The organism is Streptomyces sp. T39, assembly GCF_008042045.1.
Lineage (GTDB): Bacteria > Actinomycetota > Actinomycetes > Streptomycetales > Streptomycetaceae > Streptomyces.
Map to the genome: position 1 here is coordinate 1,796,834 of NZ_RDBP01000012.1, position 42,909 is coordinate 1,839,742.

Annotated in this window: 38 protein-coding genes and 1 rRNA gene; 24 read left to right on the forward strand and 15 right to left on the reverse strand. The window is 72.7% G+C overall.

Annotation, left to right across the window (positions count from 1 at the left end; all coding sequences use genetic code 11):
• The coding region (locus tag EAO77_RS09090) for an SCO3374 family protein (protein ID WP_222723649.1) at positions 1-391 on the reverse strand (391 nt) is incomplete at its 3' end.
• A gap of 431 nt (positions 392-822) precedes the next feature.
• Here EAO77_RS09090 and EAO77_RS09100 point away from each other — a divergent pair.
• A complete protein-coding gene (locus EAO77_RS09100; protein WP_147987519.1) occupies positions 823-3,348 on the forward strand; it encodes an ATP-dependent Clp protease ATP-binding subunit in 2,526 nt (841 codons plus the stop codon).
• Between the two features lie 136 nt (positions 3,349-3,484).
• Here the strand turns inward: EAO77_RS09100 and dacB are convergent, their stop codons facing one another.
• Positions 3,485-5,089, reverse strand: coding sequence for a D-alanyl-D-alanine carboxypeptidase/D-alanyl-D-alanine-endopeptidase (gene dacB, locus EAO77_RS09105; RefSeq protein ID WP_147987520.1), 1,605 nt, complete (start codon positions 5,087-5,089; stop codon positions 3,485-3,487).
• Between the two features lie 543 nt (positions 5,090-5,632).
• On the opposite strand from dacB, the gene EAO77_RS09110 reads away from it, so the two are divergent.
• The gene (locus tag EAO77_RS09110; protein WP_147987521.1) at positions 5,633-6,313 is read left to right on the forward strand and encodes a M23 family metallopeptidase; all 681 of its coding nucleotides are present in this window, start codon (positions 5,633-5,635) and stop codon (positions 6,311-6,313) included.
• A gap of 50 nt (positions 6,314-6,363) precedes the next feature.
• Here the strand turns inward: EAO77_RS09110 and EAO77_RS09115 are convergent, their stop codons facing one another.
• Positions 6,364-6,942, reverse strand: a complete 579-nt coding sequence (locus EAO77_RS09115; RefSeq protein WP_147987522.1) for a TetR/AcrR family transcriptional regulator — start codon at positions 6,940-6,942, stop codon at positions 6,364-6,366.
• Positions 6,943-7,055: 113 nt separating this feature from the next.
• Here EAO77_RS09115 and EAO77_RS09120 point away from each other — a divergent pair, with 113 nt between their 5' ends.
• On the forward strand, positions 7,056-8,654 hold the full coding sequence (locus EAO77_RS09120) for an MDR family MFS transporter (protein ID WP_147987523.1): 1,599 nt from the start codon (positions 7,056-7,058) through the stop codon (positions 8,652-8,654).
• A 58-nt stretch (positions 8,655-8,712) separates the two neighbouring features.
• Here the strand turns inward: EAO77_RS09120 and cseC are convergent, their stop codons facing one another.
• The 6 genes from cseC to EAO77_RS09150 form a co-directional block, all read right to left on the reverse strand.
• On the reverse strand, positions 8,713-10,029 hold the full coding sequence (gene cseC, locus EAO77_RS09125; RefSeq protein WP_147989043.1) for a two-component system sensor histidine kinase CseC: 1,317 nt from the start codon (positions 10,027-10,029) through the stop codon (positions 8,713-8,715).
• Between the two features lie 11 nt (positions 10,030-10,040).
• Positions 10,041-10,742, reverse strand: coding sequence for a two-component system response regulator CseB (gene cseB, locus EAO77_RS09130; protein ID WP_147987524.1), 702 nt, complete (start codon positions 10,740-10,742; stop codon positions 10,041-10,043).
• A 94-nt stretch (positions 10,743-10,836) separates the two neighbouring features.
• On the reverse strand, positions 10,837-11,502 hold the full coding sequence (locus tag EAO77_RS09135; protein WP_147987525.1) for a hypothetical protein: 666 nt from the start codon (positions 11,500-11,502) through the stop codon (positions 10,837-10,839).
• Positions 11,490-12,059 (reverse strand): SigE family RNA polymerase sigma factor, encoded by a 570-nt coding sequence (locus EAO77_RS09140; protein WP_147987526.1) that lies wholly within the window; start codon positions 12,057-12,059, stop codon positions 11,490-11,492. The genes EAO77_RS09135 and EAO77_RS09140 overlap by 13 nt, the downstream gene beginning before the upstream one ends.
• Positions 12,060-12,243: 184 nt before the next feature.
• Positions 12,244-13,173 (reverse strand): A/G-specific adenine glycosylase, encoded by a 930-nt coding sequence (locus EAO77_RS09145; protein WP_147987527.1) that lies wholly within the window; start codon positions 13,171-13,173, stop codon positions 12,244-12,246.
• A 75-nt stretch (positions 13,174-13,248) separates the two neighbouring features.
• A complete protein-coding gene (locus tag EAO77_RS09150; RefSeq protein ID WP_147987528.1) occupies positions 13,249-13,860 on the reverse strand; it encodes a phosphatase PAP2 family protein in 612 nt (203 codons plus the stop codon).
• A 222-nt stretch (positions 13,861-14,082) separates the two neighbouring features.
• Between EAO77_RS09150 and EAO77_RS09155 the strand changes: the two genes are divergently transcribed.
• Positions 14,083-14,898, forward strand: coding sequence for a hypothetical protein (locus tag EAO77_RS09155; RefSeq protein ID WP_147987529.1), 816 nt, complete (start codon positions 14,083-14,085; stop codon positions 14,896-14,898).
• Positions 14,899-15,020: 122 nt separating this feature from the next.
• Here EAO77_RS09155 and disA read toward each other — a convergent pair whose 3' ends face one another.
• Entirely contained in the window at positions 15,021-16,145 is a 1,125-nt protein-coding gene (gene disA / locus EAO77_RS09160; protein ID WP_147987530.1) for a DNA integrity scanning diadenylate cyclase DisA, read from the reverse strand.
• Between the two features lie 148 nt (positions 16,146-16,293).
• Positions 16,294-17,688, reverse strand: a complete 1,395-nt coding sequence (gene radA, locus EAO77_RS09165) for a DNA repair protein RadA (RefSeq protein ID WP_147987531.1) — start codon at positions 17,686-17,688, stop codon at positions 16,294-16,296.
• A gap of 287 nt (positions 17,689-17,975) precedes the next feature.
• On the opposite strand from radA, the gene EAO77_RS09170 reads away from it, so the two are divergent.
• The gene (locus EAO77_RS09170) at positions 17,976-19,676 is read left to right on the forward strand and encodes a BACON domain-containing protein (protein WP_147987532.1); all 1,701 of its coding nucleotides are present in this window, start codon (positions 17,976-17,978) and stop codon (positions 19,674-19,676) included.
• Positions 19,677-19,774: 98 nt separating this feature from the next.
• Here EAO77_RS09170 and EAO77_RS09175 read toward each other — a convergent pair whose 3' ends face one another.
• A complete protein-coding gene (locus tag EAO77_RS09175) occupies positions 19,775-20,602 on the reverse strand; it encodes a hypothetical protein (RefSeq protein ID WP_147987533.1) in 828 nt (275 codons plus the stop codon).
• 40 nt (positions 20,603-20,642) lie between these two features.
• On the opposite strand from EAO77_RS09175, the gene EAO77_RS09180 reads away from it, so the two are divergent.
• The 4 genes from EAO77_RS09180 to ilvD all read left to right on the forward strand — a co-directional run bounded on the left by EAO77_RS09180 (position 20,643) and on the right by ilvD (position 25,073).
• A complete protein-coding gene (locus EAO77_RS09180; protein ID WP_147987534.1) occupies positions 20,643-21,578 on the forward strand; it encodes a Ppx/GppA phosphatase family protein in 936 nt (311 codons plus the stop codon).
• A 42-nt stretch (positions 21,579-21,620) separates the two neighbouring features.
• On the forward strand, positions 21,621-22,439 hold the full coding sequence (locus EAO77_RS09185; protein ID WP_147987535.1) for a sugar phosphate isomerase/epimerase family protein: 819 nt from the start codon (positions 21,621-21,623) through the stop codon (positions 22,437-22,439).
• Positions 22,436-23,059 (forward strand): TetR family transcriptional regulator, encoded by a 624-nt coding sequence (locus tag EAO77_RS09190; RefSeq protein WP_147987536.1) that lies wholly within the window; start codon positions 22,436-22,438, stop codon positions 23,057-23,059. Before EAO77_RS09185 ends, EAO77_RS09190 begins: the two co-directional genes overlap by 4 nt.
• A gap of 160 nt (positions 23,060-23,219) precedes the next feature.
• A complete protein-coding gene (ilvD, locus tag EAO77_RS09195) occupies positions 23,220-25,073 on the forward strand; it encodes a dihydroxy-acid dehydratase (RefSeq protein WP_147987537.1) in 1,854 nt (617 codons plus the stop codon).
• Positions 25,074-25,196: 123 nt separating this feature from the next.
• Here ilvD and EAO77_RS09200 read toward each other — a convergent pair whose 3' ends face one another.
• Positions 25,197-27,383 (reverse strand): protein kinase domain-containing protein, encoded by a 2,187-nt coding sequence (locus EAO77_RS09200; protein WP_147987538.1) that lies wholly within the window; start codon positions 27,381-27,383, stop codon positions 25,197-25,199.
• Positions 27,384-27,521: 138 nt separating this feature from the next.
• Here EAO77_RS09200 and EAO77_RS09205 point away from each other — a divergent pair, with 138 nt between their 5' ends.
• The 6 genes from EAO77_RS09205 (at position 27,522) to proC (ending at position 31,916) form a co-directional block, all read left to right on the forward strand.
• Positions 27,522-27,830, forward strand: a complete 309-nt coding sequence (locus tag EAO77_RS09205) for a peptidase (protein ID WP_410088348.1) — start codon at positions 27,522-27,524, stop codon at positions 27,828-27,830.
• A 33-nt stretch (positions 27,831-27,863) separates the two neighbouring features.
• Positions 27,864-28,403 carry a hypothetical protein gene (locus EAO77_RS09210; RefSeq protein ID WP_147987539.1) on the forward strand — a complete coding sequence of 180 codons (540 nt, stop codon included), beginning with the start codon at positions 27,864-27,866 and terminating at the stop codon, positions 28,401-28,403.
• A 204-nt stretch (positions 28,404-28,607) separates the two neighbouring features.
• Complete coding sequence (locus tag EAO77_RS09215) at positions 28,608-29,378, forward strand: class I SAM-dependent methyltransferase (RefSeq protein ID WP_147987540.1); 771 nt, start codon at positions 28,608-28,610, stop codon at positions 29,376-29,378.
• A gap of 55 nt (positions 29,379-29,433) precedes the next feature.
• Positions 29,434-30,267 (forward strand): ABC transporter ATP-binding protein, encoded by an 834-nt coding sequence (locus tag EAO77_RS09220; protein WP_147987541.1) that lies wholly within the window; start codon positions 29,434-29,436, stop codon positions 30,265-30,267.
• Positions 30,264-31,001, forward strand: coding sequence for an ABC transporter permease (locus EAO77_RS09225; RefSeq protein ID WP_147987542.1), 738 nt, complete (start codon positions 30,264-30,266; stop codon positions 30,999-31,001). Before EAO77_RS09220 ends, EAO77_RS09225 begins: the two co-directional genes overlap by 4 nt.
• Positions 31,002-31,106: 105 nt before the next feature.
• Positions 31,107-31,916, forward strand: a complete 810-nt coding sequence (gene proC, locus EAO77_RS09230; protein ID WP_147987543.1) for a pyrroline-5-carboxylate reductase — start codon at positions 31,107-31,109, stop codon at positions 31,914-31,916.
• A gap of 75 nt (positions 31,917-31,991) precedes the next feature.
• On the opposite strand, the gene trpS is transcribed toward proC, so the two are convergent.
• Positions 31,992-32,990 carry a tryptophan--tRNA ligase gene (trpS, locus tag EAO77_RS09235; protein ID WP_147987544.1) on the reverse strand — a complete coding sequence of 333 codons (999 nt, stop codon included), beginning with the start codon at positions 32,988-32,990 and terminating at the stop codon, positions 31,992-31,994.
• Positions 32,991-33,956: 966 nt separating this feature from the next.
• On the opposite strand from trpS, the gene rrf reads away from it, so the two are divergent.
• The 9 genes from rrf to EAO77_RS09285 all read left to right on the forward strand — a co-directional run bounded on the left by rrf (position 33,957) and on the right by EAO77_RS09285 (position 41,245).
• Positions 33,957-34,073: ribosomal RNA gene (rrf, locus tag EAO77_RS09245) — 5S ribosomal RNA — on the forward strand.
• Between the two features lie 132 nt (positions 34,074-34,205).
• Positions 34,206-34,850 carry an HAD family hydrolase gene (locus EAO77_RS09250; protein WP_147987546.1) on the forward strand — a complete coding sequence of 215 codons (645 nt, stop codon included), beginning with the start codon at positions 34,206-34,208 and terminating at the stop codon, positions 34,848-34,850.
• A gap of 43 nt (positions 34,851-34,893) precedes the next feature.
• Positions 34,894-36,117, forward strand: coding sequence for an MFS transporter (locus EAO77_RS09255; protein ID WP_147987547.1), 1,224 nt, complete (start codon positions 34,894-34,896; stop codon positions 36,115-36,117).
• Positions 36,068-37,243, forward strand: coding sequence for an acetoin utilization protein AcuC (locus EAO77_RS09260; protein WP_187283168.1), 1,176 nt, complete (start codon positions 36,068-36,070; stop codon positions 37,241-37,243). Before EAO77_RS09255 ends, EAO77_RS09260 begins: the two co-directional genes overlap by 50 nt.
• A 139-nt stretch (positions 37,244-37,382) precedes the next feature.
• Positions 37,383-38,186: a phosphatase gene (locus EAO77_RS09265; RefSeq protein WP_147987548.1), complete on the forward strand. Its 804-nt coding sequence runs from the start codon at positions 37,383-37,385 to the stop codon at positions 38,184-38,186.
• A 128-nt stretch (positions 38,187-38,314) separates the two neighbouring features.
• Positions 38,315-38,527: a helix-turn-helix domain-containing protein gene (locus EAO77_RS09270; protein WP_187283169.1), complete on the forward strand. Its 213-nt coding sequence runs from the start codon at positions 38,315-38,317 to the stop codon at positions 38,525-38,527.
• A 122-nt stretch (positions 38,528-38,649) separates the two neighbouring features.
• On the forward strand, positions 38,650-38,748 hold the full coding sequence (locus EAO77_RS09275; protein WP_003948845.1) for a 30S ribosomal protein bS22: 99 nt from the start codon (positions 38,650-38,652) through the stop codon (positions 38,746-38,748).
• A gap of 212 nt (positions 38,749-38,960) precedes the next feature.
• Positions 38,961-40,034 (forward strand): NAD-dependent epimerase/dehydratase family protein, encoded by a 1,074-nt coding sequence (locus EAO77_RS09280; RefSeq protein WP_147987550.1) that lies wholly within the window; start codon positions 38,961-38,963, stop codon positions 40,032-40,034.
• An 80-nt stretch (positions 40,035-40,114) separates the two neighbouring features.
• Positions 40,115-41,245 (forward strand): lysophospholipid acyltransferase family protein, encoded by a 1,131-nt coding sequence (locus EAO77_RS09285; protein ID WP_147987551.1) that lies wholly within the window; start codon positions 40,115-40,117, stop codon positions 41,243-41,245.
• 220 nt (positions 41,246-41,465) lie between these two features.
• On the opposite strand, the gene EAO77_RS09290 is transcribed toward EAO77_RS09285, so the two are convergent.
• Positions 41,466-42,659, reverse strand: a complete 1,194-nt coding sequence (locus EAO77_RS09290; protein WP_147987552.1) for a DUF5667 domain-containing protein — start codon at positions 42,657-42,659, stop codon at positions 41,466-41,468.
• Positions 42,660-42,909 lie beyond the last annotated feature (250 nt).

A 42,909-nucleotide genomic window follows, 5' to 3' on the forward strand; every position in this document is an offset into this window, starting at 1 on the left:
GCCTGCTCGACTGGCTGGAGTGGGGCGGTGTGGCCCTGGACCTGACGGCCGCAGGCACCGGGGCGGTCATCCGCCCGCCGGCGCCTGCGGCCGTCAGGTCCAGGGCCACACCGCCCCACTCCAGCCAGTCGAGCAGGCCGGGCAGTTCCTCGGCGCTCCCCGCCGCGACCAGCAGCCGCATCCTGCCGCCCTGGAGCGCGACGGGACCGGCGGCCGCCCGGCGCAGCAGCGCCGAGCCGGCCGCCGCCGGCATCTCCAGCACGTCGAAGTGGATCCCCGTCGCCAGCGCCACGGGTGAGCCGTCGGCGACCGTCCAGCCGAGCGACGTCCGGTACCAGTGCCCGATGCCGTCGTCGGCGGGCGGACGGGGATGCGGAACCGTGAAGACCATGCCCGGGGAACGTCCCGCCGCCCTCATCGGTTACGAAAAGTGCGCGGATCGTCGCACACGGTGTCGAACAGGGGGCGCCACGGGCGCGCGCGACGGCGCAAGGTTGTTCGCCCGTAGCTGAGGGGAGGGGTGTGCGCCGCATGGACTGTCAGTGATTACGGGTAAGACATTCCTAGTGGGGAGGGGCGACACGCTCGCAGGACCGTCTCACGTTCGCCATCGGCGTACTGGTGACGGGGGTAACTGCCTGGCCTGCGGGAACATCGTCTCGCACCATCGGGTTGGAGCAGTTGTCGGCGTTCAGGGGTCAGGAGGCCACAGACGGGTGTCGGCAGTTGGAATGAGCGGTCCCCGCTTGCGGGACTAAGCTGCGGAAGGACAGGGAGGGGACCGACCCCTTACTGCCTGACCGCTCTGAGGAGCGATTAACGATGTTCGAGAGGTTCACCGACCGCGCGCGGCGGGTTGTCGTCCTGGCTCAGGAAGAAGCCCGGATGCTCAACCACAACTACATCGGCACCGAGCACATCCTCCTGGGCCTTATCCACGAGGGTGAGGGTGTCGCCGCTAAGGCCCTGGAGAGCCTCGGGATTTCGCTCGAGGCGGTCCGCCAGCAGGTGGAGGAGATCATCGGCCAGGGCCAGCAGGCCCCGTCCGGGCACATCCCCTTCACGCCCCGTGCCAAGAAGGTCCTGGAGCTGTCGCTCCGCGAGGCTCTTCAGCTGGGCCACAACTACATCGGCACCGAGCACATCCTGCTCGGCCTGATCCGCGAGGGCGAGGGCGTCGCGGCCCAGGTCCTCGTGAAGCTGGGCGCCGATCTCAACCGGGTGCGGCAGCAGGTGATCCAGCTGCTCTCCGGATACCAGGGCAAGGAGGCCGCCACGGCAGGCGGCCCGGCCGAGGGCACGCCCTCGACCTCCCTCGTCCTCGACCAGTTCGGCCGGAACCTCACCCAGGCCGCTCGTGAGTCCAAGCTCGACCCGGTCATCGGGCGCGAGAAGGAGATCGAGCGGGTCATGCAGGTGCTGTCCCGCCGTACCAAGAACAACCCCGTGCTCATCGGCGAGCCCGGCGTCGGCAAGACGGCGGTCGTCGAGGGCCTGGCGCAGGCCATCGTCAAGGGCGAGGTGCCCGAGACCCTCAAGGACAAGCACCTCTACACCCTCGACCTCGGCGCGCTGGTGGCCGGCTCCCGGTACCGCGGTGACTTCGAGGAGCGCCTGAAGAAGGTCCTCAAGGAGATCCGCACCCGCGGCGACATCATCCTGTTCATCGACGAGCTCCACACCCTCGTGGGTGCGGGCGCCGCCGAGGGCGCGATCGACGCCGCGTCGATCCTGAAGCCGATGCTCGCCCGCGGTGAGCTCCAGACCATCGGTGCCACCACGCTCGACGAGTACCGCAAGCACCTGGAGAAGGACGCCGCGCTGGAGCGCCGCTTCCAGCCCATCCAGGTCGCGGAGCCGTCGCTGCCGCACACCATCGAGATCCTCAAGGGCCTGCGCGACCGGTACGAGGCCCACCACCGGGTCTCGATCACCGACGAGGCGCTGGTCCAGGCCGCCACCCTGGCCGACCGGTACATCTCGGACCGCTTCCTGCCGGACAAGGCGATCGACCTGATCGACGAGGCCGGCTCCCGGATGCGCATCCGCCGGATGACCGCGCCGCCGGACCTGCGCGAGTTCGACGAGAAGATCGCCGGTGTGCGCCGGGACAAGGAGTCCGCGATCGACTCCCAGGACTTCGAGAAGGCAGCCTCCCTGCGCGACAAGGAGAAGCAGCTGCTGGCGGCGAAGGCCAAGCGGGAGAAGGAGTGGAAGGCCGGCGACATGGACGTCGTCGCCGAGGTCGACGGCGAGCTGATCGCCGAGGTCCTCGCGACCGCCACCGGCATCCCGGTCTTCAAGCTGACCGAGGAGGAGTCCTCGCGTCTGCTGCGCATGGAGGACGAGCTCCACAAGCGCGTCATCGGGCAGAAGGACGCCATCAAGGCCCTCTCGCAGGCGATCCGCCGTACGCGGGCCGGCCTGAAGGACCCGAAGCGCCCCGGTGGCTCGTTCATCTTCGCCGGTCCGTCCGGTGTCGGTAAGACGGAGCTCTCCAAGACGCTCGCCGAATTCCTCTTCGGCGACGAGGACGCGCTGATCTCGCTCGACATGTCGGAGTTCAGCGAGAAGCACACGGTTTCCCGTCTCTTCGGTTCCCCGCCCGGATACGTGGGTTACGAAGAGGGCGGCCAGCTCACCGAGAAGGTGCGCCGGAAGCCGTTCTCGGTCGTCCTCTTCGACGAGGTCGAGAAGGCCCACCCCGATATCTTCAATTCCCTTCTGCAGATCCTGGAGGACGGTCGTCTGACCGACTCCCAGGGCCGCGTCGTGGACTTCAAGAACACGGTCATCATCATGACGACCAACCTCGGGACCCGGGACATCTCCAAGGGCTTCAACCTGGGCTTCGCCGCCCAGGGCGACGTCAAGACGGGCTACGAGCGGATGAAGGCGAAGGTCAACGAAGAGCTGAAGCAGCACTTCCGGCCCGAGTTCCTCAACCGTGTCGACGACACCGTCGTCTTCCACCAGCTCACCGAGGACGACATCATCCAGATCGTCGACCTCATGGTCGCCAAGGTGGACGAGCGGCTGAAGGACCGGGACATGGGCCTCGAGCTCAGCTCCACGGCCAAGTCGCTGCTCGCCAAGAAGGGCTACGACCCCGTGCTGGGCGCCCGGCCGCTGCGCCGGACGATCCAGCGCGAGATCGAGGACATCCTGTCGGAGAAGATCCTCTTCGGCGAGCTGCGCCCCGGTCACATCGTGGTCGTCGACACCGAGGGCGAGGGCGAGGAGAAGAAGTTCACCTTCCGCGGCGAGGAGAAGTCCGCGCTGCCGGACGTCCCGCCGATCGAGCAGGCGGCCGGTGGCACCGGTCCCAACCTGTCGAAGGACGCGTGACGACGGCCCGTCGGGCCGCCTGACGAAAGGGCCGGGCCCCGGATCCGAGAGGATCCGGGGCCCGGCCCTTTCGTGTGCCCTGCCCTGCCCTGCCCTGCCGTGCCGCCGGCCGCGGCCGGCGGCACGGCAGACGCCGTCAGCAGCGGCTGGGCCGGTGCCAGGAGCATTCGAGCGAGGCGTCGGGCTCCGTCGTGCGGCCCCGGGAGGGGGCGGCCTGCCGAATCGTCCCGCCGGCCGTGTCCGAGGACGCCAGGGTGACGACCACGGCGTCCTCGACGCTCTTCACCGAGGAGGCCAGGTAGTCGTTGAGGACCACGCTGTAGACCAGCTCCCGGCCCGCCGCGTCGGTGACGTAGCCCGACAGCGCGGAGGCCCCGGTGAGCGAGCCGGTCTTGGCCCGGGCGTTGAGCGCCGCGGGCGTCGAGCACATCCGTGAGCGCAGCGTGCCGCCGACGGCCCGGTCGGGGGCGCATGCGACCGGCAGGGAGTCGTGCCAGTCGGCGTACCAGGGTTCGTCGCGCACCGAGAGCAGCAGGGTGGTCAGGGCCTCGGCGGGGAAGAGGTTCATCCGGGAGAGCCCCGAGCCGTCCGCCTGGCGCAGACCCTGGGTGGCGACGCCCCGCGCGTCCAGGTGCGCGCGGATCGCGGCCAGGCCCGCCTGCCAGGTCCCCGCCCCCGAGACGGTGCGGCCGATGGTCTTGGTGAGGGCCTCGGCGTGCATGTTGTTCGAAAGCTTCATGAAGGGGTGCATCAGCTCGGTGAGCGGCATGGACCGGTGGGTGGCGACCACCCGGGCGCCGGGCGGCGCGGCCCGCACGGGAAGGGGACCCTCCGGTACCCGGACGCCGTGGGCCCGGAGCGCGTCGGCGAACACCGAGGCGGCGTAGGCGGTCGGGTCCTGGACGGCGATCCACTCCTTGACGGTGGCGGACCCGGCGGGGATGCCGCCGCCGACCGTGATCGTCCCGGTGCCGTGACGGCGTTCGACGACGAGGCCGGCGGGGTCGTCCTTCGCCACGGTGGTCGCGCCGACCTCCAGGCGCACATGGCTGTTCGGAGGGGTCATCCGCACGGACGGGCGGTCCCCGGGGCCGGCGCCGGGGGTCACCTCGACCACGACCGTGCCCGCGTCGTAGTCGGTGTCGGGGGCCAGGGTGAGCGCGGAGACGGGCGCCGAGTAGTACGCGGACTCGTCGTCGGCGGCCCATGAGCGGCCCAGGCGTACGGCGTCGAAGGCCGTGTCGTCGGCGGTCAGGCGGCCGGTGATCCGCCTGATGCCGGTGGCCGCCACCTCGGCGGCGAGCCGGTCGTAGTCGGCTGCGAGGGTGGTGGGGTCCCCGGAGCCGCGCAGATGGAGATCGCCGGCCAGGGTGGCTCCGTGGCGGCGTCCGCTGGTCAGGACGTCGGTCGTCCAGCGGTGGTCGGGGCCGAGCAGGGCCATGGCGGCGACGGAGGTGGCGAGCTTGGCGTTGGAGGCGGGCATGAGCCGGTCGCCGGCGTCGCGCCGGTAGAGGCGCTCCCCGGTCGCGGCGTCGGCGACGACGACGCTCACGGCTCCGCCGTCGAGGCGGGTGTCCGTGAGGATCGTGTCGATCGCGCCCTTCAGGCCGGTGTCGGAGGGGCCTGCGCCGGCGGGGGAGCTCCAGGTGAGGGTGCAGGCGAGGGCCGTGGCGAGGGCCGGGATCCAGGCGCGTCGGCGCGGTGCGGTGCGGCGGGACTCGGGATTCACGGGTCTGCTCATGGCACCGGAGCATCCCGTAAGCGGAGGTCCGCCGGAAGAACGCCTCGCACGGGGCGTTCCATGTGGCCCCGGTCACCCCCAAATGCCGCATCGCGGGCGGTTCTTGTGTGGTTCGCGGGGGGTTCCGGGCGTGGCCCCGGTCACCTTCGCGGGCCCTTGGCGGCCCCTCCCCCGTGACAAGGCGCACAGGGCAAATCGGACCTACTAGACGGAATAGTGCCGTTCCGCGGGGGTGACCGGGGCCACATGGTTGCGGGGCGGGACCTTCGACCCTGGGGCGTCCCGGGGGGTCGCCGTTGGCGCGGAATCCCCGGTGGCCGGGCCCGGACGTGGGCGTAAACCCGATCGCATCAGGACATGTCGGCCTTGTTCCGGAAGGGATTCCGGAGACCCGCGCAGGCGTCAAGGGTCTGATTCCCAGGGCTCCGGCTACGACCCGATGTCGTAGATGGGGTATTTGAGGCGACTTGGGTGGGCGGGTTACCAATGTGGAGCCAGCCCGGCGAGCACGCCGGGTCCATTCATGCCCGGAGGTTCTCCCGTATGTCGAAGCGCGCCATGATCCACCGTTTCCGTCCGTCCGTCCTGCGCACCCGTGGGGCTGTCGTGGCCGCCGGAATGGGCGCCGTGATGGTCGTCGGAGCCGGTGCGGGTGTCGCCTCCGCGGATGCGGGCAAGGCGGCCAAGCCGGCCGCCGTGGACGCGGCCTCCGCCGTCGCCGCTCAGGCGGACGCCCAGGCGGCCGCCGCGAAGAAGTCGATCGCCGCCAAGGCGTCCGCGAAGAAGAAGGCCGCGAAGAAGGCCTCCTCGTGGGTCAAGCCGGTCAACAAGTACACGCTGACCGCGAGCTTCGCCCAGGGCGGCTCCATGTGGTCCCACAAGCACTCCGGCCAGGACTTCGCCGTGCCGGTCGGCACCCCGGTGAAGGCCGCGCACGCCGGCACCGTCGTCAAGGCCGGCCCGAACGGCGGCGGCGACGGCCCCGCGTACGGCAACGCCGTCGTGATCAAGCACGCCAACGGCAAGTACTCGCAGTACGCGCACCTGTCGAAGATCAACGTCTCCATCGGCTCGAAGGTCAAGACCGGCCAGCTCATAGCCAAGTCCGGCAACACCGGCAACTCGTCCGGCCCGCACCTGCACTTCGAGATCCGTACGACCCCGAACTACGGCTCCGCGCTCAACCCGGCCAACTTCCTGCGCGCCGTCGGCGTCACCATCTGACGAGCGGCACCCACCGGCCACCGCGAGGCCCCCGCCGGGGGGCCCGGTGGTCAGTCCCGGGCGTGATGCGCCTGGGTGATCAGACCGAGGGCGACCTCGAGGACGGCTTCACGCTTCTCCTCGGGAGCGCCCTCGACGTCTTTCAGGGCGTACATCGAGGCGTGCAGCGTGAAGAGCGCCGAGATGCAGCGGACCTGGTCCACCATCTCGGCGTCGGATTCCTGGAACAGCGCGAGCATCGCGAGCATGCGGTCCTTGAAGCTCTCGCCGATGCTCAGCTCGCGCATCGTCGCCTGGTTCTCCTGCATGAAGCGGAACAGGGGCGCCGCCGCGTTCAGGGCGTCGTAGTAGCGCCGCAGCACCTCCTTCTTCGTCTCCAGGGTGCGCGGCTGCTCCCGGCCCCAGACCAGCAGCTCGTCCATCGGGCGGGTGAGGTCCCGGAAGAGGCTGATCAGGATGTCTTCCTTGGTCCTGAAGTGGTAGTACAGGGCGGCCTTGGTGACGTCGAGGGCCTCGGCGATCTCGCGCAGCGACGTCTTCTCGTACCCCTGTTCGCCGAACAGCTCCAGGGCCACGTCCTGGATGCGCTGCCGGGTGTCGCCCCGGCGCGGCTGCCGTGTGGTGCCCATGGTGCTGTCTCCGCTCCGCGTGTACTTACTTGACGCCCGGCTAGTTGGGGGTCTACGTTCCCCAGTGTAGTAACTAGCCGGGCGTCAAGTAAGTAGGAGGGGGAGCGGGGACCATGGCCGAGACGGCACAGGACCGGGCGGCGGGGGCCGCCGAAAGCGGCGGAGGGGACGGCGGAAGGCCGCAGCGCAGCGTGCGGACGGTGATGTTCGCGCTGATGATCGCCATGCTCCTCGCCATGCTCGACAACATGATCGTGGGCACCGCGATGCCCACCATCGTCGGCGAGCTCGGCGGACTGGAACATCTGTCCTGGGTGGTCACCTCGTACACCCTGGCGACGGCCGCCTCCACCCCGATCTGGGGCAAGCTCGGCGACCTCTACGGGCGCAAGGGCGTCTTCCTCCTGTCGATCGTCATCTTCCTGATCGGCTCGGTGACCAGCGGCATGGCCCAGGACATGGGCCAGCTCATCGGCTTCCGGGCGGTCCAGGGCCTCGGCGCCGGCGGCCTGATGGTCGGCGTCATGGCGATCATCGGCGACCTGGTGCCACCCCGTGAGCGCGGGCGGTACCAGGGCATGATGGCCGGCATCATGGCCGTCGCCATGATCGGCGGCCCGCTGGTCGGCGGCACCATCACCGACCACCTCGGCTGGCGCTGGAGCTTCTACATCAACCTGCCGCTCGGCGCCGTCGCGCTGGCCATGGTCAGCACCGTGCTCCATCTGCCGAGGAAGCCCCGCAGCACCGCCCGGATCGACTACCTGGGCGCCGCGCTGCTCACCGTCGGCATCACCGCCGTCGTCCTCGTCACCACCTGGGGCGGCACCGAGTACGCCTGGACCTCGGCCGTGATCATGGAGCTGGCGGCCATCGGCATCGCCTCGCTCGTCGGCTTCCTCTTCGTCGAGGCGCGGGCCGCCGAGCCGATCATGCCGCTGCACATCTTCCGCAGCCGCAACTTCTCGCTGATGGCCGTGATCGGCTTCTTCACCGGCTTCGTGATGTTCGGCGCCGTGCTCTTCCTGCCGCTGTTCCAGCAGTCGGTGCAGGGCGCGTCCGCCACCAACTCCGGGCTGCTCCTGCTGCCGATGCTGGGGGCCATGCTCGTGGTCTCGATGATCGCCGGCCGGATCACCACCAGCACCGGCAGGTACCGGCTCTTCCCCATCGCGGGCAGCGCCCTGATGATCGCCGGCCTGTTCCTGCTGGCCACCATGGACACCGGCACCTCGCGGGTCACCTCGGGCGTGTACATGGCCGTCCTCGGCGCCGGCATGGGCTTCCTGATGCAGATCACCATGCTGGTGGCGCAGAACAGCGTCGAGATGAAGGACATGGGCGTCGCCTCGTCGGCCGCCACCCTCTTCCGTACGCTCGGCAGTTCCTTCGGCGTCGCCGTCATGGGCGCGCTCTTCACCTCGCGGGTGCAGGACGAGATGACCGCCCGCGGCGGGGCGGAGGCGACCGCCGGGTCCGCCCAGCTGGACGCGGCGAGCCTCGCCAAGCTGCCCGACGCCCTGCGGGAGGCGTACGAGTTCGCCGTCTCCTCGGGCACCCACGCCGCCTTCCTGGTCGGCGGATCGGTGGCGGTCGTCGCGCTCGTGGCCTCCTTCTTCGTGACGGAGGTGCCGCTGCGCGGCGCCGGTCCCGCGGCCCCGGAGGCCCCCGCCGCCGGCCCGGCCCCCGGCAAGGTCACCGAGCCGGTCTGAGCCGCCGAAGCGCACCCGCAGGCCCGGGTCTCCCGCCGGAGGCCCGGGCCGCTCGCGTTCAGTCGTCCAGTTGGAGGATCGGGAAGCTGCCGGTCGTGGTGGGCGCGTGCTCGGGAAGCCACAGCACCGCGATCGCCCCGCCGGACGCCCCGAGCGGGGTCGCGCCGCCGGGAGCGGCGTTGCGGAAGGTCAGCCGCGCCCCGAGGACGCGCGCCTGGCCCGCGGCGATCGTCAGCCCCAGCCCGTGGCCCGTGCCGGCCCGGTCGCTCGCCCCCGTACGGAACCGGCTCGGCCCCTCTCGCAGCAGGTCCTCGGGAAAGCCGGGCCCGTGGTCCCGGACCCGCACGACCCGCCCCTCGACCGTGACCTCGACGGGCCCCCTGCCGTACTTCACGGCGTTGGTCAGGAGATTGCCGAGGATGCGCTCCAGCCGGCGCGGATCGGTGCTGACCCATGACTCGTGGACGATCTGGACCACCGCGTCCGGGTGCAGCGACCGCACCCGCCGCCCCACGAACTCCCCGAGCTGGATCTCCTGGAGCTCGGCCCGCTCCGACGCGCTGTCCAGCCGGGCCACCTCCAGCACGTCCTCGACGAGCGTGCGCATGGCCTGCGCCCGGTCCCGCACCAGCTCGCTGGGGCGGCCGGGCGGCAGCAGCTCGGCCGCGGTCAGCAGCCCGGTCACCGGGGTGCGCAGCTCGTGCGCGATGTCCGCGGTGACCCGGCGCTCGGCGTCGATCCTCGCCTGGAGGGCGTCGGTCAGGGCGTCCACCGCACGGGCCAGATCATCGGTCTCGTCCCGCACGACACCGCCGACGGCTTCCCTGACCCGGACCTCGGTGTTGCCGCGGGCCACGTTGCGGGCGGCCGCCGCCGCCTTGCGCAGCCGGCGCGAGAGCTGGCCGCCGATCAGCACGCCGAGCGCCGATCCGCCGAAGACGACCGCCACCGAGCCGATGATCAGCGCCCGGTCGAGGTCCTTCATCACGGTGGCGCTGCGCCCGGTGAACTCGGTGTGCAGCGAGAGCACGTCGCCGTCCGCCAGGGGCACGGCCGCCCAGATCTCGGGCGTGCCGCCGCGGTCCTCGACGTAGCTGCCGCGCCGGTTGTCGCGCACCAGCCGCTGGAGTTCCGCCGGGAGAGCGGGGTCGTTGAGCTTGCTGTTGAAGCGCGGGTCGCGGTTCTTGGAGGTCTCGTACCAGCGCTGGGCGAGCAGGATCCGGTCCATCTGCACATCGCGCGCGTTGTCGAGCATGGAGACCCGGGCGGCGTTGTGCACCACCAGGCTGAGCGCCATCGCGATGAGCGCGCCGACGGCGGCGATCGCGACGCTGATCTTCCAGCGGACACCGGTCCGCAGCGCGGGACGTCTCACGGCCGCCGCGCTCATGCCCGGAGTTTGTAGCCGAAGCCGCGGACGGTCTCGATCCGGTCCTGGCCGATCTTGGTGCGCAGCCGCTGCACATGGACGTCGACGACGCGGGTGTCACCGCCCCAGCCGTAGTCCCAGACGCGCTCCAGCAGCTTGTCGCGCGAGAGCACGGTGCCCGGTGCGCCCGAGAACTCCAGCAGCAGCCGCATCTCGGTCGGGGTCAGCGCCACCGGCGCGCCGCCCCGGCGGACCTCCATGCCCTCGGTGTCGATCTCCACGTCGCCGAAGACGAGCGCGCCGCCCTGCTCCCGCCCGCCGTCCGCCGGGCCGCCGGCCGCGCCGCCCGCGTGGCCGAACCGCCGCAGCACCGCACGGATCCGGGCCACCAGCACGGCACCGTCGAACGGCTTGGTCACGTAGTCGTCCGCACCGGCCTCCAGGCCGAGCACCACGTCGATGGAGTCGGCACGGGCCGACAGCATGATGACGGGAACGGTCGACTCGTCGCGGATCCTGCGGCACAGGCTCACACCGTCGAGGCCGGGCACCATCACGTCGAGCAGGGCGATGTCGGGCCGGTCCGCCCGGAACGCCTCCAGGCCCGCCAGCCCGTCGGGCACCGCGGTGACCTGGAAACCGACCCGCTCCAGGGCGAGCTGGGTGGCCTCGCGGATCACGTCGTCGTCCTCGACGAACAGGACATGGGTCTCGGCCATCCGTCAGCTTTCCGTTCTCGGCCGGCACCGGGGCCGGCGGTCCATGGGGTCGTGCGGTCGTCGCCGGGCGCGCGGCCCGCCGGCGCCCGGTGCGTCAGCCGCCGTCCGGGGCGGGGGCCTCGGAGGCCACGACCTCGCCCTCCCCGACGGCCCGGCTGTACTCGTTGCGCACCCAGTACTGCCGGGCGAACTTCCCGGCCGACCAGCGGTAGGTGGTGATCTCCTCACCGGACGGGTCGTCCACCGGGTCGGCCTTGGCGTACACCTGCTTGGTCACCACCAGGTCGCCCCGGTCGATGGCCGCGTACACCGCGGGCTCCTCGACGGCGAAGACGTTCTCGTACGAGCCGCCCGTGCCCCGGTAGACGTAGGTGCCCATGCCGACGGCGTCGCCGCAGGTCATCACGTTCACCACCACGTCCGGGACCGACCCGCCCGTGAGGACGCCGTACGAGGTGTCCACGGGGTAGGAATCGGGGCCGCACGGCCGCAGATCCGCCTTGACCCGGGCGCTGACCTTCGGGTCCTTGCGGAGCAGGTCCACCGCGTCGACGCTCCCGGTGAAATGCCCCGCCGATCCCGACGGCGCCGGGGAAGGCGTCGCCTTCGCGGCCGCCTCGGAGGGAGCCGCCCCCTCGTCCTGGAGCCCCGAGCCGCCGGTCGAGCAGCCCGCGCCCAGCAGCGCGAGGGCGACCAGTCCGGCCGCCGCCGTACCGCCCGCCCTGCCCCTGCCGCCGTCCGTGCCTGTCAGGCCGCGCACCGCTCCCGCTCCCGTTCGCCGTGGTGGGTACGCCGCGTCCCGGCGCGCTCCGCGGCGCGGCCGTCCAGGTCCCGTGAGCGGAGCTCCTGACGGAGCTTCGCGAGCGCCCGGTGCAGCGTGCTCTTCACCGTACCCGCCGACATCCCCAGCGCGGCAGCGGTCTCCTCGGTGCTCATCTGCTCCCAGTGACGCAGCACGACGACACTGCGCTGCTTGGGGGCGAGCACCTTCAGCGCCTCGATCAGCAGCGCCCGGTCGGCGTGCTGCTCGGTGCCGTCCTCCACGGCGGCCTCCGGGAGCTGCTCGGTCGGCACCTCCTCCAGACGGCGGGCGCGCCACCACTCGGTCCGCGTATTGATCATCACGCGGCGCAGGTAGGCGTCCGCGAGCGACTTGTCCGCGATGCCGTCCCAGCGCCCGTAGGTGCGCACCAGCGCGGTCTGGAGGAGGTCCTGCGCCTCGACGGGGTCGGGCACCAGCCGGCGCGCACTGCGCAGCAGGGCCTCCTGCCGCGTCCGTACGTACTCCTCGAACTCGAGCACCTCGCCGTGCGCCATGCCGACCGCCTCCACCCCGTGAATCCCCGTGTCCTTGCGGATACGAAGCTACGAAGGGCGTGTCACGGCACTGTGCGTGCCGGCCGTCGGAGGGCGCACGGCCGTCCATCGGTTGTGTAACAGCGGAGGTTTCACCGGGGGTGGAGGCGGGGTAGGCAGCTGTGTTCGGCTGCGGCGGGGCGTCCTACTCGCCGACCGGCCGGCCGGCCGGCAGCCGGTAGCGCCCGCCGTCCAGCGGCTCGACCAGCCCGTCCGACACCAGCCCGTCCAGCGCGCGCCCGCGCTGCACCGGGTCGGGCCAGACGGCGTCCAGCGCGGACTGCGGCACCGGGGTCGGCGCGTCGCGCAGGACGGCCAGCAGCCGCCCGCGCACCTGCCGGTCGGTGCCCGCGTAGGTCTGGCCGCGGCGGGCCGGACCGTCGTGCGCCGGCTTGCCCGCCAGCCGCCAGGCGCACTGCGTCGCGATCGGGCAGCGCCCGCACGACTCGTTGCGCGCCGTGCACACCAGCGCGCCCAGCTCCATTGACGCGGCCGCCCAGCGGGCCGCCGTCCCCTCCTCCTCGGGGAGCAGCGCCCGCGCGAGCCGGCGCTCCGCGGCGGTGGTCGCGTTCGGCGGGTACTGGACGCCGGTGGCCGCACGGGCGAACACCCGGCGCACGTTGGTGTCGAGCACCGCGTGCCGCTGCCCGTAGGCGAACGAGGCCACCGCGGCCGCGGTGTACTCGCCGATGCCCGGCAGGGCGAGCAGCTGGGCGTGGTCGCTCGGCACCTCGCCGCCGTGCCGTTCCGCTATCGCCTGCGCGGCGCCGTGCAGACGCAGCGCCCGGCGCGGGTAGCCGAGCCGGCCCCAGGCGCGGACGGCCTCGCCCGGCGCCTCTGCCGCCAGGTCGGCGGGCCGGGGCCAGCGGGCCAGCCACTGCTCGTACACGGGCAGCACCCGGTTGACCGGGGTCTGCTGGAGCATGAACTCGCTGACCATCACGCCCCAGGCACCGGCTTCGGGACGGCGCCAGGGCAGATCGCGGGCGTTCTGCTCGAACCAGGCGATCACCGGCAGATGGAGAGCGGCGGGGTCGGTGGAGGGGGACGTCTGGGATGCGTGAGTGGCAGTCATGGCACTGACGATCCTGGCACGACCCGGGTGGCGGACGCCGCATACCGGCCGCCCGGGCGGTGCCGGACCGGCCGATCAGACGCGTCCGGGGCCCGCGAACCAGACGACGACGCCCGTGCGGCTGGTGCGCATCGTCCCCAGCACCGCTTCGGCGGGCCTGCGGAGCGCCAGGACGCAGCCGGCGGCGACGAGCGCGCCGAGGACCAGGCCGGCCATCACGTCATGGGGGTAGTGGACCCCGACGAAGACCCGGGAGAACGCCATCAGCACGGCCATCGGCAGCGTCAGCCACCCGATCCGCGGCCACGCCACGGCCAGGGCGACGGCCGCGGCCCCGGCGATGGCCGAGTGGTTGCTGGGGAAGGACCAGTCGCCGTGCGGCGGGCACGTCGCCAGCGAGGCGACCGCCTCGGTGACCGTGCGGCAGGGACGCTCCTCGTCCACGACCGACTTCAGCGACTCGCTGACCACGTACCCGGCCGCGGTGGCGAGGGGTGCGAGCACGGCGAGCGCTATGGAGCGGGTGGATCCGGTCCGCGCGCGCCACCAGGCGACGACGTACAGGACGCCGAAGAGCAACAGCCCCGCCTCCGTCCAGAGTTCTGCGAGGTGCTGGAACCACGAGGGCGTGGTGTGGGCGAAGTCGGTGATGTCGCGGTAGAGATCGCGGGTCAGGCTGCTGTCCATGGTCACGGACCGTACCTGCTCGGGGGATCCGGTCACCCTGGGCGATCGGCCACGGTGACCCCCGACGAAGGTGGGGGGTCGCGGGGAGCCGGGCCACGGACGGCGACCTGTGCCGGCACGGCGCGCCGCTCCGATCATCGACGGTGCGATGATCGGCAGAACTTCTCGCTCCGGCGGCGGGTGGGGCGGGAGTTGGCCACGATCTCTCGTAGAGTTCGGTACGTGGGATCTCTGCGCAATCCGATCGGGCCGCTTCCCTCCTCCATCTACTGGCGACGGAGGGCTGTAGCGGCGTCGTTCGTCGCGCTGCTCGCCGTGCTGATCGTCTGGGCCTTCACCTCCGGCGGCGACGGCGGCAACGAGGACCGGGCCGACGGCAAGGGCCCCACGCCCGCGCCCACGATCACGCCGGGTCCGGACCAGTCCGGCCCCGCGATCAGCCAACAGCCGGGCGGACGCGACGAGTCGGACGACACCGGCAGCACCGGCGGCGGGTCCGCGGGATCCGGCGAGAGCGGTGCGAGCCCCGGCGCGACGGACGGGCCCGGCGGCGGCACCTCCGCCGGCGGTGACGGCGCGGGCACGGGCGGCGCGTCCGGCGGCAGCCCCGGCCGGCAGGTCCCGGCCGGCTCCCCGCTCCCCAACTGCACTCCCGGCGCTTTGACGTTGACCCTGCGCACCACCAAGGTCTCCTACGAGGCGGGGGAGAAGCCGTCGTTCCAGCTGGTGGTCTCCAACTCCTCGGCCGGCGACTGCAAGGCGGACTTCGGTCCGAAGGCGGCCGTGCTCACGGTGACCGACAGCGAGGACGAGGACGTCTGGTCCTCCCGCGACTGCCCGCGCACGGCGCCGCCGCTGCTGCTGCGCGTCCCGGCGAACGGCACGATCACCCACACCGTCGCATGGGACCGGGAGCGCAGCGTCGCGCAGTGCGCGACGCCCTCGCCGGGCCGTGCCGGGCCCGGCACGTACCTGGTGGAGGCCGCCTTCCCCGGCGTGAAGGTGCTGCCCGCGTCCTTCCGCCTGGAGCAGGACTGACCCTGCGCACGCCTGGAGCAGAACGGGCCGGTGCACGCGCGCCGCTCGTGCCGGAGGGGCACCCGGACGGTTCCGGGTGCCCCTCCGGCACGAGCGGCGCCGCCGGGCGCCGCGCGGGTGGATCAGACGTACCGCTCCAGGATGGAGGACTCGGCGAGCCGGGACAGGCCCTCGCGCACGCTGCGTGCCCGGGCCTCGCCCACTCCGTCCACGGCCTGGAGGTCGTCGACACTGGCGGCCAGCAGCTTCTGCAGTCCGCCGAAGTGCTCGACGAGGCGCTCGATGATCGCCCCCGGCAGCCGCGGCACCTTCGCCAGCAGGCGGTAGCCGCGCGGTGACACCGCGGAGTCCAGCGTCTCCGGGGAGCCGCTGTAGCCCAGGGCCCTCGCCACCACGGGCAGTTCGAGCAGCTCGGTGTGGCTCAGCGCGTCCAGCTCGGCCAGCGCCTCGTGCACGGTGCGCGACCGCTTCGCCGTCGGCTCGGGCACGTAGTCGCGGACCACCAGCTCGCGTTCCGGCTCGACACCCGCGATCAACTCGTCGAGCTGGAGGGAGAGCAGCCGGCCGTCGGTGCCCAGCTCCACCACGTACTCGGCGATCTCCGTGGCGATCCGGCGCACCATCTCCAGCCGCTGCGCGACCGCGGTGACGTCGCGGACGGTGACCAGGTCCTCGATCTCCAGCGCCGAGAGCGTGCCGGCGACCTCGTCGAGCCGGAGCTTGTAGCGCTCCAGGGTGGCCAGCGCCTGGTTGGCGCGGGACAGGATCGCGGCGGACTCCTCCAGGACCCGGCGCTCACCGTCCACGTACAGCGCGATCAGCCGCATCGACTGCGAGACCGACACGACGGGGAAACCGCACTGCCGGGAGACCCGGTCCGCTGTGCGGTGGCGGGTGCCGGTCTCCTCGGTCGGGATGGACGCGTCCGGGACCAGCTGCACGCCGGCCCGGTGGATCTTGGAGATGTCCTTGTCGAGGATGAGCGCGCCGTCCAGCTTGCACAGCTCGCGCAGCCTGGTCGCGGTGAACTCCACGTCGAGCACGAAGCCGCCGGTGCACATGGAGTCGACGGTCTTGTCCAGGCCGAGGACGATCAGCCCTCCGGTGTTCCCCCTCAGGATGCGCTCCAGGCCGTCGCGCAGGGCGGTGCCCGGGGCGACCGCGCTCAGAGCGGCACGGATCTGCGCTTCGTTGCCCGTGCCTTGGCCGGACTTTCCGGGTGCTGCTGCCCCGTCCTTGGCTGCCACTGCACTCCTCCGGCTCGTACGGGTGGGCGAGACCAGGGCAAAGTCTACCGGCGAGCCCCGGCGTCCCGTGGGGAGTACGTCCAGGGCCTTTCGTCCGGACCGGGGCGGGCGGACCCGCAGAGGGCCGGACGAGAGGCCCGCGGACCGGCTACGCCTCCTCGGGAGCCTTCCTCCGGCCGCGGGGCAGCACCCGCAGCGCGTCGCCCATGTCGGCCACCTCCGTCACCCGCATCCCCGCGGGGATCCTGCCCGGGTCGGAGGGGACCAGCGCATGGGTGAAGCCCAGCCGGTGCGCCTCCGACAGCCGCCGCTGGACCCCGGTGACCCGCCTGACCTCGCCCGCGAGGCCCACCTCGCCGATCGCCACCAGATTCTGCGGCAGGGGCGTGTCGCTGGCGGCGGAGGCGAGGGCGAGGGCGATCGCCAGGTCGGCGGCGGGCTCGGAGAGCTTCACGCCGCCCACCGTCGCGCTGTAGATGTCGCGCTTGCCGAGCGCCGAGATCCGCCCGCGCTGCTCCAGCACGGCGAGCATCATCGACACCCGCGAGGTCTCCAGCCCCGAGGTGGTCCGCCGGGGGGAGGGGATCTGGGAGTCGACGGTGAGGGCCTGCACCTCGGCGACGAGCGGCCGCCGGCCTTCGAGGGTGACGGTGAGGCAGGTGCCCGGGACCGGCGCGTCGCGCCGGGTGAGGAAGAGGCCGGAGGGGTCGGTGAGGCCGGTGATGCCCTCGTCGTGCAGTTCGAAGCAGCCGACCTCGTCGGTCGCGCCGTAGCGGTTCTTCACGCCGCGGACCAGACGCAGCCTGGCGTGCCGGTCGCCCTCGAAGTGGAGCACGACGTCGACGAGGTGCTCCAGCAGGCGGGGGCCGGCGATGGCGCCGTCCTTGGTCACATGGCCGACCAGCAGGGTCGACATGCCCCGCTCCTTGGAGGCGCGGATCAGCGCGCCGGCGACCTCGCGGACCTGGGCCATGCCGCCGGGCGCGCCGTCGATCTCGGGGGACGCCACCGTCTGCACGGAGTCGAGGACGAGCAACGAGGGCTTGACCGCGTCGAGATGTCCGAGGACCGCGGAGAGATCCGTCTCGGCGGCGAGGTAGAGGTGGTCGTTCAGGGCGTTGATCCGGTCGGCGCGCAGCCGGACCTGGCTCGCCGACTCCTCGCCCGTCACGTACAGGGTGCGGTGCTCCTCGCTCGCGGCCTTGGCCGCCACGTCCAGGAGCAGGGTCGACTTGCCGACACCGGGCTCCCCGGCGAGCAAAACCACGGCGCCCGGCACCAGGCCGCCGCCGAGGACGCGGTCGAGCTCGTCGACCCCGGTGGTGCGGGCGGCCGCCTGGCGGCCGTCGACCTGGCCGATGGGCAGGGCGGCGGTGGAGACCCGGCCGGCCGCCGTGGTGCGGACGGCGGGTGCGCCGTACTCCTCGACCGTGCCCCAGGCCTGGCACTCGGGGCAGCGGCCGAGCCACTTCGCGGTCGTCCAGCCGCATTCGGTGCAGCGGTAGGACGGCCGGTCCTTCGCGGTTTTCGTACGGGCAGCCATGCGCAAACCGTAGCGGTGACCGCTGACAGTCCTGCCGGGCGCCCGCCCCCGCCCCCGGCCCGGCCGGCGGCGCGGCGGCGGGAGGCGGAAACGGGCGCGTGCGCGGGCGCGGGGAGCGCGGGCGAGCCGGGTGGCCGGCGTGGACGTCCGGCGATCGGACGGACCATGATCGGAAGCAGCGCCGAATCTGTCCTTCCTGTCCCCCTTCGGGGGAACTGTTCACCCGTAGGGGTTAAAAGCTTTCAAGCGGTGCGAACAGGGTGCGTCACTGCCCCTACGGTCGCGGAGTGACGAGCAGCAGGCTGGAACCTCCTACCCACACCACCGGCGCACACCGGGCGCACCGCCGCCAGTCCCGTTCGGCCTCCGAGCGGCCTCCCGCACGCTACGAGCCGTACCTCGACGGCCTGTTCACCTACTGCCTCTCCGTCCTGTGCGACCACGACGCGGCGACGGCGGTGCTCGGCGACGTCCTCGCCGTCGCCGAACGCCAGCGCACCCGCTGCCCCTCCGAGGAGCCCGCCCGCAAGGCGTGGCTGTACGCGCTCGCCCGGTGGGCCTGTCTGCGCCGACTGGCCGAACAGCGCCGCAGGCGCCCCGGCGCGCACACCGGCCGCCCGGCCGAGACCTCGGGCACCGACGGGCCCCGGGACGGCGGGCGGGCCGCGGACACGGACGGGCGGCGTCGCGCCGAACTGGCTCTGCTGGCCTGGCCGGAGGCGGCCGGCACCACCCCCGAGCAGCGCGAGGCCCTCGAACTGTCCGTCCGCCACGGCCTCGGCCACGCCGGCGTCGCCTCGGTGCTCGGCCTCGGCCCGGCCGCCGCGCGCGAGCTGCTGGCCGCGGCCGCCTGCGAGGTGGAGCGGACCAGGGCGGCCCTCGCCGTGGTGGAGCGCGGCAGCTGTCCCTCGGTCGCCCGGCTCACCGGCGACAGCCGCGTCGTGCTCTCCGCCGCCCTGCGGCGGGAGCTCGTGCGCCATGTCGACGACTGCCCCCGGTGCCGCCGGGCCGCGGAGCGGGCCGGCGCGGCGGGCCCGTGGCCGGGCGCGGAGTTGGTCCCCGAGGCGCTGCCGATCCTGAAGGCCCCGCGTTCCGCCGCCTATCTGGCCATGCACCGGGTGCCGCGCGCCCGGACGGGCGCGCTGCGGTTCGGCCCCGGCGGCTTCCCGCTGGACCCGAAGGACCACGCCGCGCGGCGCGACCGGCTGCGGGCCCGGGCGGTGACCACGACCGTCGTCGCCACGGTCGTCGCGGCCCCGGTCCTCGCCCTGTGGGCGGCCTACCGGGGCGCCCCCCTGACGGGGGAGGCCGAGCGCGGGCCCGCCGTGAGCGCCGAGGACGGCTCCGGGGGCGGCCGCTACGGCCACTACGAGAACGCGGGCAACGCCAGCGCCCGGCCGGACCCCCGGTTCACGGCCGACCGCCACGCCCCGGACGTCTCGGTCGAGGTGATCAGCACCGGCCCTCCGGCGCCCCCGTCCGCGTCCGGCGCCGGGCCCGGCAGGATCACCGTCGCGGCGCGGCCGGGCGGGGACACGACGCTGATCACGCTCACGGCGTGGGGCGGTTCGCCGGTCACCTGGTCGCTCTGGACGGACGCCTCCTGGCTCCGGATCTCCCGTTCCTCCGGCACGCTCGAACCCGGCGAAACGATCACTCTCCAGGTCACCGTCGACACCGCCCGCGAGCCGGCCGGCTACTGGCGTGCCCAGGTCGGGGTCGACCCCTCCGGCGCGCTCGTCGCCATCCGGGGGCGCGGGGAGCACGGCACGGTGTCCCGTCCGGCGGTGCCCAGCCGCCCGGATCCGACGTCTCCGCCGTCGAGTCCGCCGCCGACGTCCCCCGGACCGGATCCGACGACGCCGCCCCCGACCAGCGAGCCGCCGACATCACCCGGGCCCGACCCGACGGGCCCGCCGCCGTCGTCCGATCCGCCGCCCGCCTCCGATCCGCCGCCCGGCCCGGACACCCCGCCGCCGTCCGGCTGAACGGCACCGTGCGCCCGTCAGACGCCCCGGCCGGGGCCGCCCGGGACTTACGGCGGGCCGGGCGGGCGCGGCCCGCCCGGCCCGTGCCGCCCGCCCGCTCAGCGCGCCCCCGGCTCCGTCCGCCGGCCTGGATCGGCCGGGTGCGGCGCGACCAGTGGCAGCGACGACGCCAGCCGGGCCTCGCACAGCTCCACCAGCACGTCGTACGCCTCCTTGCCCATCAGCTCGGTCAGCTCCGGCCGGTACGTCACATAGACCGGCTCGCCCGCGCCGTGCGCCGAGGTCGCCGAGGTGCACCACCAGTGCAGGTCGTGCCCGCCCGAACCCCAGCCCCTGCGGTCGTACTCACCGATCGAGATCTGCAGCACCCGGGTGTCGTCCGGCCGGTCGATCCAGTCGTACGTCCGCCGCACCGGCAGCTGCCAGCACACGTCCGGTTTGGTCTCCAGCGGCTCCCGGCCCTCCCGCAGCGCCAGGATGTGCAGCGAGCAGCCCGCGCCGCCCGCGAAGCCCGGACGGTTCTGGAAGATGCACGAGCCCTCCCAGCGGCGCGTCTGGCGCTCCCCGTCCTCGTCCTCCTCCACCCAGCCGGTGCGGGTGCCCTCGCCGTGGAACTGCCACAGCTCCGGCGTCAGGCGCGCCACATGGCCGGCGACGCGCCGCTCGTCGTCCTCGTCGGAGAAGTGCGCCCCCAGCGTGCAGCAGCCGTCGTCCGCGCGCCCCGCCTGGATCCCCTGGCAGCCGCTGCCGAAGATGCAGGTCCAGCGTGAGGTCAGCCACGTCAGATCGCAGCGGAAGACCTGTTCGTCGTCCGCGGGATCGGGGAACTCCACCCAGGCCCGGGGGAAGTCCAGGCCCTTCTCGTCCTGCTCGGTCTGCTGCACGGGAGCGGCTTTGCCCGGCTTCGCCTTTTTCGTCTTTGGCACAGCTCCAGCGTATGCGCGAGACCGCAGTAGCGTTCCGTCCATGAGACTCGGAGTCCTCGACGTCGGTTCGAACACGGTGCACCTGCTGGCGGTGGACGCCCACCCCGGGGCGCGCCCGCTGCCCGCGCACTCCCACAAGGCGGAGCTGCGTCTCGCCGAGCTGCTCGACGCGGAGGGCAACATCGGCCCCGAGGGCATCGGTCTGCTGGCCAAGACCATCGGCGAGGCCCTCCAGGCCGCCGAGGACCAGGGGTGCGAGGAGGTCCTCTCCTTCGCCACGTCCGCCGTCCGCGAGGCGGGCAACGCCGACCACGTGCTGGCCACGGTGAAGGCCGAGACCGGGGTCGACCTCACCGTGCTCTCGGGCGGGGACGAGGCCCGGCTCACCTTCCTCGCGGTCCGCCGCTGGTTCGGCTGGTCCGCGGGCAAGCTGCTCGTCCTCGACATCGGCGGCGGCTCCCTGGAGATCGCGTACGGCATGGACGAGGACCCCGCCGTCGCCGTCTCCCTTCCGCTGGGCGCGGGACGGCTGACCGCCAGCCGCCTGCCCGGCGACCCGCCGGACCCCCAGGACGTGAAGGCCCTGCGCCGCTACGTCCGCGCCGAGATCGCCCGGACCGTCGGACAGTTCAGCAGACTCGGCAGGCCGGACCACATCGTCGCCACCTCCAAGACGTTCAAGCAGCTCGCCCGCATAGCCGGCGCCGCGCGGACCGCCGAGGGCGTGTACGTGCAGCGCGATCTGAGTCGTTCGTCACTCGCCGAGTGGGTGCCGCGGCTCGCCACCATGACCGTCGCCGACCGCGCCGAGCTGCCCGGCGTCTCCCCGGGCCGGGCCGGACAACTGCTGGCAGGAGCCCTGGTGGCGGAGGCCGCGATGGACCTCTTCGGCGCCGAACGGCTGGAGATCTGCCCCTGGGCGCTGCGCGAGGGCGTCATCCTGCGCCGGCTCGATCACCTGCCGGCCGACGGGTAGCACGCTCCCTACCGACGAGTTCGTCCCTTTAGGCTGTCCCTCGTGGCAGAACCAGTGGTGCGCATCCCGGACGCGAAGGTCGTCCTGTCGACGGCCTCCGTCTACCCGGAGTCCACGGCGACGGCCTTCGAGGTCGCCGCGCGCCTCGGCTACGACGGCGTCGAGGTCATGGTCTGGACGGATCCGGTCAGTCAGGACATCGAGGCCCTCCGCAGGCTCTCCGACTACCACCAGGTCCCCGTCCACGCCGTCCACGCGCCCTGCCTGCTGATCACCCAGCGCGTCTGGTCCACCGACCCCTGGGTCAAGCTCCAGCGGGCGCAGGCCGCGGCCGAGAAGCTCGGCGCGTCGACGGTCGTCGTGCACCCGCCGTTCCGCTGGCAGCGCCAGTACGGCCGCGATTTCGTGCGGGGCATCTGGCGGATGGCGGACGAGACCGACGTCCGCTTCGCGGTGGAGAACATGTACCCGTGGCGCTACCGGGACCGCGAGATGCTCGCGTACGCACCCGACTGGGACGTCACCAAGGACGACTACCGTCACTTCACGGTCGACCTCTCGCACACCGCGACCTCGCGGACCGACACCATGGCCATGGTCGACCGCATGGGGGACCGGCTCGCCCATGTCCACCTCGCCGACGGCAAGGGCTCGGCCAAGGACGAGCACCTGGTCCCCGGCCGGGGCGACCAGCCCTGCGCGGAGCTGCTGGAGCGGCTGGCGCGCACCGGTTTCGACGGCCATGTCGTCATCGAGGTCAACACCCGGCGCGCGATGTCGGCCGCCGAGCGCGAGGCGGACCTCGCCGAGGCGCTGGCCTTCACCCGGCTGCATCTGGCCTCCGCGTCCCGCATCTCATGACCGAGGAGCCCAGGCGGCGCGGCCGGCCCGCCCGGAAGGCGGCGGGCGAGGGGCCCGGCGCGCGGGAGCGGATCCTCGAGGCCGCACGGGCGGAGTTCGCCGAGCGGGGCTACGACCGGACGACCATGCGCGGCATCGCGCGGGCGGCCGGTGTGGACTCCGCGCTCGTCCACCACTACTTCGGCACCAAGGACGACGTCTTCGCGGCCTCCATCGAGATCTCCTTCGAGCCCGCGCTCGTCGTCCCGACGATCCTCGGACCCTCGCCGGAGGGCATCGGCGAGCGGCTGGCCCGCTACTTCATCGCGGTCTGGGAGAACCCGGTCAGCCGGGCCCCGATGCTCGCGGTCATCCGCTCGGCGCTCACCCACGAGGGGGCGGCGAAGGTGATGCGCACCTTCGTGGTGCGCCGGCTGCTGGAGCGGGTGGCGGCCGAACTGGACGTGCCGGACGCCCGGTTCCGGGCCGAACTCGCGGCGTCCCACATGGTCGGGATCGCCATGCTGCGCTACGTGCTGAAGGTCGAGCCGCTGGCGTCGGCGGACCCCGAGGAGATCGTGCGGATGGTGGCGCCGACCCTCCAGCGCTATCTCACCGAGCCGGGGCCGGCCCGGGACTGAGCCGGGCCGGCCTCCGGGCCTGCCGGGGACCGAGCCGGATCCGCCCGGGGGCGCGACCGAGGACTGAGCCGGTCGTCCCGCATTCCGGACGCGCTGTCCAGATCTTGGAGTGGCGGCGTACGCTCGATGCAGGTACACCCGTCACGAGGAGCGAGCGACGATGCCCGAGCTGAGGTCCCGCACTGTCACCCACGGCCGCAACATGGCGGGCGCACGCGCCCTGATGCGGGCCTCCGGTGTACCGGGTGCCGACATCGGGCGGAAGCCGATCATCGCCGTGGCCAACTCGTTCACCGAGTTCGTCCCCGGCCACACCCACCTCCAGCCGGTGGGCCGGATCGTCTCCGAGGCCATCACCGCCGCCGGCGGCATCGCCCGCGAGTTCAACACGATCGCCGTCGACGACGGCATCGCCATGGGCCACGGCGGCATGCTCTACAGCCTGCCCTCGCGCGACCTGATCGCGGACAGCGTGGAGTACATGGTCGAGGCGCACTGCGCCGACGCCCTGATCTGCATCTCCAACTGCGACAAGATCACCCCCGGCATGCTGATGGCGGCCCTGCGCCTGAACATCCCCGCGGTGTTCGTCTCCGGCGGCCCCATGGAGTCCGGCCGGGCCACCCTCGTCGACGGCACCGTCCGCACCCTCGACCTGGTCGACGCGATCTCCGAGGCCGTCAACGACAAGGTCTCCGACGAGGACATCCTCCGTATCGAGGAGAACGCCTGTCCCACCTGCGGATCGTGCTCCGGCATGTTCACCGCCAACTCGATGAACTGCCTGACCGAGGCCATCGGCCTCTCCCTGCCGGGCAACGGCTCCGTCCTCGCCACCCACACCGCCCGCCGCGCGCTCTACGAGAACGCCGCCCGGACGGTCGTCGACATCACCCGCCGCTACTACGACGAGGACGACGCCTCCGTCCTGCCGCGCAACATCGCCACCCGCGCGGCGTTCGAGAACGCCATGGCCCTCGACATCGCCATGGGCGGCTCCACCAACACGATCCTCCACCTGCTCGCCGCCGCCCAGGAGGCCGAGCTCGACTACGGCCTGAGCGACATGGACACCGTGTCGCGCCGGGTGCCCTGCCTGGCCAAGGTCGCCCCCAACGTCGCGCCGCGCGGCACGTACTACATGGAGGACGTGCACCGCGCCGGCGGCATCCCCGCGATCCTGGGCGAGCTGTACCGCGCCGGGCTGCTCAACGAGGACGTCCACGCCGTCCACTCCCGCTCCGTCAAGGAGTGGCTGGGCACCTGGGACGTCCGCGGCGGCTCCCCGTCGGAGGAGGCCGTCGAGCTGTTCCACGCGGCCCCCGGCTGCGTGCGCTCCGCCGAGGCCTTCTCCCAGTCCGAACGCTGGGACGCCCTCGACGTCGACGCGGCCGGCGGCTGCATCCGGGACGCGGCCCACGCGTACTCGAAGGACGGCGGCCTCGCGGTGCTCCGCGGCAACCTCGCCGTCGACGGCTGCGTGGTGAAGACGGCCGGCGTCGACGAGTCGATCTGGACCTTCGAGGGCCCGGCCGTGGTCTGCGAGTCGCAGGAAGAGGCCGTCGAGAAGATCCTCAACAAGCAGATCACCCACGGCGACGTCGTCGTCATCCGCTACGAGGGCCCCAAGGGCGGCCCCGGCATGCAGGAGATGCTCTACCCGACCTCCTTCCTCAAGGGCCGCGGTCTCGGCAAGACCTGCGCGCTGGTGACGGACGGCCGGTTCTCCGGCGGCACCTCGGGTCTGTCGATCGGCCACGCCTCCCCGGAGGCGGCGTCCGGCGGCACGATCGCGCTCGTCGAGGACGGCGACCGGATCCGCATCGACATCCCGGCCCGCTCCATCGACCTGCTCGTGGACGACGCCACCCTGGCATCCCGGCGCGAGGCCCTGAACGGCGCGTACGCCCCCAGGAACCGCGAACGCAAGGTCTCCGCGGCGCTGCGCGCCTACGCGGCGATGGCGACCAGCGCGGACAAGGGCGCGGTGCGCGACGTCTCGCGTCTGGGCTGACCGCCCCGCACGACCGCCGGCCCCGCCCGCGCCCCACGGCGCGCGGGCGGGGCCGACGCGTGTCGTGTCCGGGGCCGCCGGGCCGCCCAGGGCCGGGCGCCCCGAGCGGGACCGGCCGGGTCGTCACCAGCGGGACGGGTTCCTCGCGTCCACCGCGAAGACGGAGCCGTCGGGGGCCGTCGCGTAGACCCGGCCGGGGGCGGTGACGGGGGCCGGGAGGACGGAGGCGTGGCGGCCGCCGCCCATGCGGGGCTTCGTCTGGCCGACGAGGCGGCCCCGCCCGGCGTCCACGGCCAGCAGCCGCCCGTCGCCGGCGGACAGGTACACATGGCCGCCGCGGGGCGCCGGCCGGGACAGGTGCGCCACCGCCGTCTCCAGCCGCCACCGCTCGGCGCCGGCGCTCCTCGCGGTGTCGACGGCGAGGAGCGAACCCCCCGCGCCGACCACGTAGACCACGTCCCCCGCCACCGCCGCCTGCGCCTGGTCGAGCGGAGCGGTCAGCCCGACGCGGCGCGACGGGTGGCCCGGCGCGGCCGTGTCCAGCCGGACGACCGCGTCGGTGAAGCCCTCCGCGTCCGTCGCCAGCAGATGGAGCGCGCCGTCGCCTGCGGCCACGGGCGTCAGCGAGCCCTTCAGGCGCTCCGTCCACAGCACCCGGCCGTCGGCCGGGCCGACGGCGGTGACGCGGGTGGAGGTGCCGTCGGCGGAGGGCGTGGTGGCGAAGACGGGGCCGGTCCCGTCCGGCGTGCCCGTCCACTCGGTACCGGCCCCGCCGTGCCGTCCGCTCCAGCGGTCGGCGCCGGTGGCGGCGTCGACCGCCCGCACCGCACCCTCCGCGCTCACCAGCAGCACCAGACCGCCGGCCTGGCGGACGGTCGCGTACGCCGACACGTCGCGTTCCCAGCGCACCGTGCCGGACGCGGGATCGAGCGCCCGGTAGCGGGTGCCGCCGGGCGGGAGCACCTGGAGCACCCCACCGGCGGCCACCGGCGCCGCCCCCTCGTCACCCGGCCCGGCCCGCGTTCCGTCCGGGCCCGCGCCGGCGGACCAGAGCACCGCCCCGCCGGCCGGATCCAGCCGGGCCACCCCGACACCCGCGCCGGAGCAGTAGAGCGCGGTGCCCGCGGTCGTACAGGCCGGCGCCCGGCCGTCCGCCGCGGCCCCGCCGAGCGTCGTGCTCCAGGGCCGGAAGGGTTCCGGAGCGGCGGCGGGCCGCCGCGGCGGGACCTCGTCCGGTGCGCCGACGAAGGCGGCGCCGGCGGCCCCGGCCGACCCGAGCACCACGGCGAGGGCGGCCCACAGGACCACCGGGCGGCGCCGCCACCACGCCGCCCCCGACGGCCCGCGCGGGCGCCGCCGCGTCCCGTCGGCCCCCCTCTCCTCCGTGTCCCCGGCCCCGGGCTCCGGCACCGCGTCCTCCCCGGCGGGCGCCGCCGGGGAGCGCTGGGCCGGTATGTAGGCCTGGGTGTCGGACGCCGCCGACGGCGACGACGCGCGCAGCGCCACCATCAGTTCGTACGGCGTCGGCCGTTCCTGCGGCTCCTTCGCCAGGCAGCGGCGCAGCAGCGGCACGAGCCCCTCGGGCACACCGGCCAGATCGGGCTCGTTGTGCACCACCTGGTAGGCCACGATGTAGGGGCTGTCCGAGTCGAACGGGCCCCGGCCGGTGGCCGCGTGGACGAGCACGGCGCCGAGCGCGAAGACGTCCGCCTCGGGACCCACCTCCCGGGGACGCTGGAACTGCTCGGGCGCCATGAACGGCGGCGTGCCGATCAGCTTGCCGGTCTCCGTGCGCAGATCGCTGTCGGTGGGACGGGAGATGCCGAAGTCGATCACTTTCGGCCCATCCTGCGCCAGGAGCACGTTGCTGGGTTTGAGATCGCGGTGCACCACGCCGGCGCGGTGGATGTCCCGCAGCGCCTCGGCCAGCCCGGCGCCCACCCGCTGCAACTCGGCGGGAGCGAGAGGACCGTTCCGCTTCACCCGCTCCGCGAGGGTGGGGCCGTCGATGAAGAGCGTGGCCATCCACGGGCGGCCGGCCTCGGGGTCGGCGTCCACGACCGGTGCCGTGAACGCCCCGCTGACCCGCCGCGCAGCCGCCACCTCTTGGCGAAAACGCGCCCTGAACTCGGGGTCCGAGGCGTGCTCGGCGTGAATGACCTTGACCGCCAGCCGCAGCCCCGACGCGGACGTGGCGAGATGGACGACCCCCATGCCGCCCGTGCCGAGACAGTCCTCCAAGGGGTACTGACCGGCATATTCCGGATGTTCCGCTTCCGGGAACGGCCCGGCGCTTTGCAGCGGTGGCATCTCCCACCCCCGTTTGATGGTGCCCACGCGCGACGCACGGAGCCTAGTCGATGGTGCGTGCGATCAAGCCACAGCTTGCTAGCCTGCGCGCGGCGAACACGCCGAATCAGGTGTCGTGTCGACGGGGGGAGAAGCCCAGTGGCTGTCGAAGAGGTGGAGAGCGAGCTCGTGGCGGTCGAGGAGGCCGCCGCGTACACGGTCAAGCGGTATCCGGTCGCCCCGGATGTCCGGCTCAACGTCCGGTCCGGTCCGGGGACCAACTACCGGCTGATCAAGGTACTTCCGTACGGCGCCAGCGTCCCGATCAACTGCCAGACGCCGGGGGAGACGGTCACCGGGCCGTACGGCACGAGCAACATCTGGGACAACATCGCCAACGGCCAGTTCGTCGCGGACGCGTACGTCCGAACGGGCAGCGACGGCTACGTCGCCATCCGCTGTGCCTGACCCGGCAGCGGCCGAGCGGGGATAATCGACCCCGTGAGCGAGAACACCGAGCACTCCGGCACCACCACCGGCGGCGGCCCCCGGCCCGAGCCCCTTCGTTACTTCGGCACCACCTGGGTCGAACACGACGGGCACTACGGCCTGCGGCGGGCCGCCGTCGCGGCCGGCTCCCTGGTGACCGCCTTCGCGGCCGCGCTCGTGCTGCGCTTCGCGTACCAGGGGCTGTCCATCGCGGAGGTCGGCGGTTTCGTCAACGGGCTGGTCGTCGTCATGTTCGCCGTCTGCAGCGCCATCGCCTTCCGCAAGACGTGGGAGAGCTTCACCCGGCGGCCCTCGGGCGCGGCCACCGAGGACGCGCTGCGCGGTCTCAAGGCGATCGGGTTCATCGGCTCCCTCATCGCCTACGCCCTGCGCTGCTTCGTCGAGGCGCCCGGCGAGCAGCTGCGCCGCGCCGAGTACGAGACCGCGAAGACCCAGTACGCCCGGCGCCGGACCACCCGCTCCGGCAACCCGGCACACCGCGACGCCAAGGACGGCACGGCGCGCGGGGCCGGCAGGCCGAAGCGCCCCTAGGACCACCGGCACACGGGTCCGGCCGGTCCGGGCGGGCCGCCCCACGGCCGGCACACTGGTCCGGCCGGTCCCGGGATCACCACGCGGCCGGCACACGGGCCGGCCGGTCCGGGGGAAGCCGCACGGCCGGCGCACGGTCCCGGTCCGGACGACCGCCCGGGCGGAAGTGCCACGGGCCGGTCCCGTCCCGGGCAGGATCGCCGCATGACCGACACCAGCGCCGCGCGCGCCTTCGCCCGTCGTGCCCTCTCCTTCGACGCCGCCGCCACGCAGTACGACACGGCCCGCCCCGGCTACCCGCCGGCCCTTCTCGACGCGCTGGAGGAGGCGGCCGGCCGCCCCCTCGCCGGAGCCCGCGCCGTGGACGTCGGCGCCGGCACCGGCATCGCGACCCGGCTGCTGCACGACCGCGGGGCCAGGGTGACCGCCGTCGAACCGGGCGCCGGCATGGCCGCCCGCTTCCGCGCCTCGCTTCCCGGAGTCCCCCTCGTCCGCGGCAGCGGCGACGCGCTGCCGCTGGCAGCCGAGAGCGCCGACCTGATCACCTACGCGCAGTCCTTCCACTGGACCGACCCGGCGCGGTCCGTCCCCGAGGCCCTGCGCGTGCTGCGGCCCGGTGGCGCGCTCGCGCTGTGGTGGAACGTCGCCGACCTCGGTGTGGACTGGATCGCCGCCCAGCAGGAACGCATACGGCGCGACCTCGACGGCGACACCGAGGGTGCGCCCGGCAACGCCAGGGAACTGCCCGGCGGTCTGCGGCAGGCCGACCGCACCCTCCGCTGGAGCCGGCGGATCCCGCTCGACCTCCACCTCGCCAACCTCGGCAGCCACTCCCTCTTCCTTCTGCACGACGCGCGGGACAGCCGCGCCTTCCTCGACCGCGAACGCGCCCTGCTGCTCGACGCGTTCCCCGACGGGGTCGTCGAGGAGGCGTACACCGCCGAACTCACCGTCGCCGTGCGCCCGCGCGTCTGAGCCCGCCGCGCCGGTCTTCTTGACGCCCGGCACCCCCGGGAGCACTATTCATCGCATGATGAATTCCTCCGGTGTCGCCGTCCTCGGCCGGGGCCTGACCGTCGAACGAGGGGGCCGGGCGGTCCTGCGCGGCCTCGACTTCACCGTGCACTCCGGCCGCATCACCGGCCTCCTCGGCCCGTCCGGCTGCGGAAAGTCCACGCTGATGCGCTCCGTCGTCGGCACCCAGGCCGGGGCCACCGGCACCCTGGAGGTCCTCGGCCGCCCCGCCGGCCACCCCGCACTGCGCCCCCGGATCGGCTACGTCACCCAGGCGCCCTCCGTCTACGACGACCTCACCGTCCGCCAGAACCTCGACTACTTCGCCGCCGTGCTGCTCCCGGGCCGCGCCGCGCGCGACACCCGTCACGCGGCCGTCGCCCGCGCCGTCGCCGACGTCGGCCTCACCGCGCACGCCGACGCCCTCGCCGGACGGCTCTCCGGCGGCCAGCGCAGCCGCGTCTCGCTCGCCGTGGCCCTGCTCGGCACACCCGAGCTGCTGGTCCTCGACGAACCGACCGTCGGCCTCGACCCCGTGCTCCGCCGCGACCTGTGGGACCTCTTCCACCGGCTCGCCGCGGACCGCGGCACGACGATCCTCGTCTCCTCCCACGTCATGGACGAGGCCGAGCGCTGCCACCGGCTGATCCTGCTGCGCGAGGGCCGGATCCTCGCCGAGGACACCCCCGACGACCTGCGTGTCCGCACCCGCTCGAAGACCGTCGAGGAGGCGTTCCTCCGCCTCGTCGACGCGGCGGACGCCGCCGCCACCGCCGGCACGTGCCGCCCCGGCACCGGCGCGTCCCGGGACCCGGAACACGACGACACCGCCCGGGAGAACGCCCGATGAGCACGTCCCGCACCCTCGCCACCGCCGCCCGCGTGCTCCGCCAGCTCCGCCACGACCGGCGCTCGATCGCCCTCATGGTCCTGGTGCCGTGCGTGATGCTCTTCCTGCTCCGCCATGTCTTCGACGGAACCCCGGAGACCTTCGACGCCATCGGCGCGGCCCTGCTCGGGATCTTCCCGCTCATCACGATGTTCCTCGTGACCTCGATCGCCACCCTGCGCGAACGCACCTCCGGGACGCTGGAGCGCCTGCTCGCCATGCCGCTCGCCAAGGGCGACCTCATCGCCGGCTACGCCCTCGCCTTCGGCCTCGTCGCCGTCGTCCAGTCCCTCCTCGCCACCGGTCTCGCGCTGTGGGGACTGGGCCTCGACGTCGTCGGCAGCCCCTGGCTGCTGCTGCTCGTGGCGCTGCTCGACGCCCTGCTCGGCACCGCACTCGGACTGTTCGTGTCGGCCTTCGCCGCCTCCGAGTTCCAGGCGGTGCAGTTCATGCCGGCCGTGATCTTCCCGCAATTGCTGCTCTGCGGACTGTTCACGCCGCGCGACAGGATGCAGCCCGTCCTCGAAGCCGTCTCCGGCGTACTGCCGATGTCCTATGCCGTCGACGCCATGAACGAGGTGCTCCACCACACCGACACCACCGGCCACTTCGTCCGCGACGTCCTCGTGGTCGCCGGCTGCGCGGTGCTCGTCCTCGCCCTCGGCGCCGCCACCCTGCGCCGCCGCACCGCCTGACCCCGGCGACCCCGGCTGCCCGCCCCTCGGACGCACCCGCCGCCGGACCACCCCCGGTGCGAGGATGTGAGCGCACGCATCCCCACCGGCGAGGTGAACGAAGCCATGACCCAGACAGTCGCAGTCCTCGGTACGGGCAAGATCGGCGAAGCCCTGCTGAGCGGCATGATCCGTGCCGGCTGGCGTCCCGCCGACCTGCTCGTCACCACCCGGCGCGGCGAGCGGGCCGAGGAACTGCGCACCCGCTACGGCGTCGAGCCGGTCACCAACGCCGAGGCCGCCAAGCGGGCCGACACCCTCATCCTCGCCGTCAAGCCGCAGGACATGGGCAAGCTCCTCGACGAACTGGGGCCCCACCTCGGCGCCGACCGCCTCGTCATCAGTGCCGCGGCGGGCATCCCCACCTCCTTCATCGAGGAACGCCTGGCCGCCGGCACCCCCGTCGTGCGGGTCATGCCGAACACTCCCGTGCTCGTCGACGAGGGGATGTCCGTGATCTCGGCGGGCAGCCACGCCACCACCGGCCATGTCGCCCACGCCGAGGAGATCTTCGGCGGAGTCGGCAAGACCCTCCGCGTCCCCGAGTCCCAGCAGGACGCCGCCACCGCCCTGTCCGGCTCGGGCCCTGCGTACTTCTACTTCCTCGTCGAGGCCATGACCGATGCCGGCATCCTGCTCGGCCTGCCCCGTGCACAGGCGCACGACCTGATCGTCCAGGCGGCCATCGGCGCGGCCGTGATGCTCCGCGACAGCGGCGAGCACCCCGTCAAGCTCAGGGAGGCCGTGACCTCGCCGGCCGGCACCACGATCAGCGCCATCCGCGAACTGGAGAACCACGGGGTGCGCGCTGCCCTGATCGCCGCGCTGGAAGCGGCACGCGACCGCAGCCGCGAGCTCGCCTCCGGCAACGGCTGACCCGTCGACAGCCCGCCGGCACGTCCCGCCGCCCGCGCCGGGTCAGCGCGCGCGGCGGGACGCGCCGGGGTCCTCTCAGACCGCAGGCAGCAGCCCGATCGCCCGGTAGGCACGGTCGACCAGGGGCCGCGCCATCTCCCTGGCCCGCAGCGCACCCCGTCCCAGGACCTCGTCGACGTACCGCTGGTCGGCGGCGAACTCCGCGTGCCGCTTCCGGATCGGCGCCAGGAGTTCCACCACTGCCTCGGCGGTGTCCTTCTTCAGGGCGCCGTAGGACGTGTACGACCCGGCGAGGTCCGCCGGGTCGCCGCCCGAGCAGGCCGCGAGGATGTCGAGCAGGTTCGCCACCCCGGGGCGGTCCTCCCTGTCGTGGACCACATCGGTCGCGCTGTCCGTCACGGCCCGCATCACCTTCTTGCGCACCAGGTCCGCGTCGTCGAGCAGATAGACGATCCCCGACGTCGACGCGTGCGACTTGCCCATCTTGGAGCCCGGATCCTGGAGGTCCATCACCCGCGCGGCCACCGGGGGGTGCGTCGCCCTCGGCACGGTGAAGGTGTGGCCGTAGCGCTGGTTGAAGCGCACGGCCAGGTCCCGGGTCAGTTCCACGTGCTGCCGCTGGTCGTCGCCCACCGGCACCTCGTCGGCGGAGTACGCCAGGATGTCGGCCGCCATCAGCACGGGGTACGTCAGCAGGGACAGCCGCACACTCTGTCCCTCGGCCCGGGTTCGCGCGCTCTTCTCCTTGTACTGGATCATCCGCCGAAGCTCGCCGTCGGTGGCCGTGCACTCCAGCAGGTAGGACAGACGGGCGTGCTCGTCCACGTGGCTCTGCACGAAGACGGTGCACAGTTCGGGATCCAGTCCCGCCGCCAGCATCAGCGTGGCCGCCTGCCGGGTCAGTCTGCGCACGCGCGCCGGATCGTGGTCGACCGTGAGGGCGTGCAGGTCGACCACGCAGAACAGCGCGTCCGTGCGGTGCTGGTCCACCTCGGCCCACCGCCGCATCGCGCCCAGGTAGTTGCCCAGGGTCAGATGCCCCGTGGGCTTGATCCCGCTGAAGGTCCTCGTCATGTCCCTCTCCCGTTCCCGGACCGCCGGATCGCTGTGGACGACCCGCGGACCTGAGTGGAGCCACCCGTCCCGGCGGGCTCGGCTCCCGGAGGAGACATGCGAACGGCCGCCGAGGCGGCGGCCGTTGAGTGCGTACGTGAGCGCGGGCCGCCGTGTCAGGCGGCCCACCAGAAGGTGAGGCACGTACGCGATGTCATGCGGGTCAGAGTACTCCCGGCGGGGGGTCACGGCACGAGGTTGACACGCGGATGCCCGCTCCGTAGTGTTCTCCGAGTTGCCCGACGTGAGCACCGACTCCGGTCGGCCCCGGGCGGCCATTCCGCAAGAACCACTCCGAGCGAGCGACGTGCTTTCTGTCGCCCGTCTTTCCGTGCGCATTTGCGAAATGAGGATTACGCGTTCGAATTCGGGCGCGGCCCGCCCCGATTAGCGTCGGGGGCCGGGAATCCGCTAAGGTCTCACCTCGTCGGAACGGCCCAACAGCCGGGAAGGCGAAACCCGCTGACTGGGAATCAGGCCCGAAAGAGTCTGATAGAGTCGGAACCGCCGGAAGGGCCGAAAAGCCCGGAAAGCACCGAGGAAATCGGGTCGGAAAGATCTGATAGAGTCGGAGACGCAAGACCGAAGGGAAGCGCCCGGAGGAAAGCCCGAGAGGGTGAGTACAAAGGAAGCGTCCGTTCCTTGAGAACTCAACAGCGTGCCAAAAATCAACGCCAGATATGTTGATACCCCGTCCATCCGGTTCGGATGGTCGAGGTTCCTTTGAAAAAGACCTGTCCGGTCCTCCTTGTGAGGGTGCGGGCAGGCGACACAGCGAGGACGCTGTGAACGGTGGGGCTTATTCTGGTGGAGTTGACCGGTACTAATAGGCCGAGGGCTTGTCCTCAGTTGCTCGCGTCCACTGTGTTAGTTCTGAAGTAACGAACTCGCCTTTTGCTGGCTGGTAGTTCGACATCTTCATAGTGTTTCGGTGGTCATAGCGTTAGGGAAACGCCCGGTTACATTCCGAACCCGGAAGCTAAGCCTTTCAGCGCCGATGGTACTGCAGGGGGGACCCTGTGGGAGAGTAGGACGCCGCCGAACAATCATTGTGGGGAAGCCCCGGAACTGTGTTCCGGGGCTTTTCTGCGTTCACGGCCGTTTTCCCGTTCGCGTCATCCGGTCCGTGTGATCCGGTCCCCCTGTGGGGAAAGCGCGGTCGAATAGGGTCGGGGCATGCGCTACGACCTCGTCATCTTCGACAACGACGGTGTGCTCGTCGACAGTGAGCCGATCGCCAACGTCATCCTCGCCGGCTATCTCACCGAGCTCGGACACCCCACCTCCTACGAGGATTCCCTGCGCGACTACATGGGTTCCGCCGTGCACCGCGTGCACGACCTGGTGCGGGAGCGGACCGGACAGGCGCTGCCGGCGGACTTCGACGCCACTCTCCACGCCCGCACCTTCGCGGCGTTCGAGCGGGAGCTGACCGCCGTCGACGGTGTCGCCGAAGTGCTGGGGGCGCTGCGGGCCGAAGGGGTTCCGTACTGCGTGGCGTCCTCCGGCACCCACGAGCGGATCCGGGTCGGTCACCGCAGGACCGGCCTGGACCGCTGGTTCGACGACTCCGTCGTCTTCAGCGCCCAGGACGTCGGCCGGGGGAAGCCGGAGCCCGACCTCTTCCTGCACGCCGCCCGGCAGATGGGAGTGGCGCCCGAGCGCTGCGTCGTCGTCGAGGACAGCCGGCTCGGGGTCGCCGCCGCCCTGGCCGCGGGGATGGACGTGTACGGCTTCACGGCCATGACGTCCGCACAAGACCTGGCAGGCGCCAAGGGCTGGTTCGGGGACATGAAGGAGCTCCTCGCACTGCTCGTGTGATCCGCCTACCGCCCGGTGGGCGGCGGGCCTACGCTGTGCGGCCATGACAGATGCGCGGCTGCGTCACGGGCGGGCCTCCCTGGCGTTCGGCTTCTTCTCGCAGGGCGTCGCGTTCGCCCTGCTGGTGACCCGGATACCGGCCGTGCAGGAGCGGTACGGCATATCCGACGCCCTGCTCCCCCTCTTCCTGGCCGCCGTGCCCGTGCTGGCCGGGGTGGGCAGCGTGCTGACCGGGCGGGCCGTGCGGCGCCTGGCGCCGAGCACGGTGCTGCGCTGGTCCCAGCCGGTGGTCCTCCTCTCCCTGCTCGGTGTGGCCGGTGGGCGCGAGGTGTGGCATGTGGCCGTCGCGCTGGGCGTGTTCGGGCTGGCGGTCGGAGCGCTGGACGCCTCCATGAACATGCTGGGTGTCAGCCTCCAGCGGGCGTACGGGCGGAGCATCATGCTCGGCTTCCATGCCGCCTACAGCCTCGGCGGGATCGCCGGCGCCTCCCTCGCGTGGGTCGGGGCGCACGAGGACCTGGCCCTTCTCACCTCGTACCTGCCGGTGGTCCTGCTGCTCGTGCCGGCGGTGCTGGCCGCGAGCCGGTGGTACGCGGACGGCAGGGACGGTGGCACCGCGGACGGGGGCGCGGGCGCGAGCGGCGGCACCGGAGTGCCGTTCGCCCTGCTGATGCCGCTCTGCCTGGTGATGACCTTCGCCTACATCGGCGACTCGACGGTCTCCAACTGGAGCGCCAAGTACCTGGAGGACGTGCTGGGCAGCTCGGAGGAGCTGGCGACCGTGCCGTACAACGCGTACATGGTCACCACCCTGATCGGGCGGACCGTCGGCGACCTGGGGGTCCGGCGGTTCGGCGCGGTGGCGGTCGTCCGGTGCGGGACCCTGCTGGCGGCCGTCGGATTCGCCGTCGTGGCGACGGCGCCGGGGCCGTGGGCGGGCGTGGCGGGCTTCACCCTGCTCGGGCTCGGGCTGTGCGTGATCGTGCCGCAGACGTTCGCCGCGGCGGGCCGGCTGGCGCCCGGGCACAGCGACGCGGCCGTGGCCCGGCTCAACGTCTTCAACTACGTGGGCTTCCTGGTCGGCTCGCCTCTGGTGGGCGCGCTCGGGGACGCGTGGAGCTACCGCTGGGCGATGCTGGTGCCGATGGTGCTGGTGCTCGCGACGCTCGCGTACGCCCGGTCGTTCGGATCGGACGAGGCCCGATACGGTGGCGGTCATGAGCGGCCGCGGGTTGTTGATGTGGGACGAGGCGGTAACGGCGTATGACTTCGGGGACAGTCATCCGATGGATCCGGTGCGGCTCGCACTGACCATGGGTCTGGTCCGGGCCTACGGACTCGACCGGGCGGTGGACGTGGTGTCGGCGAAGCCGGCGGGCGACTCCACCCTCCGGCTCGTGCACCGGTCCGACTACGTCGCCGCGGTCCGTGCGGCCTCGGCCGATCCGCACCGGGCCGACCAGGCGTACGGGCTCGGCACGGTCGACGACCCCGCGTTCGCCGGTATGCACGAGGCGTCCGCGCTGATCGCCGGACAGTCGGTGGGCGCGGCGGAGGCCGTGTGGCGCGGTGACGCCGGGCACGCGGTGAACTTCGCGGGCGGGCTCCACCACGCGATGCCGGGTGCCGCGTCCGGTTTCTGCATCTACAACGACGCGTCGCTGGCCGTCGCCCGGCTGCTGGAGCTGGGCGCCGAGCGGGTGGCGTACGTGGACGTGGACGTCCACCACGGCGACGGTGTGCAGGCCGCGTTCTGGGACGACCCGAGGGTCCTCACGATCTCCCTGCACGAGCACCCTCGGACGCTGTTCCCGCAGACCGGCTGGCCCGAGGAGACCGGCGGCAAGGGCGCGGGAGAGGGGTCGGCCGTCAATCTGGCGCTGCCGGCGGGGACCGGCGACGAGGGATGGCTGCGGGCGTTCCACGCGGTGGTCCCCGAACTGCTCGCGGACTTCCGGCCGCAGGTCCTGGTCACCCAGCACGGCGCGGACACCCATTTCGAGGACCCGCTGGCGCATCTGGCCGTCTCGCTCGACGCCCAGCGTGCCGTGCAGGAGGCGTGTCACGACCTCGCCCACTCCTGCGCGGACGGGAAGTGGATCGCACTCGGCGGGGGCGGTTACGAGATCGTGGACGTGGTGCCCCGGTCGTGGACTCACCTGGTCGGGATCGCCGCCCACCAGCCGGTGGACCCGGGGTCGGTGATCCCGTCGTCGTGGCGGGACGAGGTGTACGCGCGGACCCGGCGGCTGGCGCCCGGACGGATGACCGACGGCCGGTGGCCGGTGCGCTGGAAGGGCTGGGACGAGGGCTACGACCCGGGTGACCGGCTCGACCAGGCGATCCTGGCGACCCGGCGGGCCGTGTTCCCGCTGCGCGGCCTGCTGGCCTGATCCCGGCGGTCCCTCACCGGTTGGCCCCGACCCGGACGGAGGGACCGGGGTCGGACGTACAGGGGCCTGATTACGCCAACTGTGCGGGCTTTCCGGGGTTTTCGCCAAGCGGGCCGGGTGGTGCGCCAGCATGTGCAGGGTGTTGAGCACCACAGCGCTGCGGGCGCATCTGCTGGCCTCGCGGCTGGCCGGGGACGTGGCGACCTCGCGGGAGGCGAGCCTGCGCAGCTATCGCGCGTTCGCCGCGGGGGATCCGCGGGTGACCATCGGGCTCGACCCGCTGTCGGGGTGGAGCGAGCGGCGGCTGATCGAGCTGATGGCGGCCAAGTGCGGGGTGTCGGCGGACCCGGAGTGCGTGCGGGGGGACGACGTGATCGACCCGGAGCTGACGCTGCGGGCGCTGTCCGCCTTCGCCGGACGGCTGGGAGCCGCCGTGCGCCGGCGGGCCCCGGTGCTGTTCGGTACGGGGCATCCGCACCGGTTGCTGGGGTTCTACGCCGGTCTCGCAGACGCGGTGTCGGCGGCGGGATGTCCTGTTCTCACCCCCGCGCAGGGGCGAAGTGTCGACATAACGACCCGGTTCGGCGTACGCACGCTCACCCTCGCGTACGTACGGGGAGTCGCTCTGCTCCGGGACGGGGCCGATGCCGGGGCCGGTACGCACACGCACTCGCCGCTGCCGGTCCGGCTCGCGCTCCAGGCCGCGGCCGAAGGGGACGGCCCGCTGCCGGAGCTGGTCGTCGGCGACCACGGCTGGGTCTGCGGGGCAGGTCAGCTGGGGGTGGAGGCCATCGGGCTGGCCGATACGGACGATCCCGCCCTGTTCGTCGGGGAGGCCGAGGGTCGCGTGGCGGTCGCCGTGCCGCTCGACGACGCCGTCCGGGCGGACTGCTATCTGCCTCTGACGCGCTATGTGCTCAATCGAGCCCGTCTGTCACAGTAGGAGACCGATTGCAGCTCCTCTTCCCCACTCGCATCACCCGCCCCTAGTCTGGGCAGTGAGCGCACAGCGACGAAGAGTCACCGGAGGGGAAGCCGGTGCGCGTCGGGTGCGGAAGGTACAGGTGGGTCATGGCAGCTGGCAACGAAAGGCCTCTCAACGAGGTCAAGTTCCTTACCGTGGCGGAAGTCGCCTCGGTGATGAGGGTGTCGAAGATGACGGTGTACCGCCTGGTGCACAGTGGTCATCTGCCGGCGATCCGGGTGGGGAGGTCCTTCCGGGTACCGGAGCAAGCGGTGCACGAGTATCTCCGTGAGTCCTTCGTGGGGGTGGAATCGGCCTGACGGGGGCCGGTCGGCCGCCCTCGGATTACGTCCCTCACTCGGCGGCAGGTAGGCTAGGCCGACGTAGGTCGTGTGGGCCCAGACGCCCCGCACCGAGTGAAGAGAAGTGAGCGAGGGTAGTCGTGGGCTCTGTTATCAAGAAGCGGCGCAAGCGGATGGCCAAGAAGAAGCACCGCAAGCTGCTCAAGCGCACGCGCGTTCAGCGTCGCAACAAGAAGTAAGCGGCAGCTGTCCGTCTCTCGGCCCTCCCACCGTCCCGGTGGGAGGGCCGAGGTGCGTCCGGGGGTGGAATGCCGCGGAAGGGGCCGGGAAGGCGCCACGGATGCGGCAGGGGCGTGAAACGAAAGGTCCTGGCAAAAGTGCGCCGTGCGGTCATCACAGCGCAACACCGACGCGCTACGGTGACGCCAGGACCTAGGGGAAGGCGCTGATCTTGGGCAAGGTCGTGCTCGTCACCGGTGTGGCCCGGCAGCTCGGTGGCCGTCTGGTGCGCCGTATCGGGCGCGATCCCGAAGTTGACCGGGTGATCGCGGTCGACGCCCAGACGCCCGGACACCAACTCGGCGGCGCCGAGTTCGTCCGTGCCGACATCCGCCAGCCGGCCATCGCCCGTGTCCTCGCCGAGCACGCCGTGGACACCGTCGTGCACCTGGACGTCACGGGCACCCCGCTGGGCGCCGGCGGCCGTACCGCGGTCAAGGAGACCAACGTCATCGGCACCATGCAGCTGCTCGGTGCCTGTCAGAAGTCGCCGACCGTCCGGCGACTGGTGATCAAGTCCAGTACGAGCGTGTACGGCTCCGCGCCCCGCGACCCCGCCGTCTTCCTGGAGACGACCCCGCCCAAGTCGCTGCCGAGCGGCGGCTTCGCGAAGGACGCCGTCGAGGTCGAGGGGTATGTGCGGGGCTTCGCGCGGCGCCGGCCGGACGTGGCCGTGTGCGTGCTGCGGTTCGCGAACATCCTGGGGCCGTGCGCCGATTCGCCGCTCGCGGAGTTCTTCTCGCTCCCGGTGATGCCGACGGTCCTCGGCTACGACCCGCGGCTCCAGTTCGTCCACGAGGACGACGTGATCGACGTCCTGCGGATCGCGCTCCACGAGCCGCGGCGGGGCACCCTGAACAGCGGGACGTTCAACATCGCCGGCGACGGCGTGCTGACCCTGGCGCAGTGCTCACGACGGCTCGGGCGGCCGACGATCCCGGTGCTGCTGCCGGCCGTGACGTGGATCGGCTCGGCGCTGCGGACGGTGGGGGTGACGGACTTCTCGCCGGAGCAGATCCGGCTGCTGACCCACGGCAGGGTGGTCAGCACGGTCCAGATGCGCGAGACACTGGGCTTCGCCCCGCGGTACACGACGGCGGAGACGTTCGCGGACTTCGCCCGCAGCAAGGGGCCGGGGCTGCTGCCGCCCGAGGCCCTGGTGAAGGCGGTCGACCAGGTGGCGGCGGCACTGCCCTCCGGGCGGGGTGCGCGGGCAGCCGTCCGAGCGCCGCACACCGGTGGATGAGCGGCGGCGCACAGCGCCCGACAGGGGCGGACAGGCCCGGGGAGAACCGGGGCAGGGCCGGACAAGGAGCACAGCGGACGATGGCGGACGCCAAGGTCATTCCGTTCGACGACGACCGTTCACGCGGTGGTGCGCAGCGCCCGGCGCGGCGGCGCCCCGCCGGGGCCGGCCGCAGGAAGCCCGAGGCGGACACGGGCGGGGAGCCGGCGGCTGCGGAGCAGCCGGCCGGGCCCTCGGCGGCGCAGCTGCCCCGGGGGCGCGGCGCAGGGCCCCGGGAAGCCGTGGTGAGCCCGTTGCCCGAACAGCCGGGAGAGGCTCCCGAGGCACCGGGGGCCGCCGTGCCGGATGAGGAACGGGCGCCGTCGGCGGGCGGGAGCTGGGAGCGGCGGGTCGCGGGAGGGCTGGCGTTCCTGCGCAAGCGGCTGACCGGTGACTACGAGGTCGACGAGTTCGGCTTCGACGCCGAGCTGACCGACCAGGTCCTGATGTCGCTGCTCCGGCCGCTGTACGAGAACTACTTCCGCGTCGAGGTGAAGGGCATCGAGAACATCCCGTCCGAGGGCGGGGCCCTGGTGGTGTCGAACCACTCCGGGACGCTGCCGCTGGACGGGCTGATGCTGCAGGTCGCCGTCCACGACAACCATCCGGCGGGGCGTCATCTGCGGCTGCTCGCAGCCGACCTGGTGTTCATGCTGCCGGTGGTCAACGAACTGGCCCGCAAGGCCGGGCACACGCTGGCGTGCGCGGAGGACGCGGAGCGCCTGCTCACGCGCGGCGAGGTCGTCGGTGTGATGCCGGAGGGCTTCAAGGGCATCGGGAAGCCGTTCTCGGACCGCTACAAGCTCCAGCGGTTCGGCCGGGGCGGTTTCGTGTCGACGGCGATGCGGGTGGGCGCGCCGATCGTGCCGTGCTCGATCGTCGGCGCCGAGGAGATCTATCCGATGATCGGCAACGCCAAGACCCTGGCGCGGGTGCTGGGCTTCCCGTACTTCCCGATCACGCCGACCTTCCCGTGGCTCGGTCCGCTGGGCGCGGTGCCGCTGCCGACGAAGTGGACGATCCAGTTCGGGGAGCCGATCGCGACGGACGGGTATCCGCCGGAGGCGGCGGAGGACCCGATGCTGATGTTCAACCTGACCGACCAGGTGCGCGAGCAGATCCAGCACACGCTGTACAAGCTGCTGGTGCAGCGGCGCTCGGTCTTCTTCTGACGGTCCGGCCGTCCGTCCGTCGACCGCCGTCGCCGCTGATCGGCGTCGTCCTCTGGTCGGCGTCCGGTGGCCGACGTCCTGGGGTCGGCGTCCTGGGGTCGGCGTCCGCCGGCTGTCGTCCGCACGGACGAGAGGGGTGCTCCGGCCGTCCGGCCGGGAGCACCCCTCTCGTCGTGCCGCGGTCGTGCGCGTCACCCGCGCGCCGTCCGCTCCCTTCGCGTCATTCGTCCTCGGCGTCGAAGCCGAGGCCGGGCAGGATGCCCGGCAGCAGCGGCGGGATCGTGACGTCGGGGACGGGATCCTGCGACTGCCTGCCGGACGGGGACGGCGTGGTCTGCTGCGCGGGCGGGTCGAGGAGACCGCCGGTGTTCCCGCCGAGCAGACCGTCGTCGGCGGGGGCGGAGCTGGACCCGGAGGGGCGGGGTGCCGTGTCCTGGCCGGGCCGGCCGCTCTCCTGCCCCGGTKCGGAGGGTGCCGTGCTGCCGGGGTCGGTGGCACGGCCGGACTCCACGCCCGGTCCCGGGCTGCGGGATCCGGGGGCGTCGCCCTGCGGGGCGGGCGGGAGCAGGGACTGGAGCGGGCCGACTTCCTCGTCTATGGCGTCGAAGGCCGAGCTCACGTCGGCGCCGACATCGGCCAGTTGGACGGGGAGCCGGTCGCGCAGGCCGTTCCAGGTGTCGCGGTGGGCGCGGGAGAAGGAGTCGAGCGTGGCGATCGGGCCGAGGGAGCCGTCGCGCGCGTACGCGGCGCTCAGCAGCCGGTGGCCTTCGCCGACGTCGTGCCGCATGCCCGTGAGCACGCGGCGGATCTCGCCCAGCGACTCGTGGTCCAGGCTGCCCGCGCGGTCGCGCTCCATCAGGCGGCGGGCTTCGCTGAGCCGGGTCGACGCCTGGTCGAGGTAGAGCTCGCCGCGGTCGGAGTCGCCGTCCGCGAGGACGAGCCGGAAGTCCTCCATACCGCGCTTGAGCCCGTACAGCGAGTCACCCGGGAGGGCGTCGCCACTGGCAGCGGCCACGCCGCTGAACGCGCCCGCGGCCACACCCACGGTCAGTCCGCCGGCCGCAAGCCCCTTCGACCACCGGGAACGTGGCCGCAACTTCCGGAGCGGGGAGGCCCGATGGGCGCCGCGGCCGTGGGTCCGCTGCTCGGGCACCGTAGGGCCCGAGGTCGCGCCTGCGCCGACGGTGCCCTCCATGAGCATCGCTTCCATGGCGGCCACGAGCTGTGCGCGCTGGACCACCTTGACCTCGGGGTCCATCTCCGGTTTCGGCAGTTCGCCGAGACCGTGTGCCAGGCTCAGCAGCCGCTCCTGCCCGGTCTCCTCGACCGGGGCATCGGGCTGTTCGGCCGCCTGGTCTTCCAAGGCCTGGGCGAAGGCGCTCGCCCGCCGGTGTGCCGAAACGTTCGCGATCACTGGCGGCACCTCCTCTCGTCATGACGGTCGACTCCCCTGGGGGGCTGGAGGGTTGCACGCCTTGAGCACATCCACACGAACGAGTGAGTGGCTGCGGGCATGGCGCGTCCAGAGGGAGCCTGCATCCCGCACAACGAGCGGCGCGGCACTTGGGTTACGCGCGAAAGATGATCGGACCAGTGCGTCATCGAGGCGTCACCGACGGTGAGTTGGGGTCGGGGTGGATGCGGGGCGTGGGGCCCCTGTGGGG

What these genes read in the sequence shown, in the direction of transcription:
- EAO77_RS09100 (WP_147987519.1), top strand. Translation starts at nt 823, where the DNA reads ATGTTCGAGAGGTTCACCGACCGCGCGCGGCGGGTTGTCGTCCTGGCT.
- dacB (WP_147987520.1), bottom strand. Translation starts at nt 5,089, where the DNA reads ATGAGCAGACCCGTGAATCCCGAGTCCCGCCGCACCGCACCGCGCCGA.
- EAO77_RS09110 (WP_147987521.1), top strand. Translation starts at nt 5,633, where the DNA reads ATGTCGAAGCGCGCCATGATCCACCGTTTCCGTCCGTCCGTCCTGCGC.
- EAO77_RS09115 (WP_147987522.1), bottom strand. Translation starts at nt 6,942, where the DNA reads ATGGGCACCACACGGCAGCCGCGCCGGGGCGACACCCGGCAGCGCATC.
- EAO77_RS09120 (WP_147987523.1), top strand. Translation starts at nt 7,056, where the DNA reads ATGGCCGAGACGGCACAGGACCGGGCGGCGGGGGCCGCCGAAAGCGGC.
- cseB (WP_147987524.1), bottom strand. Translation starts at nt 10,742, where the DNA reads ATGGCCGAGACCCATGTCCTGTTCGTCGAGGACGACGACGTGATCCGC.
- EAO77_RS09140 (WP_147987526.1), bottom strand. Translation starts at nt 12,059, where the DNA reads ATGGCGCACGGCGAGGTGCTCGAGTTCGAGGAGTACGTACGGACGCGG.
- EAO77_RS09145 (WP_147987527.1), bottom strand. Translation starts at nt 13,173, where the DNA reads ATGACTGCCACTCACGCATCCCAGACGTCCCCCTCCACCGACCCCGCC.
- EAO77_RS09150 (WP_147987528.1), bottom strand. Translation starts at nt 13,860, where the DNA reads ATGGACAGCAGCCTGACCCGCGATCTCTACCGCGACATCACCGACTTC.
- radA (WP_147987531.1), bottom strand. Translation starts at nt 17,688, where the DNA reads ATGGCTGCCCGTACGAAAACCGCGAAGGACCGGCCGTCCTACCGCTGC.
- EAO77_RS09180 (WP_147987534.1), top strand. Translation starts at nt 20,643, where the DNA reads ATGAGACTCGGAGTCCTCGACGTCGGTTCGAACACGGTGCACCTGCTG.
- EAO77_RS09190 (WP_147987536.1), top strand. Translation starts at nt 22,436, where the DNA reads ATGACCGAGGAGCCCAGGCGGCGCGGCCGGCCCGCCCGGAAGGCGGCG.
- ilvD (WP_147987537.1), top strand. Translation starts at nt 23,220, where the DNA reads ATGCCCGAGCTGAGGTCCCGCACTGTCACCCACGGCCGCAACATGGCG.
- EAO77_RS09200 (WP_147987538.1), bottom strand. Translation starts at nt 27,383, where the DNA reads ATGCCACCGCTGCAAAGCGCCGGGCCGTTCCCGGAAGCGGAACATCCG.
- EAO77_RS09215 (WP_147987540.1), top strand. Translation starts at nt 28,608, where the DNA reads ATGACCGACACCAGCGCCGCGCGCGCCTTCGCCCGTCGTGCCCTCTCC.
- EAO77_RS09220 (WP_147987541.1), top strand. Translation starts at nt 29,434, where the DNA reads ATGATGAATTCCTCCGGTGTCGCCGTCCTCGGCCGGGGCCTGACCGTC.
- EAO77_RS09225 (WP_147987542.1), top strand. Translation starts at nt 30,264, where the DNA reads ATGAGCACGTCCCGCACCCTCGCCACCGCCGCCCGCGTGCTCCGCCAG.
- proC (WP_147987543.1), top strand. Translation starts at nt 31,107, where the DNA reads ATGACCCAGACAGTCGCAGTCCTCGGTACGGGCAAGATCGGCGAAGCC.
- trpS (WP_147987544.1), bottom strand. Translation starts at nt 32,990, where the DNA reads ATGACGAGGACCTTCAGCGGGATCAAGCCCACGGGGCATCTGACCCTG.
- EAO77_RS09250 (WP_147987546.1), top strand. Translation starts at nt 34,206, where the DNA reads ATGCGCTACGACCTCGTCATCTTCGACAACGACGGTGTGCTCGTCGAC.
- EAO77_RS09255 (WP_147987547.1), top strand. Translation starts at nt 34,894, where the DNA reads ATGACAGATGCGCGGCTGCGTCACGGGCGGGCCTCCCTGGCGTTCGGC.
- EAO77_RS09260 (WP_187283168.1), top strand. Translation starts at nt 36,068, where the DNA reads ATGAGCGGCCGCGGGTTGTTGATGTGGGACGAGGCGGTAACGGCGTAT.
- EAO77_RS09270 (WP_187283169.1), top strand. Translation starts at nt 38,315, where the DNA reads ATGGCAGCTGGCAACGAAAGGCCTCTCAACGAGGTCAAGTTCCTTACC.
- EAO77_RS09285 (WP_147987551.1), top strand. Translation starts at nt 40,115, where the DNA reads ATGGCGGACGCCAAGGTCATTCCGTTCGACGACGACCGTTCACGCGGT.